Source organism: Klebsiella sp. M041, assembly GCF_059759695.1.
On the sequence record NZ_JCAXWU010000010.1, the window covers coordinates 113785 to 169285 of the forward strand.

56 protein-coding genes, 3 tRNA genes and 4 pseudogenes (1 of these 63 cut by a window edge) are annotated in these 55501 nt (G+C 56.2%); 26 read left to right on the forward strand and 37 right to left on the reverse strand.

Annotated elements, in window-relative coordinates:
- Positions 1-312, forward strand: the 3' portion of a protein-coding gene (gene pyk, locus AC6CWS_RS14945) for a pyruvate kinase (RefSeq protein ID WP_002911440.1). It extends 1131 nt beyond the left edge of the window; the window shows 312 of its 1443 coding nt (coding positions 1132-1443); its start codon lies off the left edge, out of view; the stop codon is at positions 310-312.
- Between the two features lie 63 nt (positions 313-375).
- Here the strand turns inward: pyk and AC6CWS_RS14950 are convergent, their stop codons facing one another.
- Complete coding sequence (locus AC6CWS_RS14950; protein ID WP_049013980.1) at positions 376-1710, reverse strand: 2-hydroxycarboxylate transporter family protein; 1335 nt, start codon at positions 1708-1710, stop codon at positions 376-378.
- Between the two features lie 416 nt (positions 1711-2126).
- Here AC6CWS_RS14950 and AC6CWS_RS14955 point away from each other — a divergent pair, with 416 nt between their 5' ends.
- From AC6CWS_RS14955 to dcuR, 3 genes are all read left to right on the forward strand, one after another.
- Positions 2127-3074, forward strand: coding sequence for an AEC family transporter (locus tag AC6CWS_RS14955; RefSeq protein WP_065881157.1), 948 nt, complete (start codon positions 2127-2129; stop codon positions 3072-3074).
- 62 nt (positions 3075-3136) lie between these two features.
- Positions 3137-4822 (forward strand): NAD-dependent malic enzyme, encoded by a 1686-nt coding sequence (locus AC6CWS_RS14960; protein ID WP_065881155.1) that lies wholly within the window; start codon positions 3137-3139, stop codon positions 4820-4822.
- Between the two features lie 53 nt (positions 4823-4875).
- Complete coding sequence (gene dcuR / locus AC6CWS_RS14965) at positions 4876-5592, forward strand: two-component system response regulator DcuR (RefSeq protein WP_065881152.1); 717 nt, start codon at positions 4876-4878, stop codon at positions 5590-5592.
- Positions 5593-5622: 30 nt separating this feature from the next.
- Here dcuR and lpxM read toward each other — a convergent pair whose 3' ends face one another.
- The 3 genes from lpxM to znuA form a co-directional block, all read right to left on the reverse strand.
- The gene (gene lpxM, locus AC6CWS_RS14970) at positions 5623-6594 is read right to left on the reverse strand and encodes a lauroyl-Kdo(2)-lipid IV(A) myristoyltransferase (RefSeq protein WP_017900217.1); all 972 of its coding nucleotides are present in this window, start codon (positions 6592-6594) and stop codon (positions 5623-5625) included.
- 117 nt (positions 6595-6711) lie between these two features.
- Positions 6712-8031 carry a murein DD-endopeptidase MepM gene (gene mepM, locus AC6CWS_RS14975; protein ID WP_023290249.1) on the reverse strand — a complete coding sequence of 440 codons (1320 nt, stop codon included), beginning with the start codon at positions 8029-8031 and terminating at the stop codon, positions 6712-6714.
- A 15-nt stretch (positions 8032-8046) separates the two neighbouring features.
- Complete coding sequence (znuA, locus tag AC6CWS_RS14980) at positions 8047-8991, reverse strand: zinc ABC transporter substrate-binding protein ZnuA (protein WP_048297818.1); 945 nt, start codon at positions 8989-8991, stop codon at positions 8047-8049.
- A 111-nt stretch (positions 8992-9102) separates the two neighbouring features.
- On the opposite strand from znuA, the gene znuC reads away from it, so the two are divergent.
- Positions 9103-9822 (forward strand): zinc ABC transporter ATP-binding protein ZnuC, encoded by a 720-nt coding sequence (gene znuC / locus AC6CWS_RS14985; RefSeq protein ID WP_228958578.1) that lies wholly within the window; start codon positions 9103-9105, stop codon positions 9820-9822.
- Entirely contained in the window at positions 9822-10607 is a 786-nt protein-coding gene (gene znuB / locus AC6CWS_RS14990; protein ID WP_065881150.1) for a zinc ABC transporter permease subunit ZnuB, read from the forward strand. Before znuC ends, znuB begins: the two co-directional genes overlap by 1 nt.
- A 62-nt stretch (positions 10608-10669) precedes the next feature.
- Here the strand turns inward: znuB and ruvB are convergent, their stop codons facing one another.
- The 6 genes from ruvB to aspS form a co-directional block, all read right to left on the reverse strand.
- Entirely contained in the window at positions 10670-11680 is a 1011-nt protein-coding gene (gene ruvB, locus AC6CWS_RS14995) for a Holliday junction branch migration DNA helicase RuvB (protein WP_004148860.1), read from the reverse strand.
- An 8-nt stretch (positions 11681-11688) separates the two neighbouring features.
- Positions 11689-12300, reverse strand: coding sequence for a Holliday junction branch migration protein RuvA (gene ruvA / locus AC6CWS_RS15000; protein WP_002911454.1), 612 nt, complete (start codon positions 12298-12300; stop codon positions 11689-11691).
- Positions 12301-12379: 79 nt separating this feature from the next.
- Positions 12380-12901 (reverse strand): crossover junction endodeoxyribonuclease RuvC, encoded by a 522-nt coding sequence (gene ruvC / locus AC6CWS_RS15005; protein WP_004203412.1) that lies wholly within the window; start codon positions 12899-12901, stop codon positions 12380-12382.
- Between the two features lie 34 nt (positions 12902-12935).
- On the reverse strand, positions 12936-13676 hold the full coding sequence (locus AC6CWS_RS15010; protein ID WP_002911459.1) for a YebC/PmpR family DNA-binding transcriptional regulator: 741 nt from the start codon (positions 13674-13676) through the stop codon (positions 12936-12938).
- Between the two features lie 27 nt (positions 13677-13703).
- Positions 13704-14147 (reverse strand): dihydroneopterin triphosphate diphosphatase, encoded by a 444-nt coding sequence (nudB, locus tag AC6CWS_RS15015; RefSeq protein WP_002911477.1) that lies wholly within the window; start codon positions 14145-14147, stop codon positions 13704-13706.
- A gap of 1 nt (position 14148) precedes the next feature.
- Positions 14149-15936, reverse strand: coding sequence for an aspartate--tRNA ligase (gene aspS / locus AC6CWS_RS15020; RefSeq protein WP_023290254.1), 1788 nt, complete (start codon positions 15934-15936; stop codon positions 14149-14151).
- A gap of 267 nt (positions 15937-16203) precedes the next feature.
- Here aspS and AC6CWS_RS15025 point away from each other — a divergent pair, with 267 nt between their 5' ends.
- From AC6CWS_RS15025 to cmoB, 5 genes are read left to right on the forward strand one after another with little or no spacing between them, the layout of a single operon-like run.
- Positions 16204-16770 carry a hydrolase gene (locus tag AC6CWS_RS15025; RefSeq protein WP_032453393.1) on the forward strand — a complete coding sequence of 189 codons (567 nt, stop codon included), beginning with the start codon at positions 16204-16206 and terminating at the stop codon, positions 16768-16770.
- Positions 16767-17585: a DUF72 domain-containing protein gene (locus AC6CWS_RS15030; protein WP_065881147.1), complete on the forward strand. Its 819-nt coding sequence runs from the start codon at positions 16767-16769 to the stop codon at positions 17583-17585. Before AC6CWS_RS15025 ends, AC6CWS_RS15030 begins: the two co-directional genes overlap by 4 nt.
- 52 nt (positions 17586-17637) lie before the next feature.
- Positions 17638-18033: an MAPEG family protein gene (locus AC6CWS_RS15035; RefSeq protein WP_065881144.1), complete on the forward strand. Its 396-nt coding sequence runs from the start codon at positions 17638-17640 to the stop codon at positions 18031-18033.
- A gap of 39 nt (positions 18034-18072) precedes the next feature.
- Entirely contained in the window at positions 18073-18816 is a 744-nt protein-coding gene (gene cmoA, locus AC6CWS_RS15040) for a carboxy-S-adenosyl-L-methionine synthase CmoA (protein WP_004203422.1), read from the forward strand.
- Positions 18813-19817 carry a tRNA 5-methoxyuridine(34)/uridine 5-oxyacetic acid(34) synthase CmoB gene (gene cmoB, locus AC6CWS_RS15045; RefSeq protein WP_498256412.1) on the forward strand — a complete coding sequence of 335 codons (1005 nt, stop codon included), beginning with the start codon at positions 18813-18815 and terminating at the stop codon, positions 19815-19817. Before cmoA ends, cmoB begins: the two co-directional genes overlap by 4 nt.
- An 80-nt stretch (positions 19818-19897) precedes the next feature.
- On the opposite strand, the gene cutC is transcribed toward cmoB, so the two are convergent.
- Positions 19898-20641: a copper homeostasis protein CutC gene (gene cutC / locus AC6CWS_RS15050; protein ID WP_065881142.1), complete on the reverse strand. Its 744-nt coding sequence runs from the start codon at positions 20639-20641 to the stop codon at positions 19898-19900.
- Positions 20642-20717: 76 nt separating this feature from the next.
- Positions 20718-21287, reverse strand: a complete 570-nt coding sequence (locus AC6CWS_RS15055) for a VOC family protein (protein WP_023290260.1) — start codon at positions 21285-21287, stop codon at positions 20718-20720.
- Between the two features lie 236 nt (positions 21288-21523).
- Here AC6CWS_RS15055 and argS point away from each other — a divergent pair, with 236 nt between their 5' ends.
- Positions 21524-23257 carry an arginine--tRNA ligase gene (gene argS, locus AC6CWS_RS15060; RefSeq protein WP_117124432.1) on the forward strand — a complete coding sequence of 578 codons (1734 nt, stop codon included), beginning with the start codon at positions 21524-21526 and terminating at the stop codon, positions 23255-23257.
- Positions 23258-23317: 60 nt separating this feature from the next.
- Here argS and bglB read toward each other — a convergent pair whose 3' ends face one another.
- Positions 23318-24457, reverse strand: coding sequence for a beta-galactosidase BglB (gene bglB / locus AC6CWS_RS15065; protein ID WP_044523994.1), 1140 nt, complete (start codon positions 24455-24457; stop codon positions 23318-23320).
- Positions 24458-24461: 4 nt separating this feature from the next.
- Positions 24462-26045, reverse strand: a complete 1584-nt coding sequence (locus AC6CWS_RS15070; RefSeq protein WP_065881137.1) for an MFS transporter — start codon at positions 26043-26045, stop codon at positions 24462-24464.
- A gap of 351 nt (positions 26046-26396) precedes the next feature.
- Between AC6CWS_RS15070 and uspC the strand changes: the two genes are divergently transcribed.
- A complete protein-coding gene (gene uspC, locus AC6CWS_RS15075) occupies positions 26397-26825 on the forward strand; it encodes a universal stress protein UspC (protein WP_004203433.1) in 429 nt (142 codons plus the stop codon).
- 23 nt (positions 26826-26848) lie between these two features.
- Here the strand turns inward: uspC and otsA are convergent, their stop codons facing one another.
- From otsA to AC6CWS_RS15100, 5 genes are all read right to left on the reverse strand, one after another.
- Positions 26849-28273 (reverse strand): alpha,alpha-trehalose-phosphate synthase, encoded by a 1425-nt coding sequence (gene otsA / locus AC6CWS_RS15080; RefSeq protein ID WP_032453397.1) that lies wholly within the window; start codon positions 28271-28273, stop codon positions 26849-26851.
- A complete protein-coding gene (otsB, locus tag AC6CWS_RS15085) occupies positions 28248-29036 on the reverse strand; it encodes a trehalose-phosphatase (protein ID WP_023290265.1) in 789 nt (262 codons plus the stop codon). The genes otsA and otsB overlap by 26 nt, the downstream gene beginning before the upstream one ends.
- Positions 29037-29197: 161 nt before the next feature.
- Positions 29198-30178 (reverse strand): L-arabinose ABC transporter permease AraH, encoded by a 981-nt coding sequence (gene araH / locus AC6CWS_RS15090; RefSeq protein ID WP_023290266.1) that lies wholly within the window; start codon positions 30176-30178, stop codon positions 29198-29200.
- Between the two features lie 14 nt (positions 30179-30192).
- Positions 30193-31707, reverse strand: a complete 1515-nt coding sequence (araG, locus tag AC6CWS_RS15095) for an L-arabinose ABC transporter ATP-binding protein AraG (RefSeq protein WP_032453398.1) — start codon at positions 31705-31707, stop codon at positions 30193-30195.
- 60 nt (positions 31708-31767) lie between these two features.
- Positions 31768-32748, reverse strand: a complete 981-nt coding sequence (locus AC6CWS_RS15100; protein ID WP_004203441.1) for an arabinose ABC transporter substrate-binding protein — start codon at positions 32746-32748, stop codon at positions 31768-31770.
- 892 nt (positions 32749-33640) lie between these two features.
- Between AC6CWS_RS15100 and AC6CWS_RS15105 the strand changes: the two genes are divergently transcribed.
- Positions 33641-34150, forward strand: a complete 510-nt coding sequence (locus tag AC6CWS_RS15105; RefSeq protein ID WP_032453399.1) for a non-heme ferritin-like protein — start codon at positions 33641-33643, stop codon at positions 34148-34150.
- A 104-nt stretch (positions 34151-34254) separates the two neighbouring features.
- Here AC6CWS_RS15105 and AC6CWS_RS15110 read toward each other — a convergent pair whose 3' ends face one another.
- Positions 34255-34389: a hypothetical protein gene (locus tag AC6CWS_RS15110; protein ID WP_032428923.1), complete on the reverse strand. Its 135-nt coding sequence runs from the start codon at positions 34387-34389 to the stop codon at positions 34255-34257.
- A gap of 14 nt (positions 34390-34403) precedes the next feature.
- Here AC6CWS_RS15110 and AC6CWS_RS15115 point away from each other — a divergent pair, with 14 nt between their 5' ends.
- A complete protein-coding gene (locus tag AC6CWS_RS15115; protein ID WP_044524000.1) occupies positions 34404-35966 on the forward strand; it encodes an MFS transporter in 1563 nt (520 codons plus the stop codon).
- 37 nt (positions 35967-36003) lie between these two features.
- On the opposite strand, the gene AC6CWS_RS15120 is transcribed toward AC6CWS_RS15115, so the two are convergent.
- Entirely contained in the window at positions 36004-36255 is a 252-nt protein-coding gene (locus AC6CWS_RS15120) for a DUF2766 family protein (protein ID WP_004203448.1), read from the reverse strand.
- Between the two features lie 147 nt (positions 36256-36402).
- Between AC6CWS_RS15120 and AC6CWS_RS15125 the strand changes: the two genes are divergently transcribed.
- Positions 36403-37824 carry an MFS transporter gene (locus AC6CWS_RS15125; RefSeq protein ID WP_065881129.1) on the forward strand — a complete coding sequence of 474 codons (1422 nt, stop codon included), beginning with the start codon at positions 36403-36405 and terminating at the stop codon, positions 37822-37824.
- A gap of 37 nt (positions 37825-37861) precedes the next feature.
- On the opposite strand, the gene AC6CWS_RS15130 is transcribed toward AC6CWS_RS15125, so the two are convergent.
- A complete protein-coding gene (locus tag AC6CWS_RS15130; RefSeq protein WP_023290273.1) occupies positions 37862-38500 on the reverse strand; it encodes an RpiB/LacA/LacB family sugar-phosphate isomerase in 639 nt (212 codons plus the stop codon).
- Between the two features lie 242 nt (positions 38501-38742).
- On the opposite strand from AC6CWS_RS15130, the pseudogene AC6CWS_RS15135 reads away from it, so the two are divergent.
- A pseudogene (locus AC6CWS_RS15135) lies at positions 38743-38853 on the forward strand (hypothetical protein); the annotation flags it as partial.
- Positions 38854-38910: 57 nt separating this feature from the next.
- Entirely contained in the window at positions 38911-39408 is a 498-nt protein-coding gene (gene ftnA / locus AC6CWS_RS15140) for a non-heme ferritin (RefSeq protein ID WP_004203451.1), read from the forward strand.
- Positions 39409-39444: 36 nt separating this feature from the next.
- On the opposite strand, the gene AC6CWS_RS15145 is transcribed toward ftnA, so the two are convergent.
- Positions 39445-39684, reverse strand: coding sequence for a YecH family metal-binding protein (locus tag AC6CWS_RS15145; protein ID WP_065881126.1), 240 nt, complete (start codon positions 39682-39684; stop codon positions 39445-39447).
- 192 nt (positions 39685-39876) lie between these two features.
- Here AC6CWS_RS15145 and tyrP point away from each other — a divergent pair, with 192 nt between their 5' ends.
- On the forward strand, positions 39877-41088 hold the full coding sequence (tyrP, locus tag AC6CWS_RS15150) for a tyrosine transporter TyrP (protein WP_032428925.1): 1212 nt from the start codon (positions 39877-39879) through the stop codon (positions 41086-41088).
- Positions 41089-41113: 25 nt separating this feature from the next.
- On the opposite strand, the gene AC6CWS_RS15155 is transcribed toward tyrP, so the two are convergent.
- Positions 41114-41782: a YecA/YgfB family protein gene (locus tag AC6CWS_RS15155; RefSeq protein ID WP_065881124.1), complete on the reverse strand. Its 669-nt coding sequence runs from the start codon at positions 41780-41782 to the stop codon at positions 41114-41116.
- Positions 41783-41880: 98 nt separating this feature from the next.
- Entirely contained in the window at positions 41881-42762 is an 882-nt protein-coding gene (locus AC6CWS_RS15160) for a dihydrodipicolinate synthase family protein (protein WP_065881120.1), read from the reverse strand.
- A gap of 326 nt (positions 42763-43088) precedes the next feature.
- On the opposite strand from AC6CWS_RS15160, the gene AC6CWS_RS15165 reads away from it, so the two are divergent.
- Positions 43089-43640, forward strand: coding sequence for a DUF1796 family putative cysteine peptidase (locus tag AC6CWS_RS15165; protein WP_065881118.1), 552 nt, complete (start codon positions 43089-43091; stop codon positions 43638-43640).
- Positions 43641-43778: 138 nt separating this feature from the next.
- On the opposite strand, the gene gcvA is transcribed toward AC6CWS_RS15165, so the two are convergent.
- Positions 43779-44681, reverse strand: a complete 903-nt coding sequence (gene gcvA, locus AC6CWS_RS15170) for a transcriptional regulator GcvA (protein ID WP_214456279.1) — start codon at positions 44679-44681, stop codon at positions 43779-43781.
- A 116-nt stretch (positions 44682-44797) separates the two neighbouring features.
- Here gcvA and AC6CWS_RS15175 point away from each other — a divergent pair, with 116 nt between their 5' ends.
- Together AC6CWS_RS15175 and AC6CWS_RS15180 are read left to right on the forward strand one after the other, a co-directional pair.
- Positions 44798-45124 carry a gamma-glutamylcyclotransferase family protein gene (locus AC6CWS_RS15175; RefSeq protein WP_074442534.1) on the forward strand — a complete coding sequence of 109 codons (327 nt, stop codon included), beginning with the start codon at positions 44798-44800 and terminating at the stop codon, positions 45122-45124.
- Positions 45125-45198: 74 nt separating this feature from the next.
- The gene (locus AC6CWS_RS15180; RefSeq protein ID WP_498256413.1) at positions 45199-46131 is read left to right on the forward strand and encodes a DMT family transporter; all 933 of its coding nucleotides are present in this window, start codon (positions 45199-45201) and stop codon (positions 46129-46131) included.
- A 292-nt stretch (positions 46132-46423) separates the two neighbouring features.
- On the opposite strand, the pseudogene arsH reads toward AC6CWS_RS15180, so the two are convergent.
- Positions 46424-46990 (reverse strand): annotated as a pseudogene (gene arsH / locus AC6CWS_RS15185) (arsenical resistance protein ArsH); the annotation flags it as partial.
- 16 nt (positions 46991-47006) lie between these two features.
- On the opposite strand from arsH, the gene AC6CWS_RS15190 reads away from it, so the two are divergent.
- The 3 genes and pseudogenes from AC6CWS_RS15190 to AC6CWS_RS15200 form a co-directional block, all read left to right on the forward strand.
- Positions 47007-47273, forward strand: coding sequence for a metalloregulator ArsR/SmtB family transcription factor (locus AC6CWS_RS15190; RefSeq protein WP_065881114.1), 267 nt, complete (start codon positions 47007-47009; stop codon positions 47271-47273).
- Positions 47274-47371: 98 nt separating this feature from the next.
- Positions 47372-47458: pseudogene (locus tag AC6CWS_RS15195) on the forward strand (ArsB/NhaD family transporter); the annotation flags it as partial.
- Positions 47457-47600: pseudogene (locus AC6CWS_RS15200) on the forward strand (integrase); the annotation flags it as partial. The pseudogenes AC6CWS_RS15195 and AC6CWS_RS15200, both read left to right, overlap by 2 nt.
- A 91-nt stretch (positions 47601-47691) precedes the next feature.
- Here AC6CWS_RS15200 and AC6CWS_RS15205 read toward each other — a convergent pair.
- From AC6CWS_RS15205 to uvrY, 6 genes are all read right to left on the reverse strand, one after another.
- Positions 47692-47778, reverse strand: a tRNA-Leu gene (locus tag AC6CWS_RS15205).
- A 13-nt stretch (positions 47779-47791) separates the two neighbouring features.
- Positions 47792-47865, reverse strand: a tRNA-Cys gene (locus AC6CWS_RS15210).
- A gap of 40 nt (positions 47866-47905) precedes the next feature.
- Positions 47906-47981: transfer RNA gene (locus AC6CWS_RS15215), tRNA-Gly, on the reverse strand.
- A 150-nt stretch (positions 47982-48131) separates the two neighbouring features.
- A complete protein-coding gene (pgsA, locus tag AC6CWS_RS15220) occupies positions 48132-48680 on the reverse strand; it encodes a CDP-diacylglycerol--glycerol-3-phosphate 3-phosphatidyltransferase (RefSeq protein ID WP_004141115.1) in 549 nt (182 codons plus the stop codon).
- 57 nt (positions 48681-48737) lie between these two features.
- Positions 48738-50570: an excinuclease ABC subunit UvrC gene (gene uvrC, locus AC6CWS_RS15225; RefSeq protein WP_130941599.1), complete on the reverse strand. Its 1833-nt coding sequence runs from the start codon at positions 50568-50570 to the stop codon at positions 48738-48740.
- The gene (gene uvrY / locus AC6CWS_RS15230) at positions 50567-51223 is read right to left on the reverse strand and encodes a UvrY/SirA/GacA family response regulator transcription factor (protein ID WP_002911539.1); all 657 of its coding nucleotides are present in this window, start codon (positions 51221-51223) and stop codon (positions 50567-50569) included. The genes uvrC and uvrY overlap by 4 nt, the downstream gene beginning before the upstream one ends.
- A 461-nt stretch (positions 51224-51684) precedes the next feature.
- Here uvrY and AC6CWS_RS15235 point away from each other — a divergent pair, with 461 nt between their 5' ends.
- Positions 51685-51909, forward strand: a complete 225-nt coding sequence (locus tag AC6CWS_RS15235; RefSeq protein WP_032453405.1) for a DUF2594 family protein — start codon at positions 51685-51687, stop codon at positions 51907-51909.
- Between the two features lie 67 nt (positions 51910-51976).
- Here the strand turns inward: AC6CWS_RS15235 and sdiA are convergent, their stop codons facing one another.
- From sdiA to dcyD, 4 genes are all read right to left on the reverse strand, one after another.
- Positions 51977-52699 (reverse strand): quorum-sensing transcriptional regulator SdiA, encoded by a 723-nt coding sequence (gene sdiA, locus AC6CWS_RS15240; protein ID WP_044524003.1) that lies wholly within the window; start codon positions 52697-52699, stop codon positions 51977-51979.
- A 314-nt stretch (positions 52700-53013) separates the two neighbouring features.
- Complete coding sequence (tcyN, locus tag AC6CWS_RS15245; protein WP_023290281.1) at positions 53014-53766, reverse strand: L-cystine ABC transporter ATP-binding protein TcyN; 753 nt, start codon at positions 53764-53766, stop codon at positions 53014-53016.
- The gene (tcyL, locus tag AC6CWS_RS15250) at positions 53763-54431 is read right to left on the reverse strand and encodes a cystine ABC transporter permease (RefSeq protein WP_008804215.1); all 669 of its coding nucleotides are present in this window, start codon (positions 54429-54431) and stop codon (positions 53763-53765) included. The genes tcyN and tcyL overlap by 4 nt, the downstream gene beginning before the upstream one ends.
- A gap of 15 nt (positions 54432-54446) precedes the next feature.
- Positions 54447-55433, reverse strand: coding sequence for a D-cysteine desulfhydrase (gene dcyD, locus AC6CWS_RS15255; protein ID WP_101978058.1), 987 nt, complete (start codon positions 55431-55433; stop codon positions 54447-54449).
- Positions 55434-55501: the final 68 nt, after the last annotated feature.

Sequence of the window (55501 nt, forward strand, 5' to 3'; positions counted from 1 at the left end):
GGCATCACGGCCATCATCACCATGACCGAATCGGGCCGTACCGCGCTGATGACCTCGCGCATCAGCTCCGGTCTGCCGATTTTCGCCCTGTCCCGCCACGAGCGCACCCTGAACCTGACCGCCCTCTACCGCGGGGTGACGCCGGTGTTCTTCGACAGCCAGAATGACGGGGTGGCCGCTGCGCACGATGCCGTCAATCTGCTGCGGGACAAAGGCTACCTGGTCTCCGGCGATCTGGTGGTCGTTACCCAAGGTGACGTGATGAGCACCATCGGCAGCACCAACACCACGCGTATCCTCACCGTCGAGTAAGCCTCGGTCTCTACCTGCCAGCGCTACGGCTGGCAGGTATTTTTTTGCCCAACGCCCGGCAGGCTACACCATCCAGCTCAGCAATAGCGTCGCAGCGATCACCGTCGACGCCCCACCGATACGCGTCGCAATCTGTGCAAACGGCATCAATCCCATGCGGTTTGAGGCCGAGAGAATGGCGACATCCCCCGTTCCGCCCAGCCCGCTGTGGCAGCTGGTAACGATGGCGGCTTCCACAGGATACATATTAAGACGTGAAGCGATAAAGAACCCGCTCAGCGCCATGGCAATGACAATGGAGCCGCACACCACGACGTAGCCAACGGAGAAGACCGAGACCACGCTCTCCAGCGGTACATACAGCATGCCCAGGCCGATCATCAGCGGCCACACCAGCGCGGCGGAGACGAACTTGTAGCAACTGTGCGCCCCCAGCTCCATCGCCGCCGGGATAACTTTTGTATATTTGCAGAATACCGCCGCCAGAATCATCAGAACCGGCCCCGGAATATGCACCACCTTCTCCAGCAGACCGCCGATGATGAAAAAGGCGCAAATCATCAGCAACCCGGCGCCCATGAGCTGAAAATCGGTGGGCTGCGTACTCTGATTCTGCGCAAAGACGCTATTATCTTCATGGCTGCGGATCAGCATCCCGTTGCCGGACAGCGCCGGGCGACGAGCGCCCATGCGGGCCAGAAAGCCGGCGCAGATAATGGCGAAGATGTTACCCACCACCGCCGCCGGCGCCAGTTGAGCCACGTAGACATCTGGCGCCTGTCCGAGGATCGCCGAATAAGCCAGCGACAACGGCAGGATCCCTTCGCCGATGCCGCCACCGATAATCGGCACAATGATAAAGAAGAAGGTGTGATACATACTGTAGCCGAATAAGCTGCCCACCAGCAGGCCGGTTACGATTGCCGCGCCGGTTCCGACCACCAACGGGACAAACATGCGCACCATCCCCTGGATCAGAATCGTGCGGTTCATGCCAAGGATACTGCCGACCACCAGGCAGGCGATGACGAAATAGAGGAGATTGGCCTCCTTCATCAGCAAATGCACGGTATCGAGCGTATGCGCTTCAAATACGCCAAAGTAGACCAGCACTGAGGGCGTCATCAGACACAAAATCGCCGGACCGCCAATATCTTTTAACACCGGCACCATGCGGCCAATTTTCGCCAGTGCGAACCCCAGGGTCATGATGACCGCCAGTCCGCCAATCATGTTTTTTGGCAACAACCCCGCGCCAGCGGAAAGCGCCACTATCGCGGCGATACCTATAAACAGCGTTAACGGCACGGCGCCGACTTCGATATTGGCGAAAAGTCGAGTCGCTTGCCCGTTCGGCAACGTTTTATCTATCGGGTGGTTGAGTGAATTATTTTTCATATTTTTACCTGAATAATAAGGAGGTCACGTAGGGTCAGGATGCAATATTAAAATCGCGCAGCACTATGAACTAAAAAGCACTAAACGCCGTATCAACTAAATACACTGAAACGGTAGCACAGGACTTTAAAACTAAAAACGACAACCGTATTAACGCTGCCGGCTTTGTGACTGAGCCATAAAGTTTATTTTAAGTAATTTAATTTATTATCGCGAAGCTAAAGTTATCGCCAGCTAAAATAATGAACTCTGTTAATACAACGCTATGATTTAATAATCTTTTCTCTATTTGTAAGTAAAGTAGCCAAGGCGAAATTATTTAAAGCCAGATGACTGTGATGGCTATCACCTTTTAAATATTAGGGGATCGTTAGATTGGCAGCACAACAACCCGATAATATATGTCAGGACATTTTATGCCTTCACTGCTCTTGCAATCTCTTTTCCCGTTGGTATTTATCATGCTGCTCGGATGGCTTAGCGGTAAACTCGGCTATACCCGCCGTGAGGACGCCGCCGTTCTTGCCACGGTGGTTATCCGCTTTGCCCTTCCTTTTCATCTTTTTATCGGCGCATTACATACCAGCCCGGATAAAATAAAAAACTTCACCTTTATGGCGGTGCTGGTTATTGGTCTGATGGGGTCGTATTTTCTTACGCTATTGATCTCGCGCTACGTTTTTCGTCATGATATTAAAACCAGCGCGATTCAGTCGCTGGTTTGCGCCTTCCCCGATATGGCCTACTTTGGCGCCCCCGTGCTGGCGGTGCTGATAGGTCCGGAGGGCTTTCTCGGGGTGCTTATCGGAAACCTGGTGACCAGCGTGTTGATGATCCCTCTGACCATCATCCTGATCCGCATGGGAGACCAGCCCGGAGACGCTGAGGCTCCCCAGCTCCACGCCAAGCAGTTGATCCTGCAAAACCTACTTAACGCCGTGCGAAATCCCATTGTCTGGATCCCCATTTCCGGGGTGCTGCTCAGCCTGGCCGGGATCCAGCTACCACCTCTGCTCAGCGTCCCCGTCGAAATGGTGGGTAAAATCGCCGGCGGTCTGTCACTGTTCGCCCTTGGGCTGCTGTTTTACGGTGAACGTCCGACAGTCAATATTCAAACCTGCACCAACATTAGTATTAAAAACCTGATCCAGCCGGCCATGATGGCGCTGGCCGGGCTGGCCTTTGGGCTCAGTCATTCCCTGATGCAACAGGTTATTATCATTGGCGCCACGCCTTCCGCTATCGCGGCGGGGATGTTTGCCCTGCGCAGCGATACCTATATTGAACCCGCCTCATCTTCTATTTTGCTGGGCACCGCCATCGGCGTGGTCACCGAAGGCGTCATGATTTATCTCATTTCGTAATCACAGAAATAAAACACCAAGACATCAGGCAATGTTTTAATTTGATATTCAGGAGTCATGTAATGTTAGCCACAGAAACCTTATACACCCCCTATAACGGTGCTGTCCTGCTGGAAAACCCGTTATTAAATAAAGGCCTCGCGTTTACGGAAAGCGAACGCACAGCGTTTAATCTTCAGGGACTGTTACCGCACAATGTGGAAACCATTGAGGAACAAACCGAGCGCGCATGGGGTCAGTTTTGTCAGTTCAAAAAAAGCATTTCGCGCCATATTTATCTCAGAAATATTCAGGACACAAACGAGACGTTATTCTATAACCTGCTGCGCAGCCATATGAAAGAGACGCTGCCGATTATTTATACCCCGACGGTGGGTGAAGCGTGCGAACACTTTTCAGAAATATATCGCCGGGGACGCGGCCTGTTCATCTCCTGGCCCAACCGTCACCATATTGACGAGATGCTTCAGGGGTTTTCCCGCAACGATATCAAAGTCATCGTGGTAACCGATGGCGAGCGTATTCTGGGGCTGGGCGACCAGGGGATCGGCGGTATGGGGATCCCCATTGGCAAACTCTCGTTATATACCGCCTGCGGGGGCATTCACCCGGCATCAACGCTGCCCATTATGTTAGATGTCGGGACCAACAATCCGCAGCATCTGGAGGATCCGCTATATATGGGCTGGCGACATCCGCGCATCAGCGATGAGCAGTACCTGGAGTTTATGGACATGTTTGTTCATGCCATTCAGCAGCGCTGGCCGAATGTCTTGCTCCAGTTTGAAGATTTTGCCCAAAAGAATGCCACGCGACTGCTCAACCGCTATCGACACCAGCTGTGTTGTTTTAACGATGATATTCAGGGAACCGCCGCCGTGACCTCGGGAACCCTGATCGCCGCCGCTGCCGCCGCCGGGACGTCGCTCCGCGACCAGCGGGTGGTTTTCCTTGGCGGCGGTTCGGCCGGATGCGGCATTGCGGAAAAAATCATTGCGCTGATGGTGGATGATGGGCTCTCAGAAACGGAAGCACGTCGCCGCATCTTTATGGTTGACCGCTTTGGTCTGCTGACTGATGAGATGCCTAATCTGCTCAATTTTCAGCGCGAGCTGGTCACCCCCCGAGCCAGTATCGCCCACTGGGATACCGAGGCGGCCCAGCTGTCGCTGATGGATGTCGTACGCAACGTCCACCCTACCGTGCTGATCGGCGTGTCAGGCCAGCCGGGGCTGTTTAGCGAAGAGATAGTGAAAGAGATGCATCGGCACTGCCCGCGTCCGATTATTATGCCGCTCTCTAACCCCACCTCCCGAGCCGAGGCCCAGCCGAAGGATCTGCTGGAGTGGACCCGGGGTAGCGCGCTCATCGCCACCGGCAGCCCGTTCGACCCTGTCTTCTATGACGGCAAAACCTACGACATTGCCCAGTGCAACAACGCCTATATTTTCCCCGGTCTGGGGCTGGGGATCCTTGCCAGTAAAGCCGAGCGCGTCACCGAAGCAATGCTTATCACCTGCAGTAAAACGCTGGCCGCCCACTCGCCTCTGGCGACCCGCGAAACCGGCGGTTTACTGCCGCCGGTAGAAGAGATCGAGATGATCTCACGGGCTATTGCCGCAGAGGTCGCCCGCGCGGCTCAACTGGACGGCGTAGCGCCGCAGATTGACGAGGCGCAGCTGGCGGCGAATATCGATAAAACCTTCTGGCGAGCGCGCTACACCGCGTATAAACGTTCGTCATTGTGATCGCTCATCTCGCGGGAAGCCGGCTGGCTTCCCGCCACTCGGGGGAACCACCCATGTTCAATGTGCTGATTGTCGATGATGATCCTATGGTGGCCGAACTGAACCGGTTGTTTATCAGCCAGGTAGCTGATTTTCACTGCTGCGGAGTCGCGACGACGATCGCCGATGCCAACGCGATGCTGAGCCATCTGGCGCCGATCGATCTGCTACTGCTGGATGTCTATATGCAACAGGAGAGCGGCCTGGACCTGCTGCCGGCGCTTCGCGCTGATGGGCGGAATATTGATGTCATCATGATGACGTCCGCCGCCGATGCGCTCACCGTGCAGACGGCGCTGCGCTATGGCGTGGTTGATTACCTGATTAAACCGTTTCAGTTTCCGCGCTTTGAGCAAGCCCTGCGAACCTGGCGCAATAAACGCGATGCGAAGCAAGCGAAATCCTGCTACGCCCAAGCGGATATCGACACCCTGCTACGCCGCGGGGTTCAACAACAGGACGGCCCCCGCCGCTTGCCGAAAGGGCTGACGCCGCAAACGCTTCGCCTGGTGTGCCGGTGGATAATCGCTCATCAGGCGCGAGATTTTTCAACCAATGAGCTGGCGGCGGCACTGCAGATCTCCAGAGTTTCATGCCGCAAATACCTGATATGGCTGGAGCAGATCAAGGTGCTCTTCACCAGCAATCACTACGGTATCACCGGCCGACCGGAGTATCGTTACCGGCTTGCGGCTGAGAACATGATGTTGCTGACGCAATATAGCCAGTGAGCCGGGAATGCCCACTGGCGCGCCTGCAGACTACTTCTTAGGGTACAGCTCTTTGCGTTTGTAGGGCTCGATTTCACCCGGCTTGCGCGTCTTCAGCAGCTTCAGGATCCAGGTGTACTGCTCGGTGTGCGGCGTAACAAATACCTCCACCTCTTCGTTCATCCGCCGGGCGATCGTTGTATCGTCAGCGTCCAGCAGATCGTCCATCGGCGGGCGCACCAGCACCGTCAGGCGATGCGTTTTGCCATCGTAGACCGGGAACAGCGGAACGACGCGAGCGCGGCATACCTTCATTAAACGGCCAATCGCCGGCAGCGTGGCCTTATAGGTCGCGAAGAAATCCACAAACTCGCTGTGCTCGGCGCCGTGATCCTGATCGGGGAGATAGTAGCCCCAGTAACCCTGGCGCACCGACTGAATAAACGGTTTGATCCCGTCGTTGCGCGCGTGCATCCTTCCGCCAAAACGACGACGTACGGTATTCCACACGTAATCGAAGACCGGGTTACCCTGGTTGTGGAACATCGCCGCCATCTTCTGCCCGCCGGAGGCCATCAGCATCGCCGGGATATCCACGCCCCATGCGTGCGGGACGAGGAAAATCACCTTTTCATTATTGCGCTGCAACTCGTCGATGATCGCTTTACCCTGCCAGTCGACGCGGGCGAGAATTTTCTGCGGATCGCGCAGGCCCAGCTCGGCCATCATCACCATCGCCTGCGGCGCCGAGGCGTACATGGCGTCGATGATCGCTTCCCGCTCATGCTCGCTTTTTTCCGGGAAGCAATACAGCAAATTAATCTGCGCCCGGCGGCGCGAGCTTTTCGCCAGACGCCCGACCAGACGACCGAGTTTGCCGAGAAGCGGATCGCGAAAGGAAGGCGGCGTCAGCGCAATACCGGCGAAGGCAAAGACCCCCAGCCAGGCGCCCCAGTAGCGCGGCAGTAAAAAAGATTTTTCAAACTTAGGGATAAACTCAATATTATTTTTTTTCGTTTCCATGCCCAATCCGCAGATCGACTGCTTAATCAAGATAATGGGATAGTGTAGCGAGACGTTGGGTATCCTACAAAATAAAAAGCCGGCGCCCTGGGGCACCGGCTTTCCACTGACCGGTGGTTAGTCAAACCGCAGCTGCGGAACGACCTCTTTGACCTGCGCCAGATAATCGGTACGGTCGGAGCCGCTCAGCCCTTCAGTACGCGGCAGTTTCGCCGTCAGCGGGTTGACCGCCTGCTGGTTGATCCACACTTCGTAGTGCAGGTGCGGCCCGGTTGAGCGTCCGGTATTCCCCGACAGCGCAATACGATCCCCGCGCTTCACTTTCTGCCCCGGCTTCACCAGCAGCTTACGCAGGTGCATGTAGCGAGTGGTATAGGTACGGCCGTGGCGGATGGCCACGTAATACCCGGCGGCGCCGCTACGCTTGGCCACCACCACTTCGCCATCACCCACCGCCAGCACCGGCGTTCCCTGCGGCATCGCGAAATCGACGCCACGGTGCGGCGCGACGCGCCCGGTGACCGGGTTCAGACGACGCGGGTTAAAGTTAGAGGAGACGCGGAACTGACGCGCCGTCGGGAAGCGCATAAAGCCTTTCGCCAGCCCCGTCCCGTTGCGGTCGTAGAATTTTCCGTCTTCGGCACGGATGGCAAAGTAGTCCTTCCCGTCAGAACGCAGACGCACGCCAAGCAGCTGGCTTTGCTCGCGTTTGCCGTCAAGCATTTCGCGCGACATCAATACCGAGAACTCATCGCCTTTCTTCAGCTTACGGAAATCCATCTGCCACTGCATGGCCTTGATCACCGCGCTGATTTCCGTGCTGGTCAGCCCGGCATCGCGCGCGCTGGAGACAAAGCTGGCGCCGACGGTGCCTTTCAGCACGCTGTTGACCCAGTCGCCTTTCTGCAGCTCGCTGCTCATTTTAAAGCCGTTAGCCACGCGGGTGTAGGTGCGGGTTTCGCGGCGGGACATCTCCCAGGTCAGACTCTGCAGATCGCCGTCGGCGGTCAGGGTCCAGGAGAGCTGCTGGCCAATCTTCAGATTACGCAACTCTTTATCGGCGGAGGAGAGCTGGGCGATATCACCCATATCGATACCGTACTGGTTCAGGATGCTGCTGAGGGTATCGCCGGTCGACACCACGTATTCGTGCCCGCCGGCATCGCTATCGGCTTTTTCGTCGAGTTCATCCTGAGGAATGGCTTCTTCTTCCTGCGGGGCCTGGTCGATCGGCTCGGAGGCTTCCGGCAGCAGGGAGCGGATCTCGCTTTTTTCCAGTTCAATGGTTCTGACGATGGGGGCGGATTCCGGGTGGTAAATGTAGGGTCGCCAGACGGCGACCGCTAAGGTAAGAACGCTAAGCGACCCCAGCATGACGCGATGAGGTCGTGGCAGATTGTTAAATGCCTGAGTGACAGCGCGGGCTATCTGTTGCACGTATTCACTTCCTCGTTAATCTCCTTTCAGGCAGCCCGAATACTGATTCGCCAGCTGGGTGAGAAATTGCGGGTAACTCGCTTTACCCAGCTTAATTCCGCTACCCAGTGGATCCAGGGTCCCCATGCGCACAGACGTGCCCCGGGCAACAGCTTCGATAACCGCTGGCCTGAACTGTGGCTCAGCAAAAACGCAAGTGGCTTTCTGCTCAACCAGTTGTGTTCTGATTTCGTGTAAACGCTGCGCACCGGGCTGTATTTCAGGGTTGACGGTAAAATGCCCCAGCGAGGTCAAACCGTAGTGTTTTTCAAAGTAACCGTAGGCGTCATGAAAAACGAAATAGCCCTTTCCTTTCAGCGGTGCCAGCTCATTGCTAACCTGCTTGTCGGTCGCCGCCAGCGCGGCCTCGAACTGCTGCAGGTTGCTGTCGAGTTTGGCTCGACTCTGCGGCATAAGTTCCAATAATTTATCGTGGATTGCAACCGCCGAAAGCCGCGCTATCTCTGGGGATAACCACAGATGCATATTGTAGATACCGTGATGGTGATCGCCGTCACTTTTTTCCGCTGCGCCATGGTCATGACCATGATGATCGTCATCGTCGTCAGCGCCGGTCATCAGCAGCGGTTTGACCCCATCCAGCTCTGCGATAGTCACCTTTTTATTCGCCGCAATGCTTTGCGTCGACTTATCCATAAAGGCTTCCATTTCCGGACCGATCCACACCACTAAGTCTGCGTTCTGTAAGCGTTTTACATCGGAAGGACGGAGAGAATAATCATGCTCGGAGGCGCCATCGGGCAGCAGCACCTGGGTGTCGGTAACCCCATCGGCGATAGCCGCCGCGATAAAGCCCAGCGGTTTCATGGAAGTCACCACGGCGGCACTGGCCTGTGGTACCTGTGCGAACAAAAAAACAGCGCCAAGTCCAGCGCAAAGAAGCGTATTTTTATGTAACATAATGCGTCTAGTCATCGAAACGAGTGAGTGTGATGTGATATTATAACATTCACGAGCTTGTGCAACCCCTAAATGATTATGACAAACCTTGTAACGCTGGAAAATGTCTCGGTGGCCTTTGGCCAACGCCGCGTGCTGTCTGACATCTCGCTGGCTCTCACGCCAGGCAAAATATTGACCCTGCTGGGCCCCAACGGCGCCGGCAAATCGACGCTTGTGCGGGTGGTTCTGGGGCTGGTAGCACCGACAGAGGGTGTTATCAAGCGCGAAGAACGCCTGCGGATAGGCTATGTGCCGCAGAAACTGCATCTCGACGCCACGCTGCCGCTGACCGTCAGCCGCTTCCTGCGTTTGCGTCCAGGCACCCGCAAAGACGACATCCTGCCGGCGCTGAAGCGCGTGCAGGCCGGGCATCTGATCGACGCCCCGATGCAAAAACTTTCCGGCGGAGAAACCCAGCGCGTGCTGCTGGCTCGCGCCCTGCTCAATCGCCCGCAGCTACTGGTGCTGGATGAACCGACCCAGGGCGTCGACGTCAATGGCCAGGTTGCGCTCTACGATCTTATCGACCAGCTGCGCCATGAGCTGGACTGCGCGGTGCTGATGGTCTCCCACGACCTGCATCTGGTCATGGCCAAAACCGACGAGGTATTGTGCCTGAACCAGCATATCTGCTGCTCCGGCGCACCAGAGGTCGTCTCCATGCATCCGGAGTTTATCTCCATGTTCGGCCCACGCGGCGCGGAACAGCTGGGGATCTACCGCCATCACCATAATCACCGCCACGATCTTCAGGGGCGAATTGTACTGCGTCGGGGAAACAGCCGCTAATGATTGAACTTTTGTTACCTGGCTGGCTGGCCGGGATGATGCTGGCCTGCGCCGCTGGCCCGCTGGGCTCCTTTGTGGTCTGGCGCCGTATGTCCTATTTCGGCGACACGCTGGCGCATGCTTCGCTGCTCGGCGTCGCTTTCGGTTTACTGCTGAACGTCAATCCGTTTTATGCGGTGATCGCCGTCACCCTGCTGCTGGCCGGCGGGCTGGTATGGCTGGAAAAACGGCCGCATCTGGCGATCGATACCCTGTTGGGCATCATGGCGCACAGCGCGCTCTCCCTGGGGCTGGTGGTGGTCAGTCTGATGTCTAACGTCCGCGTCGATCTGATGGCGTACCTGTTCGGCGATCTGCTGGCGGTCACCCCGCAGGACCTGATCGCCATTGCCATTGGCGTGGTGATTGTGATTGGCATTCTGCTCTGGCAGTGGCGGAATCTGCTGGCGATGACCATCAGTCCGGACCTGGCGTTTGTCGATGGCGTGAAGCTGCAGCGGGTCAAGCTGCTGTTGATGCTGGTCACCGCCCTGACTATCGGCGTGGCGATGAAGTTCGTCGGGGCGCTGATCATCACTTCCCTGCTGATTATCCCGGCCGCCACCGCCCGCCGTTTTGCCCACACGCCGGAGCAGATGGCCGCCGTGGCGGTGGGCGTGGGCATGCTGGCCGTCACCGGCGGGTTAACCTTCTCGGCTTTCTACGACACGCCGGCCGGTCCATCGGTGGTGCTGTGCGCCGCGGTGCTGTTTATTCTCAGCATGACGAAAAAAGCCGCCAGCTAAAAATGAAAAACCCGGTCGCGCTGCTGACCGGGTCTCCCGATGAACGACACATCCGTAGCGAACTACGGCATCTCCGGCGGCGTAATCCCGAAATGATTCCAGGCGCGCACCGTCGCCATTCTTCCCCGCGGCGTACGCTGCAGAAAACCCTGCTGAATTAAGTAGGGCTCCAGCACATCTTCAATGGTTTCCCGCTCTTCGCCAATCGCGGCGGCGAGGTTATCCAGCCCCACCGGTCCGCCGAAGAACTTATCTATCACCGCCAGCAGCAGCTTGCGGTCCATATAGTCGAACCCTTCCGCATCGACGTTGAGCATATCCAGCGCCTGGGCGGCAATGTCGGCGGAGATGGTGCCGTCGTGGCGCACTTCCGCGAAGTCACGCACCCTACGCAGCAGACGGTTGGCAATACGCGGCGTGCCGCGTGAACGGCGGGCCACTTCCAGCGCGCCCTCGTCGCTCATCTCCAGCCCCATATGCCGGGCGCTGCGGCTGACAATATGCTGCAGATCGGGGATCTGATAGAACTCCAGACGCTGCACGATGCCAAAGCGGTCGCGCAGCGGCGAAGTCAATGAACCGGCCCGGGTGGTGGCGCCGATCAGGGTAAACGGCGGCAGGTCGATTTTAATCGAGCGCGCCGCCGGACCTTCGCCAATCATGATATCCAGCTGGTAATCTTCCATTGCCGGATAGAGCACCTCTTCCACCACCGGCGAGAGGCGATGGATCTCATCGATAAACAGCACATCATGCGGTTCAAGGTTGGTGAGCATCGCGGCGAGATCGCCCGCTTTCTCCAGCACCGGGCCGGAGGTGGTACGCAGATTCACCCCCATTTCATTGGCGACGATATTGGCCAGGGTGGTTTTCCCCAACCCTGGCGGGCCAAAAATCAGCAGGTGATCGAGGGCGTCACCGCGCAGCTTCGCCGCCTGGATAAAAATCTCCATCTGCGAACGCACCTGCGGCTGGCCGACATACTCTGCCAGCAATTTTGGGCGGATGGCGCGGTCAGCGGCCTCTTCGAAGCCGCTGCTGTCTGCCGATACCAGCCGGTCTGCTTCAATCATCCCTTACCTCACAACGCGGCGCGCAGCGCTTCGCGGATTAGCGTTTCACTGTTGGCGTCCGGACGCGCGATCTTGCTGACCATCCGGCTGGCCTCCTGCGGTTTATAGCCCAGCGCGACCAGCGCGGCAACCGCTTCCTGCTCGGCATCGTCCGCCGTCGGGCCTGCCGGTGAGGTCAGTACCAGATCGGCGGCCGGGGTGAACAGATCGCCGTGCAGCCCTTTGAAGCGGTCTTTCATCTCAACGATCAGGCGTTCAGCGGTTTTTTTGCCAATCCCCGGCAGCTTCACCAGCGAGGCGACCTCTTCCCGCTCAACGGCGTTGACGAACTGCTGCGCCGACATGCCGGAGAGGATCGCCAGCGCCAGCTTTGGCCCTACGCCGTTGGTTTTGATCAGTTCTTTAAACAGGGTACGCTCCTGTTTGTTGTTAAACCCATACAGCAGCTGGGCATCTTCACGCACCACAAAGTGGGTGAAGACAATCGCCTCCTGCCCGGCCTCCGGCAGCTCATAGAAGCAGGTCATTGGCATGTGCACTTCATAGCCGACGCCCGCCGTTTCCAGCAACACCAGCGGGGGTTGTTTTTCGAGAATGATGCCTCTGAGTCTGCCTATCACGTGGGGCTCCTGCGTTATGGTCTAAGTATCTGGCGGTATCATAAAAAAAGGCTGGATAGATATCCAGCCTGATTTGCGATTATCGTAAGCGCCCTCGCGCCAGATTGAGCCGGGTCTCGCTGATCTGCGCGGCATTCTGGCTGACATGGCAATGGGTGATGGCGATCGCCAGCGCATCCGCCGCATCCGCTTGCGGATTGGCAGGCAGCTTGAGCAGGGTGCGCACCATGTGCTGGACCTGACTCTTTTCAGCGCTGCCGATGCCGACAACCGTCTGCTTAACCTGGCGGGCGGCATATTCAAACACCGGTAACGACTGATTGGTCGCCGCCACGATCGCCACCCCGCGCGCCTGCCCGAGCTTTAACGCCGAGTCGGCATTCTTGGCCATAAAGACCTGCTCAATGGCGAAAAAGTCAGGCTGGAACTGGGTTATGATCTCCGTCACTCCGGCGTAGATCAGCTTCAGCCGCGACGGCAAATCGTCCACTTTGGTGCGGATACAGCCGCTGCCAAGGTAGCTCAGCTGCCGGCCAACCTGACGGATCACGCCATAACCGGTAACGCGCGACCCCGGGTCAATGCCGAGAATAATAGCCATCACGCGCCTCCGGTTAACCGTGGATGCGACTGCATCACAGGGTGGCTGCGACCTCGTCGGAGATCTCGCCGTTATGGTACACTTCCTGCACGTCGTCGCAGTCTTCGAGCATATCGATCAGACGCAGCAGCTTCGGCGCCGTCTCGGCATCCATATCCGCTTTGGTGGACGGGATCATCGAGACTTCGGCAGCGTCGGCTTTCAGGCCAGCGGCTTCCAGCGCGTCGCGTACGGCGCCCATCTCTTCCCAGGCGGTGTAGACGTCGATCGCGCCGTCGTCATAGGTCACCACGTCTTCAGCGCCAGCTTCCAGCGCCGCTTCCATGATGGTGTCTTCATCGCCTTTCTCGAAGGAGATGACGCCTTTTTTGCTGAACAGGTAGGAGACGGAACCGTCGGTGCCGAGGTTACCACCGGTTTTAGTGAAGGCGTGACGCACTTCCGCAACGGTACGGTTACGGTTGTCGGACAGACATTCCACCATCACCGCGGTGCCGCCAGGGCCATAGCCTTCATAAATAATGGTTTCCATGTTCGCGTCTTCATCGCCGCCGACGCCGCGCGCGATGGCGCGGTTCAGGGTGTCGCGGGTCATGTTGTTAGACAGCGCTTTATCCACCGCCGCACGCAGACGCGGGTTGGACGCAGGATCGCCGCCGCCCAGACGCGCTGCGGTAACCAGTTCGCGAATGATTTTCGTAAAGATTTTACCGCGCTTGGCATCCTGTGCCGCTTTGCGGTGTTTGGTGTTGGCCCATTTACTATGACCTGCCATAAAAAACTCTCCAAAAAGCGCGCCCTTTCAGGCGGCGTTAATTACAAATTCTTCAATCGCCTGCCGGTTGCTCCACGACTTGGTCAGCGCAGCGGCTTCCGTCGCGCTGACCCAGCGGTAGGCCAGATGTTCGGTAAAGGTAATTTCCCGCTCATGAGGCAGCGCAAGACAGAACCAAAATTCCGTATTACGCTCCACTCCCGGCGCATAGCGATGACGCAAATGAGAAAATATCTCGAACTCCACCGTGCGCTGACAGTCGATTAAGGTCAGTTGCTCGCAGGCAACGTCAATGGCGACCTCTTCCTTTACTTCACGCGCGGCGGCCTGCAGCGCGGTCTCTCCTGCTTCCAGGCTGCCGGTGACCGACTGCCAGAACGCGGGATCGTCGCGCCGCTGCAACATCAGCACCCGTTTGGTATCTTCGGCGTAAATCACCACCAGCACCGAAACGGGCAGCTTAAATGACATATTACTTGTTCTCCAGAGACGCTTTTGCCTCTTTCTCCACAACCTGAATACCCAGTTCACTGAGCGCCGCCGGATTGGCGAAGCTTGGCGCTTCGGTCATCAGGCAGGCGGCCGCGGTGGTTTTCGGGAAAGCGATAACGTCGCGGATGTTATCGGTGCCGGTCAGCAGCATGGTCAGACGGTCAAGACCGAACGCCAGGCCCGCATGCGGCGGGGTACCGTATTTCAGCGCATCGAGCAGGAAGCCGAATTTCTCACGCTGTTCCTGTTCGTTAATGCCCAGAATACCAAATACCGTCTGCTGCATGTCGCCGCGGTGGATACGCACCGAACCGCCGCCGACTTCATAACCGTTAATGACCATATCATAGGCGTTGGCCACGGCCTCTTCCGGCGCAGCTTTCAGCTCGTCCGCCGTCATATCTTTCGGCGAGGTGAACGGATGGTGCATCGCCGTCAGGCCGCCTTCGCCGTCGTCTTCGAACATCGGGAAGTCGATCACCCACAGCGGCGCCCATTTGCTCTCGTCAGTCAGGCTCAGATCTTTACCCAGCTTCAGACGCAGCGCGCCCAGCGCGTCGGCCACCACTTTCTTGTTGTCGGCGCCGAAGAAGATCATGTCTCCATCCTGCGCGCCGGTGCGGTCGAGGATCGCTTCGACGATTTCAGCGGTCAGGAATTTGGCCACCGGGCTGTTGATCCCGTCCATGCCTTTGGCACGTTCGGTCACTTTAATATAGGCCAGCCCTTTCGCGCCGTAGATCTTGACAAAGTTGCCGTATTCATCAATCAGCTTGCGGGTCAGAGAAGCCCCGCCCGGCACGCGCAGCGCCGCCACGCGCCCTTTCGGATCGTTGGCCGGGCCGGCAAAGACCGCGAACTCCACTGATTTCAGCAGGTCGGCGACGTCCACCAGCTCCATCGGGTTACGCAGGTCCGGTTTATCGGAGCCGTAGCGACGTTCGGCTTCGGCGAAGGTCATGATCGGGAAATCGCCCAGATCGACGCCTTTAATCTCCAGCCACAGCTGACGCACCATCGCTTCCATGATCTCACGCACCTGCGGCGCGGTCATAAAGGAGGTTTCCACGTCGATCTGGGTAAATTCAGGCTGACGGTCGGCACGCAGGTCTTCATCGCGGAAGCATTTGACGATCTGATAGTAGCGGTCGAAGCCGGACATCATCAGCAGCTGTTTGAACAGCTGCGGCGACTGCGGCAGCGCGTAGAATTTGCCTTTATGCACGCGGGAAGGCACGAGGTAATCGCGGGCGCCTTCCGGGGTGGCTTTGGTCAGCATCGGGGTTTCGATGTCGAGGAAGCCATGGTCATCCATAAAGCGGCGCACAAAGCTGGTGATTTTCGCGCGGGTTTTCAGACGCTGCGCCATTTCCGGACGACGCAGGTCGAGGTAGCGGTATTTCAGACGCGCTTCTTCGGTGTTGACGTGATTGGAGTCCAGCGGCAGCGATTCTGAGCGGTTAATGATCGTCAGATCGGAAGCCAGCACTTCGATAGCGCCGGTGGCCATGTCCGCGTTGATGTTTTTCTCTTCACGCGCGCGAACGGTGCCAGTGACCTGAATGCAGAACTCATTACGCAGTTCAGAGGCTAACTTCAACGCATCCGCACGATCCGGATCGAAAAACACCTGAACGATGCCTTCGCGGTCGCGCATATCGATAAAAATGAGGCTACCGAGATCGCGACGGCGGTTGACCCAACCACACAGAGTCACCTGCTGCCCAACGTGGGACTGTCGAAGCTGTCCGCAATATTCTGTACGCATGAGATATCCCTTAACTTAGCCGTCGGCGGATTGTCGTCTGCCCTGCAGGCGACGAGGTCGCAGCTTTAGCTGATGTCACAACTGAATGAAAAAAGGCGGCTATTATACTGGAAATTCTGTCGTTCGATAAGTCCGACGCACGATGTACGCTGCTTTGCTGCGCGCTTAACGTCCACACTCACATAAATTAACAAAATTTGTTACCCTTTTGCTGAAGCCGCAAAGGTATTGTAGCCGCCTGACAACAGATGAAGATACGGGGATACCATGTTAGAACTCAATGCGAAAAACACGGCGCTGGTGGTGATCGATCTGCAGGAAGGCATTCTGCCTTTTGCCGGCGGCCCACATCGGGCTGACGAGGTGGTGGCGCGCGCCGCCCGCCTGGCAGACAAGTGCCGACAACAGGGTTCGCCGGTCATCATGGTCCGCGTCGGCTGGTCGGCCGATTTCGCCGAAGCGCTGAAACAGCCTGTCGACGCGCAGGCCGGGGCGCATACGCTGCCTGAGAACTGGTGGACCTATCCGGCCACGCTGGGTAAGCAGGAGAGCGATATCGAAGTGACCAAACGCCAGTGGGGCGCGTTCTATGGCACCGACCTTGAGCTTCAGCTGCGTCGCCGCGGTATCGACACCATTATTCTCTGCGGCATCGCCACCAACATCGGCGTCGAATCCACCGCCCGCAACGCCTGGGAGCTGGGTTTTAACCTGGTCATTGCCGAAGATGCCTGCAGCGCCGCCTCCGCCGAGCAGCATCAGGGCAGCATGACGCATATTTTCCCGCGCATCGGCCGCGTGCGCAGCACCGAGGAGATCCTCGCCGCGTTATGATTTATATTGGGCTTCCCCAGTGGTCGCACCCGAAATGGGTGCGCCTTGGCATCACCAGCCTTGAAGAGTACGCCCGCCACTTCAATTGCGTCGAGGGCAACACCACCCTGTATGCGCTACCGAAGCCGGAGATTGTCGCCCGCTGGTACGAGCAGACCCACGATGACTTCCGCTTCTGCTTTAAATTTCCGGCGACTATCTCGCACCAGTCCGCCCTGCGCCACTGCGACGATTTAAGCCGTGAATTCTTCACCCGCCTGGCGCCGCTGGCCTCGCGCATCGGCCAGTACTGGCTGCAACTGCCGGCGACCTTCGGCCCTCGCGATCTCCCGGCGCTATGGCATTTTCTCGACGCACTGCCGAAGGATTTCACCTACGGCGTCGAAGTTCGTCACCACGAGTTCTTCGCCAAAGGGGAAGCGGAACAGCAGCTCAACCGCGGGCTGCACCAGCGCAACGTCAACCGCGTGATCCTCGACAGCCGCCCGGTCCATAGCGCCGCGGCCACCAGTCCGGCGATGATCGACGCGCAACAAAAGAAACCGAAGGTGCCGGTGCATGCGGTGATGACCGCCCGGCAGCCAATGGTGCGCTTTATCGGCGGCGACGATATGGCCCATAACCGGGAACTGTTTCGCGTCTGGCTGCAGACGCTGCCAAAATGGCATCAGTCAGGGACGCCGTGGCTGTTCCTGCATACTCCCGATATTGCCTACGCGCCGGCTCTGGTCGATACCCTGTGGGGCGATCTGCGCGCCGCCCTGCCGGCGGCAGGAAATGCGCCGTCGATTCCGCAGCAATCTTCTCTTTTCTGATATCCTGCTATCATATCCGGAGCCATCTGCCAGAGTTAAAGGGAGTTTTCGTATGGTCAGCGCGCTGTATGCCGTTTTAGGTGCGTTATTGTTAGTGAAGTTCTCATTTGACGTGGTGCGTTTGCGCACCCAATACCATGTAGGCTACGGCGACGGCGGCTTCAGCGAACTGCAGGTCGCCATCCGCGTTCACGGCAATGCCGTCGAATATGTGCCGATTGGCCTCATTTTACTGTTATTTATGGAGATGAACGGCGCCCAGACCTGGATGGTGCACGTTTGCGGCATTTTATTGACCGTCGGACGACTGATGCACTCCTGGGGTTTTCATCACCGCGTCTACCACTGGCGCCGCTCCGGCATGAGCGCCACCTGGTGCGCGTTGTTGCTGATGGTGCTGGCCAATCTCTGGTATATGCCCTGGGAGTTGGTTTTCTCCCTCCGTTAGCGCACAATACGCCGTTTTCGTTTTTTCGGGTTTAACGTTATGTCTCACCGCGATACGCTTTTTTCCGCGCCGATTGCCAGCCTCGGCGACTGGACCTTTGATGAACGGGTTGCTGAAGTCTTCCCCGATATGATCCAGCGTTCTGTGCCTGGCTACTCCAATATCATCTCGATGATCGGCATGCTGGCCGAGCGCTTCGTTCAGCCCCACACCCAGGTTTACGATCTTGGCTGTTCGCTGGGCGCCGCCACCCTCTCCGTGCGCCGCAATATTAGCCATCCGGGATGTCGCATTATCGCCATCGACAACTCCCCGGCGATGGTGGAGCGCTGCCGTCGCCATATTGACGCCTATAAAGCGCCGACGCCGGTCGAGGTGATTGAAGGGGATATCCGCGATGTGGCCATTGAAAACGCCTCGCTGGTGATCCTGAACTTTACCATTCAGTTCCTTGAGCCGGGCGATCGTCAGGCGATCCTGAATAAAGTCTATCAGGGGCTGAATCCCGGCGGCGCGCTGGTGCTCTCGGAGAAATTCAGCTTCGAAGACGCCCACGTCGGTGAGCTGCTGTTCAATATGCATCATGACTTTAAGCGCGCGAACGGCTACAGCGAGCTGGAGATTAGCCAGAAACGCAGCATGCTGGAAAACGTGATGCTGACCGACTCTGTGGAAACCCATAAAAAACGCCTGCGTCAGGCGGGGTTCGAACATGCTGAACTGTGGTTCCAGTGCTTTAACTTTGGCTCGCTGGTGGCAGTAAAATCCGGGGAGCAGGCATGATCGACTTCAGTAACTTTTATCAGCTGATCGCCAAAAGCCCGCTGTCTCACTGGCTGGAGACGCTGCCTGCCCAGGTAGCCGCCTGGCAGCGCGAGGCCCTGCACGGCAAGTTTCGCGAATGGGAGCGCGCCGTTGAGTTTCTTCCGGAATTAACGCCCTGGCGTCTGGACCTCCTGCACAGCGTCACCGCCGAAAGCGAAACGCCGCTCAGCGAAGGCCATCGGCTGCGGGTAGAAAACCTGCTTAAAAACCTGATGCCATGGCGCAAAGGCCCTTATTCGCTGTACAGCATCAACATCGATACCGAATGGCGCTCCGACTGGAAATGGGAGCGCGTCCTGCCGCATCTGTCCGATCTTAGCGGACGGACCATCCTCGACGTGGGCTGCGGCAGCGGCTATCACATGTGGCGGATGATCGGCGCGGGCGCGCATCTGGCGGTCGGCATCGATCCCACCCAGCTGTTCCTGTGCCAGTTTGAAGCGGTGCGTAAGCTGCTTGGCAACGACCAGCGGGCGCATCTCCTGCCGCTGGGCATCGAGCAGCTCCCGGCGCTGGAGGCCTTTGACACCGTGTTCTCGATGGGCGTGCTCTACCACCGCCGCTCGCCGCTGGACCACCTGTGGCAGCTGAAAGATCAGCTGGCGCCGGGTGGCGAGCTGGTACTGGAGACGCTGGTGGTCGAAGGCGATGAAAATACGGTGCTGGTTCCGGGCGACCGTTATGCGCAGATGCGCAACGTCTATTTTATTCCCTCCGCGGCGGCCCTGAAAATGTGGCTGGAGAAGTGCGGGTTTATCGATGTGCGCATCGTCGACGCCTGCGTCACCTCGACGGAAGAGCAGCGGCGCACCGAATGGATGACCAGCGAATCGCTGGCCGATTTCCTCGACCCGCAGGATCGGCGCAAAACCGTGGAAGGCTATCCGGCGCCGCTGCGCGCGGTGATTATCGCCACCAAACCGGAAACGCAGCAGTCACTGGCAAAGAAAGCGAGATAAAAAAAGGCCCCTGTTTAATGGGCAGGGGCCTGGTACGGGCAATCATCATATTGGGCGACATGATGTGCAGCAAAAACCGTTTAACTTCTGTCAGCGGAAATTATCTTTTTCATCTCCGCTACCGCTGCGCCATTGACGGCGTAGCGTCTGTATTCGTCCGCATCGGGATCGGCTGACATCGAAACGCCTGGATGACGAAAGCGCATTTCCGATGGCAACCACTGGCCTGCAGAGCTATGAACCTCTTTCACCCCCGTCTGCAGAAACAGCGGCAGGTTCGCGGCGCGCACTCCCGCACCGGCCATAATGATTGGAGTATCCCCTGCGGCAATAAGTTCCGTAATTAATGAAATACCTTTCTCCGCCGAGGATTGCTGACCGGAAGTCAGGATACGTTTAACCCCCAGCTCACCCAGCGTCTCCCAGGCCTGACGCGGGTCGGCGCACAGATCGAACGCGCGATGAAAGGTCACCGCCAGCGGCCCGGCCGCAGCCATTATTTTTTTCATCCGCGGGATATCGACCTGACCATCGGCATTCAGCACGCCGGTCACCAGCCCGGGAAAGCCGAGCTCCCGCACCATGCGGATATCGCCAAGCATCGCGGCGAACTCCTCTTCGGTGTAGCAGAAATCGCCGCCGCGCGGGCGGATAATCGGATGCACCGGGAGGGTAATCGCCTCGCGGACCGAGACCAGCACCCCGTAAGAGGGTGTTAGTCCCCCTTCCTGCGGCGCGGCGCAGAGTTCAATACGATCGGCGCCGCAGCGCTCAGCCTCCCGGGCGCACGCCATGCTGTAACAACAAACTTCCAGTACCGCCATTGCTCACTCCCTGATCCAGACAACCTTCTCAGCATGTCATGATTTCACGCGGCAGACGCCGCGCGGCTTCACACTGTTACGTATCGGCTTGCTCGCTGGCGACGATTTGTTCAATAGACCATGGGTGAAATTTGACCGTCACGCTGCCGTCGGTGACCGCCAGGGTGGGATTCGGCAGACGCTCATGTTCCCCTTTCGGCGAGCTGGTTTTGACGACGATCCCCGGCTGGCTGAGTCCGTCATCGGCCAGCAGCGCCAGAGCGCGGGCATTTAAGGTAGCCGGATCGCCGGGCAGGACAATTTCAATATGCTCCCAGCCTTCATGGGGATAACGCTTTTCACCCGGCCACGGCAGCTCAACGATATGAAAGCGCCAGTGCGCCACGCAGACCGGCTCCGCCAGTTTAAACAGGCAGATAGGCCGACCGTTGATCATATTCTCCGACAGCAGGGTTCCGCACTGCGCCAGCCCACTGCGCCAGCGCTCCGCGGTGGCGTTCTGATGACAGCGCAGGGAGATATGGTCGGCGTCGAGTCCGCCGATCTCCAGTCCCAGTCGCGCAGCGAAGCGCTGTAGCGCATCGGAAAATCGCGGGAGATCCGCCGTAATATCGGCCAGTTGTTCAATCTGCTGCCAGTTCGCCATGGGTTTGCTCGTCACTTATGTTCATCAATAATAAAAAGGCTAATCTACCGTGTTTTAGGCCGCGGACCAACCGCCACCCTGCCGCTGCGTGACCGACCGACGATGGATTGCCCATGCCGCCGGGCCGCGCGCGATGCTGACGGACGGGGACAAATGCAGTATACTCCCGCCCTAATTTGTCCACATTCCGGCGCCGTCTCCCTCGGGGGCTGGCGCATTACACGTAAGGTATTCCGGTGAATATTCAGGCTCTTCTCTCAGAAAAAGTCAGCCAGGCCCTGATCGCGGCAGGCGCGCCTGCCGATTGCGAACCTCAGGTCCGCCAGTCAGCAAAAGTTCAGTTCGGTGACTATCAGGCCAACGGCGTGATGGCTGTCGCCAAAAAGCTGGGCATGGCGCCGCGACAACTTGCAGAGCAGGTACTGTCTCATCTTGACCTCAACGGCATTGCCAGCAAGGTTGAAATCGCCGGGCCGGGCTTTATCAATATTTTCCTCGACCCCGCGTTCCTGGCGGACAACGTCAACCGCGCGCTGCAGTCAGAACGCCTGGGCGTCGCCACGCCGCAGGTACAGACCATCGTCGTCGACTATTCGGCGCCAAACGTGGCGAAAGAGATGCACGTCGGCCATCTGCGTTCGACCATCATTGGCGATGCCTCGGTCCGTACCCTGGAGTTCCTGGGCCATAAGGTGATCCGCGCCAACCACGTCGGCGACTGGGGCACCCAGTTCGGCATGCTGATCGCGTATCTGGAAAAACAGCAGCAGGAAAACGCCGGCGAGATGGCCCTGGCCGACCTCGAAGGTTTTTATCGCGAAGCGAAAAAACACTACGACGAAGACGAAGCCTTCGCCGAGCGCGCGCGCAGCTACGTGGTTAAGCTGCAGGGCGGCGATGAGTACTTCCTGCAGATGTGGCGTAAGCTGGTGGACATCACCATGTCGCAGAACCAGATCACCTACGATCGCCTGAATGTGACGCTGACCCGCGATGACGTGATGGGCGAAAGCCTGTACAACCCGATGCTGCCGGAGATCGTCGCCGATCTGAAAGCCAAAGGGCTGGCCGTCGAGAGCGAAGGCGCCACCGTGGTGTTCCTTGATGAGTATAAAAACAAGGAAGGCGAACCGATGGGCGTCATCATCCAGAAAAAGGATGGCGGCTACCTCTATACCACCACCGATATCGCCTGTGCGAAGTATCGCTATGAAACACTGCACGCCGACCGTGTGCTCTACTACATCGACTCCCGTCAGCACCAGCACCTGATGCAGGCGTGGACCATCGTGCGTAAAGCAGGCTATGTGCCGGACTCCGTGCCGCTGGAACACCATATGTTCGGCATGATGCTGGGTAAAGACGGCAAGCCGTTTAAAACCCGCGCCGGCGGCACCGTGAAGCTGGCGGATCTGCTGGACGAAGCGCTGGAGCGCGCGCGTCGCCTGGTGGCCGAGAAGAACCCGGAGATGTCCGCTGATGAGCTGGAAAATCTGGCGAAAGTGGTGGGTATCGGCGCGGTGAAATACGCCGACCTGTCGAAAAACCGCACCACCGACTACGTTTTCGACTGGGATAATATGCTGGCGTTCGAAGGCAACACCGCGCCGTATATGCAGTATGCCTATACCCGCGTGCTCTCCGTGTTCCGCAAAGCCGGCATTGACGAAAACGCCCTCACCGACGCGCCGGTGGTGATTGCGGAAGATCGCGAAGCCCAGCTGGCCGCGCGCCTGCTGCAGTTTGAAGAGACCCTCTCCGTGGTCGCTCGCGAAGGGACGCCGCACGTGATGTGCGCCTACCTCTACGATCTGGCGGGCCTGTTCTCCGGTTTCTACGAGCACTGCCCGATCCTCAGCGCGGAAAGCGAAGCGACCCGCAACAGCCGCCTGAAGCTGGCGCTGCTGACGGCGAAAACCCTCAAGCTGGGTCTCGATACCCTCGGTATCGAAACCGTCGAGCGTATGTAAAACCAACCCGGCGAAAGCCGGGTTAGTTTTTTCAGGCGCCGCGCCTGCGGGGTCTCCTGCTCAGAAATACTTGCGCAGATACTCGGTCAGACAGAGGATCGCCATCGCCTGGCCGTAGGGCATCGAGGTGAGCGGGATCTGGCGATAGAAATCGAGGTCTGACCCCATTCCTGTGCCAAAGGAAGTCTGCAGCAGTTCCCCCTGCGGCGAAATATTCTGCACAATTCCGCGAATCGCTTTTTCAGCCACCCCGGCATAGTGCTGCCCGACATATCGCTTGCGCACCGCTTTGAGTATGCCGTAGGCAAAGCCGGCGGTCGCCGAGGCCTCTGGATAAGAGTGCGGGTCGTCCAGCAGGGTATGCCACAGGCCGCTATCGTCCTGACATTTCGCTAAGGCGGCAATTTGCGCGTTCAGCACCTCGGTCAGATAGCGCCGTACCGCATTCCCTTCCGGGAGATCCACTAACTCAAGAAAATCCGGGATCACCATAGTGAGCCAGCTGTTGCCCCGCGCCCAGCGCGCCCGGGCAAAGTTATGCCGACCGTCATAGCTCCAGCCGTGAAACCACAGCCCGGTTTCCCGGTCCATCAGGTTCTGCACGTGGAGCAGGAACTGATAGGTCGCCTCCTCCACATACTGCGGACGGTGAAGCAGCTTGCCAATTTTGGCTAACGGCAACACGGTCATCATCAGGGTGTCATCCCACATTTGCTGGTGGTTTTCTTCCGCCAGGGTGATGTGCTGCATGCCGCCCTGCTCGGTACGCGGCATCTCATACATTGCCCACTCCGCCCAGCTCTCCAGCCACGGCAGATACGCCTTACATCCGGTCTCTTCAAAGCGACAGGCCAGGGTCAGGAACGGCGCCATGGTGTTGACGTTTTTGGTCGTTGCCCCCTCGGCGAAACGGTCGGCAAACCAGCGGTCAATGATATCGCGCATCTCGAGATCGCCGGTTTGCTGATAATACTGATAGATGCCATACAGCCCGACGCCGTGGGTCCACTCCCAGCCGGCCCAGCCTTTGGTATCAATAACGCGCCCGTCATCAAGGCGCAGTAAAAATTGCCCGCTCTCATCCTTAATATTCACCAGGTTTTGCGTCACGTTGCGGATGAGCGCCTGCAGTTCGCTACGGGCGATAAAACGCTCAGGCTGACAGAGTAATGGGCTATGTTTGACCGGCCAAACTTTCATGTTGTTAACCTCGGGTATATGTCGAATTCAAAGCGCCGCCCTGGGTGAGCGCCGGGGCAGCAGGTTTATGACGATTCAGGTAGCCAATATTGTTATTTCCCCACAGGCAGTCGTAGGGCATCCCCGCCAGCATCTCGACGACCGCGCGGTGTTCCGCACTGGTCAGTTCCGGCTGGGCGTGACCGCTTTCGCGCATTCTTAGAGTTTCGCTGCGCAGGACGCTGTGGGTATGCAGATTGAGTTTGAAGCGCAGCGAAACGAGGAAGCCGCAGGCTAAGACCACCAGCGTGCCGACGCTGAGGATCAGCAAAATGGTATGGCTGACCCCTGCAGGCTGAATTTTTTGCCCGGAGACAAACCCGGACAACTGCATGATGATGCCCACCAGCATCACCGCCCCCGCCTGCGAGGCTTTGCGGGTCAGCGTCATGATGCCGGCAAAAATCCCCTCCCGGCGCTGGCCGGTGATCGCTTCGTCGACGTCGGCAATATAGGTGTAGGTATTCCACGGTACGTAGTTAATCCCGCCGCGTCCCAGTCCGGCGACAGCAGAGATGAGCAGCAATAACGAATAGACGTCGCTCAGTCCGGCGTAATAGAGCAGCGCATAGGAGAGCGAGCTCAGGCCAAAGAGGACTACCACCATGCGGTACGACGGCGCGGGGCCAAAGCGAATGCACAGCGGGATCATGGCGATCACGGCGATAAACTGGAAAATCGCCATCGTCCCCAGCAGATTCGAGGCGACAGAGGCCTCCTGCATCAGAACAAAGACCACGTAATAGGTGAACACGGCATTGAAGACGTCCTGGGCGATATAGCCCCCCAGATACATGCCGAGGTGCTGGCGGAAAATTTTTATCCGCAGCGTGGAGCTCAGCTCAATCACCAGGCGATTGAGGCTCTGGGCGAGGGTTAAGTTCTGTTTTTCCGCTTCCGCCCGCAGCGCCGCCTCTGACCAGGCCTCACGCGGACGCTCCCAGGTGAAACACCAGACGAAGGTCAGCATCACCGCGCACAGGACCGAGAACACCAGACTGGCATAAAAGAACGAGCTGGCATTGTCTTTGCCGAGCCAGGTAAGGAGGATCCCCGGCAGAAAGGAGGCTAAAATCGCCGACATTTGCGCCATTGAGATGCGCGCGCCGGAGAATTTGGTTTTCTGTTTAAAGTCATCGGTCATCTCCGGCACCAGCGTCTCGTAGGGCACCAGAATCATGGTGTAGACCATATCAAACAGCAGATAGGTGAGCAGGTAGTACCAGAAGCCCATCTCGCCAACCCACATCGCCGAGTAGCTGAATACGCACGGGATGCCGAGCAGAATAAAGAATTTTCTGCGGCCGAAGCGCTTGCCGAGCCAGGTGGTGCCGAAGTTATCGGTGAGAAAGCCCATCAGCGGGCTCACCACCGCATCCAGTACGCGGGCGGAAGCGAATATCAGCGTGGCTTCTATCGGAGAGAGTCCGCAGAAGGTGGTGTAAAAGTAGAGCAGCCATGCGGCGGTTAGCGCCGTGGTGCCGGCGCCGAGAAAATCGCCCGCGCCGTAGGCCAGGTAGTTAGCCAGTCCAATCTTTCGTGTTTTCATCGCCGTGATCCTGTGTCTTTTTTTAAGAGAACGCCGACAATCTTTCCGGATTTGCCACCGGAAGGGAGTGGGTACCTGGCTACACTAAAAGCAGCGAAACGAGGTTACCTTTGTGCTTTTGCCACGCAACCGCCGCCGGTGGCAAAATGACAAAGAGATGAGGTCTTCACTTCACTCATTTATAAAACGGCATTTCTTTTAAATCAAAAGACAGGTTCACCATTGTGATCTAACCGGAAAAACACCGACTGGCGAAGAGGCTCGCAAATCCCGGGATCGGCCCTTGCGCAGCCGGGTAAACAGGAGTAAAGAAGGAAGAAAGGGTTATTCCGCGTATCTCAAGGAGGTCAGATGCCTTATTCACATCTGCTGGTTGCCGTCGCGCCAACGCCGGAGAGTCAGGTATTAATTAAAAAAGCGGTGTCGATTGCCCGGCCCGTGAACGCGAAAGTGAGCTTTATCACCCTCGCCACGGATCCGGAGCTGTATAACCAGTTCGCTGCGCCGATGATGGAAAATCTGCGCGAGGTGATGCAGGAAGAGACGCGTGATTTTCTCAACGAGCTGGCGCGTCACGCGGACTACCCGATAGAGAAAATGACCATCGCCTGCGGCGAACTGGGCCATCATATTAAGGACTTCTGCCGGTCGCACCAGGTCGATCTGGTGATCTGCGGCAATCATAACCATTCCCTTTTTTCGCGCGCCACCTGCTCGGCGAAAAATATTGTCGGCAGCTGCGGCGTCGATGTCCTGCTGGTTTCCCTTGAAAAGGGCTAACGCCGGTTAGCCCTTTTCCTGAACTAGGCCAGTTTAGGGAACGTGGCTATCTTCCCCCGCAGGCGGCTCTCCTCACTGCGCGGTGAAATATGCTGCAGATCGTCGACAAAGCGCGCCTGCCAGTTATGAATATCATTTTCTCTGATCACGTCCAGCATCGCAGAATGACGGGCAATACGTTCCGCCAGCGGCATGCTAAGGGCGCGATCCAGCGCGGCGGCAACCTCGTCGCGATCGTAGGGGTTGACGATCAGGGCGCTGGTCAGCTCCTGCGCCGCGCCGGCAAACTGCGACAGGACCAGTACGCCAGGGTTATCCGGATCCTGCGCCGCCACGTATTCCTTCGCCACCAGGTTCATACCATCGCGCAGGGGCGTCACCAGGCCGACGTCAGAGTAGCGGAAGACCTTCATCAGCAGCTTACGGTCAAAATGCTGGTTCAGATAGTAGAGCGGAGTCCAGCCAAGCTGGCCAAACTGGCCGTTGATGCGCCCGGATGCGGTTTCCAGCTGGTGGCGGATATCCTGATAGGCCTGCACATCGCCGCGGGAGGTCGGTGCGATCTGGGTATAACGGATCTTGCCGTGATGCTGAGGATACTTTTCGAGCAGCGTCTCATAGGCGAGGAACCGCTCCGGCAACCCTTTCGAGTAGTCAAGCCGCTCCACCGAGAAGATATTCTTCACGTTTTTGAGCTCGTTTTTCAGCTGGACAAGCTTCGGCGGCAGCGGACCTTTGGCGTTGCGCGTAATCTCGTCCGGATCGATCCCTATCGGATAAACCTCGGTGCTGAACGCCTTACCCCACGCCTGATAGCGTTTGTCTCCGAGGTCGGAGAGTCGGGTCTGCATGGCAATGCTGTCAAGAAATGCGGTTCTGTCGCTTTCGGTCTGGAAGCCCAGCAGGTCGTAATCGCACAGTTGCTCCAGCAGCTCAGCGTGCGGCGGTAGCGCGTTAAAAATCTCCGGCGTCGGGAACGGAATATGCAAAAAGAAGCCGATCCGGTTGTTGACCCCACGCTTGCGCAGTTCGCTGGCGAAGGGCAGCAGATGGTAATCATGGATCCACAGCGTATCGTCTGGCTCGATCAGCGGCAGAAGCTTGTCCGCCAGCATGGCGTTAACTCGCTGATATCCCTCCCAGGCTTCGCGCTGGAAGCTGACCAGATCAAGACGATAATGGAAGGCCGGCCACAGCACGGCATTAGAGAACTGGTTGTAGTATTCATCATGGTCACGCTCATTAAGGTTGAACGACGCCCATGAAATATTTCCGCGGGAGACCTGCTTCAGCGGTTGCTGGTCATCGCCAATTTCGCCGCTCCAGCCAAACCACAGACCCCCTGCCGCTTTCAGTGCCCCCAGGATGCCGACGGCCAGACCGCCAGCGCTCGATTTTTTATCGTCCGGTAAGGCGATACGGTTAGAGACTACGACTAAACGACTCATGGTCATCCCTCCTTTCGGTTTGCGCGTCATACGCCAGATGTTGCAACCACGTCCTTACGGCGGCGGCATCCGCCAACCGCCAGTGCGCCTGGGTTTCCCCGGCGCCCACTTTTATCGACATTCCCTGCAGTTGATTAACCACGCTGAATCCCGCTTCGTCGGTCAAATCATCGCCGACAAAAACCGGTTCGCGACCGGCAAACGGCGCTTCCTGCATGAAGGCGGTGATCGCCTCCCCTTTGTTGACACCGCGGGGTTTAATCTCCACTACGCACTTGCCAAGCTGTAGCGCCAGCAGCGGGTAGCGCTGAACGATGCGCTGCGCCAGCTCCAGCACCGCGCTCTGCTGCTGCGGCGCCTGGCGGTAGTGGAGCGCGAAGGCCATCTCTTTACTCTCCAGCTCGCACCCGGGGAGCGCCTGCAACGCCGAGGTCAGCTCAGCCGCGATTTCATCGCGCAGAGCCGACGGCAGAGAGACAATATAGGTTTTACCATTGATATCACGGCGTTCAGCCCCGTGAACACCGGCCAGCGGTAGCCGCCAGGGATGGGTTAGCGCGTCAAGTTCAGACATTGAGCGCCCTGAAATCAATGCCACCGCCCCGCCCTGCTGCCGGGCCAGCGCGTTGAGCGCCTGCAGCGTGTTGTCGGGTATCACCACCTGATCGGGGTGCGGCTGGATATCGGCAAGAGTACCGTCGAGGTCAAAGAAAAAAGCGTAGTTTCCGGTTAGCGCAGGCGGTACAGATATCTGGTTATCCACCCTGTTTCCTCCTTATCATGGCCAGCCGAAGCTGGTTGTTAATTATATGTTAGCCATGTAAGTATAGACAGTGTGACCAACCTCGCCATTTTTGATAGATACCGCCAGCGAAACGGGCGCTGGCGGTAATTACTCTGTAGACTTAAAAGTTATGCCTGAAATCAGGCCGCACGTTTGGCTTTTTGTTTGTAGCGGTCAAAAATTACCGCCGCCAGCAGGATGACCCCGCGCACGACGTATTGTGAGAACGGCGAGATGTTCAGCAGGTTCATCGCGTTCTCCACGGTCCCGAGGATCAGGATCCCGGCCACCACGTAGGAGATCTTGCCGATCCCGCCCTTCAGCGATACCCCGCCCAGCACACAGGCCGAAATAACAATCAGCTCATAGCCAATCGAGGTCATCGGCTGGCCGCTGGTCATCCGCGACGCCAGAATGATCCCCGCCGCGGCCGATACCAGACCGGAGAGCACAAAGATAATAATCTTGGTGCGCACCACCGGAACCCCGGCCAGACGCGCCGCCTCTTCATTGCCGCCTATAGCCAGCGTATTACGGCCAAAGGTGGTTTTGTTTAGTAATAATCCGAAAACCACCAGGCAGGCGACCGTCAGCCAGATCGGCGCCGGCAGACCAAACCAGTTGGCGTAACCGAGGGTGAAGAAGCGTTCATCTTCGATCCCCACCGCTTTACCGTCGGAGATAATGTAGGCCAGACCGCGAACAATCTGCATAGTGGCCAGCGTGGTGATCAGGGCGTTGATCTTCAGGCGGGCAATGACAAAGCCGTTGACCAGGCCACTGATCGCCCCCAGCAGCAGACCGGCGGCAATCCCCAGCCACAGGCTTTCGCTCAGGTTAATCACCACCGCGGTAGTGACCCCGGCACAGGCGATAACCGACGCCACCGACAGGTCGAAATCGCCGGAGGCCAGGCAGAAGAGCATACCGCAGGCCACCATCCCGGACATCGAGATCGCCAGCCCCAGCCCCTTCATATTGACGAATGAGGCAAAGTTAGGCACAAAAATTACGCAGCCGATAAACAGCACCGCAAACACCACCAGCATGCCAAACTGATCCCAGATACGGGCAAAGCTAAAGGCAGAGCGGGTAGCGCCGGACGTAGTCACTGATGACATCATTTACTCCTTACTCAGGCGACAGCCTGACTCACTTTTGGCATCGCAAGGCTTAACGCCTGCTGTTCATTGGCTTCTTCATGCAGCAGTTCGCCGGCGACTTGCCCTTCACGCATCACCACGATGCGGTCGGCGACGCCCAGCACTTCCGGCAGGTCGCTGGAGGCAAATACCACGGCGACACCGGAGGCGGCGAGGCCATATATCACGTTGTAAATTTCATGTTTGGCGCCGACATCGATACCGCGGGTGGGCTCATCGAGCAGGATCACCTTCATCTCTTCCGACAGCCAGCGGCCCAGGATCGCTTTCTGCTGGTTGCCGCCAGACAGGTTCATGATCAGCTGTTCCGGGCCCGGCGTTTTAATGTTCAGCGACTGGATATGCTGATCGGCGTTGTCCGCCTCCCAGGCGTTGTTGATCAGGCACCCGGCGTGGATATGCTTGCGCCGGGCGCTGATATTGATGTTGTCGCGCACGGAGTGAACCGGAATAATCCCCTCCGCTTTCCGATCTTCCGGGCACAGCATCATCCCGGCCTGGATGGCCTGGGCCGGTTTGCGAATGTCGACGGGCTGGCCATCGATATACACCTGACCGCCGGTGATCCGCGTCCCGCCGAACAGACCTTTCATCAGTTCGCTGCGCCCGGCGCCCACCAGCCCAAACAGGCCGACGATTTCGCCACTGCGCACCGAGAGGCTGACCGGCGTGCGTACGCCCGGGGCCTTCACCTCCTCCAGACGCAGCCGCTCTTCGCCGTAGGGGCGAGGTTTCCAGCCGTAAATATCCCCCAGATTGCGTCCCACCATCGCCTGAACCAGCGCGTCGTGGCTGACGCTCGGCATATCATCAAAGGTGCAGACGTAGCGGCCATCTTTAAAGACGGTGATGGCATCGCTGAGGGCAAAAATTTCTTCCATCCGGTGTGAAACATAGATGATGACGCGCCCCTCCTCCCGTAGCTCGCGGATAACGCGAAACAGGTTGTCGATCTCCCGGGCAGAGAGCGAACTGGTCGGTTCATCGAAGGCGATAATTTTGGCGTTACGCGCCAGCGCTTTGGCTATCTCCACCATCTGCCACTGGCCAATGGAGAGATACTTCAGCGGCGTCTCCGGGTCTATATCCAGCCCCAGATGCTCAAGCTGCAGGCGGGCCTCGTAGTTGAGCAGCGAGCGGTTGACGATGCCGCCTCTGTGCGGCAGCTGGCCAAGATAGATATTTTCGGCGACGGTCATCTCCGGGATCAGATGCAGCTCCTGATAGATAATCGCCACGCCGGCGTTGAGCGCCGCCATCGTATTGGTGAACGCCATCTGCTGACCGCCGATCTGCAGGTGACCCGCAGTGGGGATGTAGTTACCGCTGAGAATTTTCAGCAGCGTCGATTTGCCTGCGCCATTTTCGCCCATCAGCGCGTGGATCTGTCCTGGGTAGCAGTCAAAACTGATATCGGACAAGGCCTTTACGCCAGGGAACGTCATGGTGATGCCGCGAAATGAGAGATAAGGGGTAGACTGTTGCATAACGACTCCGCTCTTCTGCACTCAGCCCCCGCCGCGGCGGGGGCCAGTTCAACCGGGCTGTTACAGCCCTTTTTTCGCCAGCTCTTCTTTGAAGTTATCGCGGGTAATCAGCACCACATCGGTCACCGCAGTGAACTTCGGCGGCTCAACGCCCTTGGTGACCCAGTTGTAGAGCATTTCGCTGGTTTTATAGCCATGAATATCCGGGCTTGGCAGCAGGGAGCCATAGAAACCGGTTGGCTGCGCCTTCGACAGTTCGTTGACGGCATCCACGCCGTTAATGCCAATGCCAATCACATCCGGCGCTTTAAAGCCCTGGCCTTCAGTGGCACGCACGCCGCCGAGCACGGTGTTGTCGTTCATCCCAACGATCAGCCAGTGTTTAACCTGCGGGTGCTGGACCAGCATCGAGTTACCGGCGTCAAACGCCCCCGGGATATCGTTAGATTTTGTCGGAACGCGGTAGATTTGCGCTTCCGGGAAACCGGCCGCCTTCAGGGCATCGATGGAGCCAGTGGTACGACGGCGGGCGGTGTCCAGCTCATCGGCGGTGATGGCCATCACCGCGGTGTCTTTGACATCCCAGCCGCGTTTCTGCATCTCTTTATACAGCTCCTGCCCCTGGCGGGCGCCGATTTCGCTGGCCGCCATCATCACCAGCGGCACGCTCTCCATCGGTTTACCTTTGGCGTTGACGAACTGGTCATCGACAGTAATCACCTTCATGTCATAGCCGCGCGCTTTAGCGACAATCGCCGAGCCGAGCTTAGGATCGGGGGTACAGATGACAAAGCCCTTCGCGCCGCTGGCCGCCAGGCTATCGATGGCGTTCAGGGTTTTCTCACCATCCGGCACCGCAATTTTAATGACGTCAAAGCCTAAATCTTTTCCTGCTTTATCAGCAAATTTCCACTCGGTCTGGAACCATGGCTCTTCCGGCTGTTTCACCAGAAAACCCAATTTCAGGTTTTCCGCCATAGCTGATTGTGACATAACCGCTGCAAGACCAATGGCCGCCAGCGCTTTAGTAAATTTGTGCATGGTAAACTCCAGCTTTAATTCGCTTTCATGTAGGGAAAAATCGGAATTAACTTTTTTATCAGCATCAAAACAAGGCATTAGAAAAATCACATTCCCTACTGCCGTTGTTAGAGTAGTAATACCCGGAAATTATTTCTCCATACGAGAGCATTATCACATCGCGGAATTACAGTAATTGCGTACATAGATTTAGCAAAAAAAGACATAAAAAAAGACATAATTGTCATACAATTTAACCGGCGAATAGCAGGATCATCTATACCACCAGCAGGCTTATCCCTGTGATGTCAGAGGGTGTTTAACAGAGGGTTACGGCACTGTTATATCCAGTGGCTAACGGGGTCGCAGCGGCGGTCAACTGCCCGCCGGCGCTGAAGATCAGCAGACGCGCGTCGCCAGTCCAGCGTCGGCCGTTTAATATCGCGATAAAACGGATCTTTTGCGTAATTTATTCCTAATTGAAAAAAGATATTCCGGTTACATAAAAAAACCTGCAACAAAAAATAAAAATAATTATCATCACCACGAAACATTGCTCTCTGAAATAACTTATAGTTTTGCGTTATACGATGAATCTCGTAGTCAAATACCTATAACTTATACCTGGCACACCGCGCTAGCGCCCCAGTCTACACCGCCAATCCCCCGCCAGTCGTCATTCAGGAATAATCGTGTAACAAAACGTAAATTATCCATCTTGAGAGTTTTCTTAATTCCATTCAGCGAGTATTCTAAAATTGTCGGCAAGAGGAAAAATTACCCGACTCATACGGAATGTGTAGAGTTTTATTATTCTGCAACAGTGCAGCGCGCCACTCTTTTATCCTGTTGTTGACCGCAGGAACCGCTGACGCGCACCAGTAACCCCTTCCCGGTTAATAAGGATATTTTTATGGCAGTTCCAGGAATGGCACAAAAGCTAAACACCCAGATGAACCTTGAGTTCCACGCCTCTAACGTTTACCTGAACTTAAGCGAGTGGTGCGCCCGGCATCGCTTTGACGGCGCCGCGACATTTTTGCGCAACCGCGCGCAATGCAGCATCACCCTCACCATGCGCGTATTTGACTATCTGAAAAAAGCCGGCAGCTGGCCGATAGTGAATCCCGACCGCGCCTGTAATCCCGAATGTACCTCGCTGGAAGATCTCTTTACCCAAACCCTGGTCGATTACCGCCAGCGTAGCAGTATGCTGAGCGGTCTCGCCGAGGAAGCCAAAGCGCAGAGCGATGACAACACCTGGCGTTTTCTGACCCGGCTGGCGGAAGAGCAGCAGCAGGATGGGCTGCTGCTGCAAAGCGTGCTCGAGGAAATTCGCAACGCCGACAAAGCCGGGATCGGTATGGAACAGACCGATCGCCGTCTGATGGCCCTCGTCGGAGCGTCACAGAAACCCCACTAATCAGAGGTGTAGGGCCTTTCTCGCCCGATCAGGGGGGAGCGCGTTCGCGCTGCCCCGCCCTGTTTATTAATCCGTTATCGTTATACTCCCCTGCCATTTATTCCTCAAAAGAATAAAAAAGTTTTAACTCGATCCCATTCCCTCGTCACCGTTACCCCTTTGGGGGGATTAGTGAGCGCGGTCACTTTTTGTTGAGCCACAAAGAAATATAAAAACAGTGTTTCAAAAATATAAAACACGAGGTTTATTTTTTATGGCTCGATACACGGCTTCAGCCTCTGAAGGGCTGCAGGGAAGACCGATCTTGTTACGCCATCAGTTAGCCTACGGCGGCGGTAATCTGTTAGGGAGTGGCGCACTGGCGATAAGCGGGGCATGGCTACTCTATTTTTATACGACCTTTTGCGGCCTGACGCTGATCGAGGCCTCATTTATCTTCTCCGTCGCCAGCATCATCGACGCCATCAGCAACCCGCTGATGGGCTATCTGACGGATAACTTTGGCAAAACGCGGTTAGGCAAGCGCTTTGGCCGTCGGCGCTTCTTTTTGCTGATCGGCATTCCGCTGATGCTGTTCTACCCGCTGCTGTGGGTAGAGGGCCTGAGTTTCTGGTACTACCTGTGCACCTATGTGGTGTTTGAGATCATCTACACCTCCATCATGGTGCCCTATGAAACGCTGGCGACAGAGATGACCGATGATTTCTCGCTACGCTCAAAGCTCACCGGCTATAAAGCCATCTTCGGCAAACTGGCCAACTTCCTCGCCGCGTTTATTCCCGGACAGTTCATTCTGCTGTACGGCAAAGATTCCGCCACCCCTTTCTTCCTCACCGGGCTGACCTACGGCGCGATCCTGATCGTCGCGATTACCTGCCTGTGGCTGTGCAGCTGGGAGCGCGAGCGTGCGGAAGCCGTGGATACCAGCGCGAAAAAGGGGCTGCTGAGCACCCTGCTGTCGCTGGCGAAAGACATGCGTTCCACCTTTTATCTGCGCGTGTTCCGCAAACATCTCGGTATGTACCTGTGCGGGTTTGGCGCGGAATGGCTGTTTGCCTCCATCTTCACCTATTTCGTGATATTCGTTCTGCAGCACGATCCGGCAATGGTGGCCGGGCTGAACAGCCTGAACTCGATTCTGCAGCTGATCTCCACCGCGCTGTTTATCGGCCTGTGTGTGAAAAAGGGCTTCAGCAAACCCTATATCCTCGCGCTGGGGATCGTGATTTTCGCAGTCCTGCTGTATACCTCGCTGTGGTTCTTCCATCTGCCGTCAGGCCTGGCGACCGTGCTGATGTTCGGTATTACCGTGCTGTTCGGCCTGGGGACCGGCGGGGTTTACTATATTCCCTGGACCGTTTACACCTTCCTCGCCGATGTCGACGAGATCTACACCGGACGTCGTCGGGAAGGGATCTATGCCGGCGCCATGACCTTCTCAGGGAAAATTCTGCGCTCGATTGTGGTGTTTTCGATGGGGGCCATCCTGAGCTTTTACGGTTTCCAGTCAAAAGCGCACAGCCAACCGGAAAGCGCTGTGACCGCCATCGCGGTGGTATTCTGCGTCGGTGTCGTCGCCTTAGCCCTGGCCGCCATCGTCTTCAGTAAGCAGATGAAACTGGACCGTAAAGCCCATCTGGTGGTCCTGCAGGAAGTCGCGCGGATTAAAGCGGGCGGTAAAATCAGTGATATTGCGCCGGAGGTGCGGGCAATCGTTGAGGATCTGGTTGGCCATCGCTACGAAGAGTGCTGGGGCAACAGCAAATTGTTTAAAACCGCTGAGGCTGCGCCAACGCAGACCGTGGTTTCCCATTAAAGGAAAAGGCCCCGTCGGTCACCCGCGGGGCCGGTTATTAATGCGTTTCTTCCTGCGGGGTAAACTTCAGCTCAATCAGGGCAATCGCTTTTTGCACCGCGCGAAGCGTCACCGGATCGGCAGAAGCCGGGTGGCTGGCGAAGTCGATGGCTTTCAGCTGGCTGGTCATTTTTTCACGCACTTCCACCGGCGCGATGACGTCAATCACGTCGAGGATCTGCTTGATAACCAGCTGGCAGGCAACCACATCGGAAACCAGCTCGTCGTGTTCGGTAAGATGTTGAGACATTAATTACTCCTTTTTTCAGGAGCGTAATAGTACCCTAAATCGTTAACGATAATAAAACCTGCCGTGGCAGGTTTTTTTCGCCACCCGAGTGGCTGGCGGCACCTTTGCTGCCGCTTTGCCGAGGATCCCCTTGATGGCAGCGACAACATGAATACCGCGATCTCTTCCGGGAACGAACGTGCTTTTTCAGCCCCGGCGCTGCTGGTGGCTGGCGCCTTTTTTATGGAGTTTCTCGACGGGACGGTGATCGCTACCGCCCTGCCCGACATGGCGAGAGATTTTGGCGTTACCGCCGTCGAGCTGAATATCGGCATCAGCGCCTATCTGATTACCCTCGCGGTGCTGATCCCCGCCAGCGGCTGGATCGCCGATCGCTTCGGCGCCCGGGCTATCTTCACCCTCGCCCTGGCCATTTTTACCCTTGCCTCGATCTTTTGCGGCCTCTCCAGCGATATGCATATCTTTGTCGCCATGCGTATCCTGCAGGGGATCGGCGGCGCGCTGATGGTCCCCGTCGGTCGTCTGGCGGTACTGCGCACCACGCCGAAACACCTGCTGATAAAGGCCATCGCCACCCTCACCTGGCCGGCGCTGGTGGCCCCTATTATCGGCCCGCCTTTGGGAGGCTTTATTACCCGCTACGCCAGCTGGCACTGGATCTTCTTTATCAATGTCCCGCTGGGCGTCGCGGCGATTATCCTGTCGCTGCGCATCATTCCTGATATCCGCGAAGCAGAGCGGCGCGCCTTTGATATGACAGGGTTTATCACGACCGCGGTGGCGATGGTCAGCCTGGTCACGGCGATGGAACGGCTCGGCGATCGTCAGCCGCAGATCTGGCCGACGCTGGCCCTCGCCGCGCTTGGCTTCGGCTGTCTGGCGTATGCTATCCGCCACTTCCGCCGGGCGACAGCGCCTATGGTTCGTCTGACGGCGTTGCAGGTGCCGACGTTCCGCGTGACGATGTACGGCGGCTCGCTGTTCCGGGCCTCCATCAGCGCGGTCCCCTTTCTCCTGCCGCTGCTGTTTCAGGTGGGGTTCGGCATGGATCCCTTTCACTCTGGTCTGCTGGTGCTGGCGGTATTTGTCGGCAATTTAACGATTAAACCCGCCACCACGCCGCTGATCCGCTGGCTGGGCTTTCGTCGCCTGCTGTTGATCAACGGCGCGCTGAACGTCTGTTCGCTGCTGGCCTGCGCGCTGCTCACGCCGCAAACTCCGGTCTGGGCGATCATGCTGATCCTTTATCTCGGCGGGGTGTTTCGCTCAGTCCAGTTCACGGGCGTGAGCACGCTGGCCTTTGCCGATGTCCCCGCCGCGCAGATGAGTGATGCCAATACTCTGTTCAGTACCGCGTCGCAGCTGGCGGTGGGGCTGGGTATCACGCTTGGGGCAATCGGCATTCGCCTGGGTGAACAGGTCGGCGACTGGCTGCACCTTTCCGCCGTGCCGGGGATCAGCTTTCGCCTGGCGTTTGTGTTTATCGCGGTGATTTGTCTGGTGGGGATGATCGACAGCCTGCATCTGGCCAAAACGGCAGGCAGCAGCGTGTCGGCGAAGAAATCGTAGAGGATGGAAGGGCCAGCGGCGCTGGCCCTGATGACGATTACCCGACGATCTGGCGGACAAACGCTTCGATCGCTTTATCCTGGCAGTTTTCGAAGAAGCACTGCTGGAAGCGAGGGCCAGAGACGGCGGTTTTCACCAGTTCCGGATCGATGGCGCGCAGGGTATCGAGATAATTTTCTTTGACTACCGCCGCTTTGACCTGGTTGAGGATCCCGGCATTACGCACCTGCGGTTCTTTGCGCTCCGGCGGATAGCCTTCGCCGTTACGACCGGTAAAGGCTTTTTCAAAGATAAACCGCACGTTCAGCTCGGCGCCCCAGCCGAAACCTTTGGCAAACGGCAGCGACAGCGCGTTACCGTTGTTGATCTGGGCAAACAGGAACGCATCCGCCGGGTCGATACAGTAGCCGCAGACCACGCCAGGATGGATGTTCAGCGACATCAGCGCTCCCTGGCCGGTACCGCATCCGGTGACCACGAAGTCGACCGCCTTCGAATTCAGCAGGATGCTGGCCATGATCCCGAGGTGAATATAGGTCAGATGATGATCGTTCTCATCGCTCATACCGACGTTATAGACCGGAAATCCTTTTTCGTCGGCAACCGCGTTAAGCTCCTTGAGGATGATGGCGTTTTTGTTCGCCTGGCTGTTCTCCATCATCAGTGCAATCTTCATGGTTTACTCTCCTGAATGCTGTGCGGGCCTGCCCGCAGAATGTCATTGGCGTTGACTGCACTCTACCACCTGGAAAACAAACTTTCAAATTTTATGAAAAGTTGTTTTAAAAATTACGCAGCGCTTCACACTTTCGCCGCCTCTGCCGCTCAGGTTAGGGTGTCGCCCCCTCATCAGGACGACTCCGCCTGGCGCTCCCCGCCTCGCAATCCGCAGAGGCAGTCATTTCGCCTCCGCAAAAAACCAATAATAAATTAAAACCATTCTCATTTATTATTAAACTGCCAATGCGTGTTATTCCCATTAGCATTTTAAATAAAATCTTTTTAAATTTACTTTTTGCAAATAATTAAATAACAAATTATAGTGGCAGCCGATAACATCTATATTTTAATTCCAGGAGCGCGACGATGCTGAAAACGGAAATGATCGACAAACTGAATGAACAGATGAATCTTGAACTCTATTCTTCTCTTCTTTATCAGCAGATGAGCGCCTGGTGCAGTTACCATAGTTTTGAAGGGGCTGCGGCCTTCCTGCGTCGCCATGCCCAGGAAGAGATGACCCATATGCAGCGCCTGTTCGACTACCTGACCGACACCGGCAGCCTGCCGCGCATCAACGCTATCGCCTCCCCGTTTGCCGAGTATGCGTCACTGGATGAACTGTTCCGCCAGACCTATGAGCACGAGCAGCTGATCACGCAAAAAATTAATGAACTGGCGCACGCGGCTATGACCAGTCAGGATTACCCGACCTTTAATTTCCTGCAGTGGTATGTCGCCGAACAGCATGAAGAAGAGAAATTATTTAAATCGGTAATTGATAAACTGACCCTCGCCGGGAAAAGCGGTGAAGGTCTGTACTTTATCGACAAAGAGCTGGCCACCCTCGATACGCAGAATTAATTGCCCGCGCCGCGACGCTTCTCCGTCGCGGCATTTTCAATGCTGACAAATCTTGTTTTCTGCGGTGGTAAATCCTGCCTCTCTGGCAATAAATTTGCCTTTCTGCTCTAAAAACGCCACCAGCTCCGCAGCGCTCAGATTTTCCGCCGAACAGGTGTGAAAGCGCGCCTCTGCGCCAAAGCGATGGTGAATGGCCGCCTCCAGCGAAGCCACCGTCCAGCACTCCTTCGACGCCAGCATCATCTGCAGCACTTCATGACCATGAATAGAAGACATAACCCCTCCGGAAAAAAACGCCAGCTTAGGCCAGACCGACGGCCCGCGCCTTGCGCCAGCGCAGGCTTTCATCCTTTCGACCTTGTAAAGTTTTAATTACAGATCTTGTAACCCTGATTTGACGAAAGACGCAATATCCCCTACTCTGCGCGGCATAAATTATTGTGATTTGCTGTAGGGATAGCGAAAAGCGTGAAGAACCGCACTCTGGGCAGTATTTTAATCGTAGCCGGCACCACAATCGGTGCAGGTATGTTGGCGATGCCATTGGCCGCCGCAGGCGTCGGCTTTACCGTCACGCTGGGTTTACTTTTCACCCTGTGGGCATTGATGTGCTATACCGCCCTTTTGCTGCTGGAAGTCTACCAGCATGTCCCTGCCGATATGGGGCTCGGTTCCCTGGCGGCGCGCTATCTGGGCCGTTATGGACAATGGATCACCGGGTTCTGCATGCTGTTTCTGCTGTACGCCCTCACGGCAGCCTACATCAGTGGCGCCGGCGAATTACTCGCTTCCAGCCTCAACCAGTGGCTGGACTGGCAGCTGCCGCCGGCTGCCGGCGTACTGATCTTCACCCTGCTCGGCGGGGCGGTGGTGTGCATTGGCACCGCGCTGGTCGACCTGTTCAATCGCTTCCTGTTTAGCGCCAAAATCGTCTTCCTGGTGATTATGCTGGCTCTGCTGATGCCGCACATTCATCAGGTGAACCTGCTCACGCTGCCGGTTGAGCAAGGCCTGGCGCTGTCGGCCATTCCGGTGATCTTTACCTCTTTTGGCTTTCACGGCAGCGTGCCGAGCGTCGTCAGCTATCTGGGGGGCGATATCCGTAAGCTGCGCCGGGTGTTTATTATCGGCAGTTTTATTCCGCTGGTGGCCTATATTTTCTGGCAGCTGGCGACGCTGGGCAGTATCGACGCTCCGGCCTTTACCGCCCTGCTGGCGCAACATGCCGGTCTGAACGGTCTGCTGGAGGCGATCCGCGAAGTGGTAGCGTCACCGCACGTGGAGCTGGCCGTACACCTGTTTGCCGACCTTGCACTGGCGACCTCCTTCCTCGGCGTCTCGCTCGGGCTGTTTGATTATCTGGCCGATATGTTTCAGCGCAAAAACAGCGTCAGCGGGCGTCTGCAGAGCGGGATGATCACCTTTCTGCCGCCGCTGGCGTTCGCCCTGTTCTATCCCCGCGGCTTCGTCATGGCCCTGGGCTACGCCGGGGTGGCGTTGGCCGTGCTGGCCCTGATGTTACCGGCCATGCTGGTCATGAAGAGCCGCCGACTGCATCCGCAGGCCGCCTGGCGGGTGGCCGGCGGCGCCCCGGCGCTGTGGCTGGTCCTGCTGTGCGGGATCGGCATCGTAGCGATCCAGTTCTGCATCGTCGCCGGGCTGTTACCGGCGGTGGGATAAAATAAGGGGCCAGCTGGCCCCTTTTTCATTTCGCTAAGCAACACTGCTTATACTTTTTACCGCTGCCGCACGGGCAGGGATCGTTACGTCCGACTTTCGTCTCATTTCTTACCGGCTGCGGGACCACCTCCGGCTGTGGATTCGCCATCCAGTACTGGTAAAGCGCCAGCGCCGCCGGGGTGATGCGCTCGATGCTGGCGATAAATTCATCCGCCGTCAGATTATCCAGCGCGGAAAACTGTTCTTCGCTACCGTGGAGCGCAATCGCCTCCAGCTCAGGCTGAAGTTCAGCAGACAGCGTCGACCAGTCGCTCAGCGCTACGCCGCGCAGATAGCCAAAACACCACTCTTCAACGATGGTCAGCTCCTGACCTTCCGCTTCACGGGTGCCGAACAGCGGTTCGAACTGATCGGGATAAGACTCCAGCCGTTCGGCGATATCGCTCATATGCTGCAGCGTCAGATTGACAAAGCGATCGCGCTCGCGGTCGTTGGCCCAGCGTGGCACATTATCGGCACCACCCCAGATAGCCAGCAGCCACTGGGCGGGTTCGATAGCGGTGGGCGCCGAGAGGATCGCCGTCAACAGGCCATCCAGTTCAGAGACATCCAGAATAGCGCCTTCGGTGGCGTATTTCGCCAGCGTCTCGTCCAGCCATTCCAGTTCGTTTTCGTTTAAAGGTCCGGTATTCATTCACAGGCTCGCATGGTAAAAATCGGGCCTACAGTAGCCGAAATGCCGGCAGAAAGCCACCCGGCAGCGCCCATTGCGCCTGCGTCGACCCGACACAATCAGGCCAGCCCGTGCAGCGCCGCCGCCACGTCGCGACAGGCCTCCTCCCCTAACGGCAGCAAGGGGCGGGGAAGCGAGTCAGGATCACACAATCCCAGAATGGCCGCAGCGGCGGCGACCACCCGCAGGCTGCCGCCGTAGCGGTCAAAGCACCGCCAGAGGGGCGCAAGTTGCTTATTCAGCGCCGCCACCTGTGCCGCATCGCCGTGACGGATGGCTTTCACCAGCGCCAGAGAGATACATGGAAAGAGGCTGCCGCAGACCGAGTACCAGACCTCGCAGCCGGCCTGCAAGCCCGCTGTCGCGCGAACGTCACCGCTAACGCCAAGCGTCACGCCGCCAGGCAGATGACGACGCAGAGCCGCCACCCGTTCGCTTGCCTGCGGCGCGGGCAGACCGGGAATTTTTATCGAGGCGATGGCCGGTAAGGCAGCAATCTGCCCCTGCAGCTCATCCGATAACGTCACGTGGGTGGTACGGGGGTTGTCATACAGGCAAACCGGCACCGAGGCATGCCGGCAGACCTCCTCGTAAAAAGCGTAGATCTCCTCCGCAAAGAGCGGCTGATAGGACATCATCGGCAGGAGCAATGCATCCGCCCCGGCCTGCTGGGCATCCTCCACCAGCCGGAGCACCTCGCTGGTGGCGATGGCGCCGACGCCGATCATTATCGGGGTCGACCCGGCATGCGCCTTCGCCACCTGCACCACCCGCTTGCGCTGTTCACGACTGAGATAGGCGTAGCTGCCGGTTGAGCCTAAGATGCCCAGGGAGTCGACTCCGGCATCGGTAAGACGAGCAAGAAGACGAATAAACGCTTTTTCATCGATAGTTTGCTGATGCAGCGGCGTCAGCGGAAATGCGCAAAGCCCTGTGAACATGATGCCTCCGGCAGGCTGGATGAAGTGTCCGGTCGATAGTAGCAGGGAGAGTTCGTTTTGTCCTGGGACAAATGAGCGATTGCCGGTGACAATGGATTGTTTCCCACTACGTGGTGATCCCGTTCGCGAGATTGCCGCCGTCAGCCCAGGCATCGATAGCCACCAGATCCTGCCGAGGATATTCAACGACGCCGTGCCCTGCAGTCGCTATTTTTTGCTGGATTGCCAATCTTAAATCAACTTGTCATAATCCCGCGCAATTTATATGGCTATATATTTAAGCAGCAATTAAATAAAGCAACACTATGGCTTCAAGCGGATAAATAATGGCAGATGACATCCAGAAAAAATATCTCAAAATATTGTTAATAAAGTCTACGTATAAAACATTACTGGGTCGCCCCGCAGATCCTGACGGTCTTAAAAATTATTACCATGCAATTTCTGACAAGTCGCTTGCAGAATCAGCACAACTTCTTAACGCATCGCTGATGAATAGTGACGAGTTCAAGGGATTAACACCATCCAGAATGGCATTCGAGAATGTATGTATCCCGCCACATCCTGTATCAGGGATTGAAACTCAAGGACAATGGGCTGTGAAGCATATTGTGTCATTAGGAAGCCATTGTTTAACGTCGTGGACACTGAAAAAATTTAATCTGAAAAAAATCTCTCTGCCTTTTGACTGGATTTTTTCCTGCCCGGCGATGGTCATCTATTGCCTGAGGGACGATTTTCAGACTTTTTTAGACAAAAACGAATATAGCTCATTCATATCTTTTGATGCAAAAGGAATATTTACCTTTTGCAAAAAGGTTTTCTTATTCCCTGAAGTCCGTACCAGTACGATAACGCACTGGCCTACGCCCTGGTGATCAAGATAGCGATATGTAAGTCATGTATTTATAAGTTAAAAGAGCAACTGAGAGCTTACGCTCCTCGCTAACAGCGGACCTCACACCCAGTGAGTAAGTCCGCTCCGTGTTAGAAATGAACTATTTTAAGATGGCCATTCAATCTTCCAGCAAGCTCATTTCTTCAGAGAGCCACTGTCTCAGAATGCGTATTTTAAATGAATCCTGATTATCCGAGCGATAAACTAAATCGTATCCCCGCTCAGCCTTAAGTTTATATTGCGGAAACGGAACAACAAGCCTTCCGGCTGCTACATCATCTGCAACCAGAACACTGCGTCCCAGAGCCGCACCTTCGCCACGTATAGCGGCCTCAGTCGCCATGCTGCCAAGGGTCCATAAGGGGCCGTGATGGCAGCAAAAATTTTTTTCTCCGGCCATTTCAAACCATGCCTCCCAGTTCGCCAGCATTCTGTATTCATGAAGAAGAACGCAGTTTGAAAGATCCTTAATTTCTGTCAGACCATTTTGTTCTTTAAGAAAACCCGGACTACAGACGGGGGTAACAGTTTCATCGAAGATACGCTCATACGAAACGTCGCGGTAATGGCCAAGACCGTAACGAATGGCTGCATCTACCTGACCATCATTCAGATCCACATTACTGTCAGTAACATCCAGCTGAATATCAACGTCAGGATATCTCTGCCTGAACCGGCTCAGACGCGGTGCCAGCCACTTGCTGGCAAATGAAACCGTTGTACTGACACGTAAACTTTTTGCAGGATTCCTTCCGCGCAGACGCTCAGATTCCATCATTAACTCACTCAGAAGGCGGGTAACAATGCGATGATATTCAGCCCCTTCCTGAGTCAGTATTATCTGTCGGGTCAGACTGAAAAATAGTTTTAACCCCAGATGCTCTTCAAGCTTCCGGATTTGCCGGCTTATCGCGCCATGCGTTACGTGAAGCTCTGTTGCAGCCAGTGTCATACTTGAGAGACGGGCTGTTGCTTCAAAAGCACGCAGAGTCTGCAATGGGGGGAGGCGATCAAATATCATACACGTGATAATAATTCACACGTACTGTGAGAACAAATGATTTGTCAGGCCAGAGTCCGAAAATCAAAATTAGCGCATAAAACATTCACATTGGCTTTATGATAATCGGAGGAATGATGGAAAGCTTGTTTGTCTACGGAACCTTGGGTCCTGGCCGACCTAATGCTCATATTCTTGAAAAGATTGGGGGGACATGGCAGGAAGGCCACGTTGGTGGTTCTTTATTAGATAAAGGCTGGGGTGCAAAGATGGGATATCCGGGGATCGTATTGGATGATTCCGGTAATCGTGTACAGGGTTTTCTCTTTACGTCAGAGAATTTACATAATCACTGGCACATACTCGATGAGTTCGAAGGTCCTGAGTATGAACGGGTTCCGGTAGAGGTAACCACATCTACTGGTCAGACAGTGCAATCATGTCTCTATATGCTCAAAGCATAAACTATGAGGCTTGTAGTGAGCAGGTTACACAATGGCCTGGGCACTAAAAATAAGTCGATTTGATGGGGAATTAAGTGACAGTACAACGAAAACAGGTTGACACATATGCCACACTAGTCATGACCTCACTGTGTATAGTTTGGGGAATACAGCAGGTCGCAATTAAAGGCGTAGCCGATGAAATTTCTCCAGCTCTACAAGTAGCAATCAGAAGTGGGGCTGCTGCTGGCCTTATATATTTATTAATTATTCTTAAAAAAACGTCCCTAGAAAATTTTGCTAATTGCTTAATTCCAGGGGGAGCAGTGGGCATACTTTTTGGTTTTCAATTCCTGTTTGTTGCTGAAGGCCTGCGATATACGTCGGCATCGCACATGTCAGTATTCCTCTACACCGCGCCAATTTTTGCTGCTCTGGGACTACAGTTTTTTAGACCCGATGAACGGCTGTGTGCACCACAATGGATAGGGATAGCAATTGCTTTTGCAGGGATTTGTGTCGCGTTTCTGTCAGGTAAGGCTCCAGATGATAGCTCCAGTAAGACTCTGGCAGGAGACATAATGGGGTTATTTGCAGGCCTATCATGGGGAGCCACTACCGTACTCGTCCGATGTTCCTCCCTTAGTGGGGCGCCGGCTTCTCTTACTCTTTTTTATCAACTTACAGGAGGTTTTTTACTTTTATCAGCCTATTCATATTTCTCCGACCAGAATCACTTTGAACCTGGCGCCGTCGGGATTGCTAGTTTAATCTTTCAAAGCGCAATAGTTGGTTTTTTGAGTTATTTAGCCTGGTACAGTTTAATGCATAAATACATGGTATCACAGCTCGGTATTCTCTCATTCATGACGCCTGTATTTGGGGTCATTACGGCAGTATTTTTTTTGAGTGAACAGCTACAGTCAGGGTTTATTTCAGGATCGATGCTAATCCTAAGTGGCATAAGTGTTGTTAGCGGCTGGCCCTGGTTCAGGTTGAGATTTTTAACTGGTTCAGTCAACAAATAAAGATGACTGTCGGCCGGTTACAGGTAATCTAACGATGTCAGCGAGCCAGTTAATATATGGCTGATTTAACTTCCAATTTTGCCAAAATGCTTTATAGGTTCTCATGCAGAAAATAAATCATCCTTAATGCATCATGCACAAGCTTTAGCCCTATCTATGTCTGCTTCTCGCTCGCAGCGGACCTTCAACATGGACAATTAGTCCGCGTCGTGCCAGGAGCGGACGTTGTTAAGCTTATGCTGTATGGATTAATGAAGAACAGACATTATATTTTGTCCTGATTGACTCGGGATTAAAGCTCCTGATGGCTCTCTTTTCGCTCGCTGTAGCGATCCGCAAGATAACCGGTTTGTCCCTTAAGCAGCAGCGTGATTTTAAACAGCTCCTCGGCTACATCGACGATGCGGTCATACCATGACGAAGGTTTCATTCGTCCGTTTTCGTCGAACTCTTGCCATGCCTTGGCTACGGAGGGCTGGTTGGGGATCGTAAACATCCGCATCCAGCGGCCCAGAATACGCATCTGGTTCACTGCATTGAAGGATTGCGAACCACCGCAGACCTGCATTACCGCAAGTGTTTTACCCTGCGAAGGACGAACCGCGCCTTCTCATAATGGTATCCAGTCAATCTGCGCCTTCATAACCCCGTGTCGCTCCGGAGAACTCCACACCATCCCGTCACACCATCTGACCAGACTACGCAACTCAGTGACTTTAGGATGCGTGCCCGGCGCATCATCCGGCAGGGGTAAACCGGAGGGGTTAAAGAATTTTACCTCCGCGCCCATCGCCATCAGCAGGCGACCAGCTTCTTCGGCGGCAAAGCGGCTGTAGGAGCGCTCTCTTACTGAGCCATAAGGAACGGAGTGAAAAATGCTACAACCTGTTCAGCTTTTCAAAATCTTGTCTGATGAAACACGGTTCGCCATCGTCATGCTTCTCCGGGAGTCAGGAGAACTGTGCGTCTGCGAAATCTGCGCGGCTATTTCCGAATCGCAGCCCAAAATCTCACGACATATGACTATCCTTCGCATGGCTGGGCTGGTTCAGGACCGTCGTGAAGGCAAATGGATCCACTATCGTCTGTCACCTCACATACCGGCTTGGGCTGCTGAGACAATCACGACGTCCTGGCAGTGAATGCGGGAGGATGTGCGTGACTGGCTTGATAAATCAGTCTGTACATCCTGCTGAGAAAGAAAAACACATTTATATAATCATATATAACGAAGTCTGAAATGCTTTTAGCAGGCAGTATATTTTTACTGACGCTGGTACTTGTGATCCGGCAACCCAGTGGCCTGAGTATTGGCTGGAGCTCGAGTATCTGACCTTCAGGGCAATCTGTACGAGAAACAGGCAATATCAGGGCACAAGAACGTTGAGCAAACTGCCCGGTATGTCAGAAAAATTGCGGTAGTTCCGGTTGTAGATGGGCAGGTGGAAAGGAAAAATATTTTGAAGTGATATGATGGAATGGGTGGTTTTGAAACAAAAAAACCACCCGTAGGTGGTTTCACGACACTGCTTATTGCTTTGATTATTCTATATTTCCCAATGGTACCCGGAGTGGGACTTGAACCCACACAGCGCGAACGCCGAGGGATTTTAAATCCCTTGTGTCTACCGATTCCACCATCCGGGCTCGGGATATAAAGTGGAGGCGCGTTCCGGAGTCGAACCGGACTAGACGGATTTGCAATCCGCTACATAACCGCTTTGCTAACGCGCCTTTAATTCTGAAGCACCCGCTACTGCCGATGCTGTTAATCTGGAGCGGGAAACGAGACTCGAACTCGCGACCCCGACCTTGGCAAGGTCGTGCTCTACCAACTGAGCTATTCCCGCATCATCAAGTTATTTGCTAATCACTTGATTTTGTTATCGTCTGGAAGACTGTGCTGCCGTTCGATGCGTTGCATTCTACTTATCTCTCGCGGTGAGTCAACGGTATTTTTCGCAACTTTGCATCGTTTGCTGAAAATAACGGCGAAACGATCACTGATCAAGCAAATCGCCGCGCGCCGCGTTCAAATATTGCAACATCGACCACAGCGTCAGCACCGCCGCCACGAGGAAAAGCGCGATCCCGGCCCATTCCACCCACGGATAAGGACGCCACAGCATCCACACCAGGGCAGTCATCTGCGCGGTGGTTTTCACTTTGCCAATCCACGAGACCGCCACGCTGCTGCGTTTTCCCAGCTCCGCCATCCACTCGCGCAGCGCGGAGATAATAATTTCACGGGCAATCATCGTCGCCGCCGGCAGCGTGACCCACCAGGTGTGATAGTGCTCAGCGACCAGCACCATGGCGATAGCCACCATGACTTTATCGGCTACCGGATCGAGGAAGGCGCCGAACCGGGTACTCTGGTTCCAGCGACGGGCGAGGAATCCATCAAACCAGTCGGTCACGGCGGCAACAAAGAAAATCAGCGCGCAGGCAAACGGCGCCCAGCTAAAGGGCAGATAAAACGCCAGCACAAAGAACGGGATCAGGATGACGCGGAACAGAGTAAGCAACGTAGGGATATTAAATTGCATAGTGACGGGTAACTATCTGTTGTAAGTAAAAATTAGCCCTATGTTGCTACAGAGCCCCTAATGTTTCAACGAGTAGAAGATCTTTTCTGCCAGAGCGTGAGAGATGCCCGGTACTTTGGCAATTTCTTCGACGCTGGCCTGCTGCAGCCCCTGCAGCCCCCCCATGTACTTCAGCAGCATCTGGCGACGCTTCGGCCCCACCCCCTCGATATTCTCAAGCGAGCTGGTGCTCTTCACTTTCGCCCGTTTTTTGCGATGTCCGGAGATCGCATGATCGTGCGATTCATCGCGGATATGCTGGATCACATGCAGGGCCGGCGAATCCGGCGGCAGGCTAAACCCCTCGCCCTCTGGTTCAAAGAATAACGTTTCCAGGCCGGCTTTACGATCGCTACCTTTCGCCACGCCCAGCAGCAGCGGATGATGTTTATCCCAAGGGACGTCCAGCTCGGCAAACACCGCTTTCGCCTGCGCCAGCTGCCCCTTGCCGCCGTCTATCAGGATCACATCCGGAATCTTGTTGTCATCAATCGCTTTACCATAGCGACGGCGCAGGACCTGATTCATCGCCGCATAGTCATCGCCCGGGGTGATGCCGGCGATATTGTAGCGCCGGTACTCCGCGCGCAGGGGGCCATTGCTGTCAAATACCACGCAGGAGGCGACGGTCTGTTCGCCCATGGTGTGGCTGATATCAAAGCACTCCATCCTCTTCACGGCCGGCAGCTCCAGCACGGAGGCCAGCGCCTGCAGACGCTGATGAATGGTCGATTGCTGAGACAATTTCGTGGTTAACGCCGTGGCGGCATTGGTGCGCGCCAGCTTAAGGTAACGCGCCCGGTCGCCGCGCGGTTTAGTCTGCACATGAATTCGGCGCCCCGCCAGCTCCGACAACGACTCGGCCAGCAGCGTCTTATCCCCGAGGTTGAAGTCGAGCAAAATCTCTCCCGGCAGCGTGCGCATCTGGCTGCCCTGCAGGTAGAACTGGCCGACAAAGGTCTCCACGACCTCGCCCAGCTCGGTGCCGCCCGGCACTTTCGGGAAGTAGCTGCGGCTGCCCAGCACTTTACCCTGGCGGATAAACAGCACATGGACGCAGGCCATTCCGGCATCGAAGGCAACCCCGATCACGTCAAGATCGTCGCCGGTGTTAGAGACAAACTGTTTCTCCGTCACGCGGCGGACGGCCTGAATCTGGTCGCGAATGCGCGCCGCCTCTTCGAACTCGAGGTTCTGACTCGCCTTCTCCATCCTCGCGATGAGCTGAGTCAGCACCTGATCATCTTTGCCGGCGAGAAACAGCCGCACATACTCCACCTGCTGAGCATACTCGTCTTCACTGACCAGCCCCGCCACGCACGGCCCCAGGCAGCGGCCAATCTGATACTGTAGACAGGGACGGGAGCGATTGCGGTAGACGCTGTTTTCACACTGACGGATGGGAAAGATTTTCTGCAGCAGCGCCAGGGTCTCGCGCACGGCATAGCCGTTGGGGAAGGGACCAAAATACTCGCCCTTCGCATGTTTGGCGCCACGATGCATCGCCAGACGCGGATGGGTATCGCCGCTGAGGAAGATAAAAGGATACGACTTATCGTCGCGCAACAGCACGTTGTACCGCGGCTGGTACAGCTTGATATAGTTGTGTTCAAGCAGCAGCGCTTCCGTCTCGGTATGGGTGACGGTCACGTCGATTTGCGCGATCAGCGCCACCAGCGCTTCCGTTTTACGCGACGCGAGGTTGCTGCGGAAGTAGCTGCTGAGCCGCTTTTTCAAATCTTTGGCTTTGCCAACATAGATGACGGTTCCGCCAGCATCATACATCCGATACACACCGGGCTGGCTGGTTACCGTTTTCAGGAAAGCTTTTGCGTCAAAAACATCACTCACTGGCTTGCTAACGACTCCGCATTACACAGGCCATGGCGAATTGCCAGGTGGGTCAGCTCGACATCGCCATGAATGTTCAATTTGCTGAACATCCGATAGCGATAGCTGTTAACCGTTTTAGGACTCAGATTCAGCTGCTCTGAGATCTCATTCACCTTCTGACCTTTGGTGATCATCAGCATAATCTGCAATTCGCGTTCAGACAAACTGGCAAAAGGCGATTCTGTTTTTTCCGGTTCAATCTGACTTAACGCCATTTGCTGCGCAATATCGGAAGCAATGTAACGTTGCCCGGACGCGACGCAGCGAATCGCATTCACCACTTCCTGTGGCGCAGCGCCCTTACTGAGATACCCTGCCGCCCCTGCCTGCATAACCTTGGCAGGTAAAGGATTCTCGGTATGCACGGTCAACATGATCACTTTCGTGCCCGCTACCGAGCGCGCGATTTTGCGCGTCGCTTCCAGACCACCGATCCCGGGCATGTTCATATCCATCAGGACGACATCAGCGGAATTAGCCCGGCACCACTTAACGGCGTCTTCGCCGCAGCAGGCTTCGCCAGCGACTTTAATCCCTTTTATATCTTCCAGAATGCGTCGTATCCCTGCGCGCACCAGTTCGTGGTCATCAACAAGAAGAACGTTGATCAAAGGAATAATCTCCAGAATGAGGGATAACGCTACTGATACTTTATCTCCCACATATTACCGGGTTTTATTGCTAATTTAAAAGGCAAAAAAATGCCGTCTCCTCGATTTGGCTCTCATTTATGGCAATGTCTGTGCACACTGAGTGGAAAGTCATTGCGAACAATCAGTTGCCCGAGGCTTATTTTTTAACAATCCTCATACAGAAGGCACAAAAAACACAACAGATTACGTAGCGCATAAATACGAGGCAAAATATGTAACAATTATTAACGTGCTAAATAATTGGGGGAAATTATTGTGCTGCTGACAGCTATTACGTCTTATCTGATGCATAAAATCATTCACAACTCAGATGAGAGAACAGAAATTAAGCACTCCTTTTTTTTCTGTCGCTTGTGGTATACTGCGCGGCCTTCACATTCAGACAGGCGCAATAGCGCAGCGAGCAAACGAGGATATCGATGAGCACACCAGATTTTTCCACTGCAGAAAATAATCAAGAACTGGCGCAGGAAGTCACCTGCCTGAAAGCGCTGATGACGCTAATGCTGCAGGCGATGGGTCAGGCAGACGCGGGTCGCGTGATTATTAAAATGGAAAAGCAGATCGCGCAGATGGAAGATGAGGCTCAGGCCGCCGTATTCTCCAGCACCGTTAAGCAAATTAAACAAGCATACCGGCAGTAATCTTGTACCGGCTGAAAGTATGACTGACAGCCGGTATCACGTCTGGCACGCAGAACGGCAGGCGCATTCAGATTAGCCCTGTCGCCACGGCGTAACAGGCAATTTGCGTTTTATTCGGCGCGTTAAATTTCCGTTGCATATTCTTCTGATGGAAATTAACCGTATTTTCCGAAATCGAGAGAATCATCGCCACCTCCGCCGAGGTCTTTCCTTCCGCGGTCCATTTGAGGATCTCCAGTTCGCGCCGGCTGAACTTCATCTCCGGCGGCATCACCATCTCATCTTCCAGACGCAAGAGCGTCAACAGGCTCAACTCCGTCAGCGTTCGCAGGCGCAGCTCCAGTTCATCATCAGGATAAGCGTTCGGCAAACGGTTGTTTGCGGAGACGGAGAGAAAACCCTGAGCATGATTCGGCAACGTCAGACACTGTGTCACCCCTTTTTGCAGACCATGGTCGCGCGCCCCGTCCCATAATGCCTGCGCATCGCGAAACAGCCCATCTTCCCATGGCAGATGGCCACGCATAAAATTCTCCGGGCGTAACACGGGATCTATGGTGAAATAATTCTCTGCCTGGTAATGAGACATCCATGCGCGGGGATAGGTCGACTGAAACGTGACGCGGGGGCGAGTGAAAGGCACCGGGTGACGCACACAAAGCGTGTAGTAATCATATTCCAGCGTTTCTGTTTCTCGTTGCAGGAGATTATAAACCTCCTCACCGGCGGCCATGGACTGAAATTGATGCAGCATATCCCGCCGCCAGCTGAAAAAATCATTGTCCCTCATAGCTGTGCAAATAACTCCTGATTGATAATCATTATTATAAATACAGAAAACTAACACATAAATCTTATTTATATGTATAAAATATCGTAGCTGTCGCATTTATTAGCCTGAAGGCTTGCCTTTTTTCCGCTCGCTGCGCTGAAACTAAGGCCCTACATTCATTTTCTACACCCTACACGGGGGGATGGGAAGCGGTGTATACGGCCAGGGGAGTCAATAGCACGAAAACGTGATGATGGGGCGTTCCCCCCGGCGTGGAAGCGGGCTGAACGCGGCGGCCCTCGCGAAGGAGCGCCGCCGCGCCAGCGCCTGCTCTACTGCATCAGGAATTTTTCGAGGAACTGGCGGGTACGCGGCTGCTGAGGCGAGGCGAACAGCGCTTTGGCCTCGCCTTGTTCAACGATGCGTCCCTGATCCATAAAAATCGCCCGATCGGCAACGTCGCGAGCGAAGCTCATTTCATGGGTCACGATAACCATGGTGCGTTTCTCCTGCGCCAGCTGGCGGATGGTATTGAGCACCTCCCCTACCAGCTCAGGATCAAGGGCCGAGGTCGGTTCATCAAATAGGATCACGTCCGGACGCATGGCCAGCGCGCGAGCAATGGCGACCCGCTGCTGCTGACCGCCGGAGAGGCGGCGCGGATAGCTGTTCTCTTTGCCGCTGAGGCCTACCTTCGCCAGCAGATCGCGCGCCCGCGCTATCGACTCCTGCTTGTCTTCGCCTTTTACGATGACCGGCCCTTCAATAATGTTCTCCAGCACCGTCCGGTGGGGAAACAGGTTAAAGTTCTGGAAGACAAAACCAACGTGCTGGCGCAGCCGCCGAATAAGCCCTTTTTGCGGCCCGAGGCTGCGACCGGCGTCGATCGTCACATCGCCGACGCGGATAGTGCCGCTCTCCGGTTGCTCCAGCAGATTAATGCTGCGCAGCAGGGTAGTCTTCCCCGAGCCGCTGGGACCGATGATCGCCACCACTTCGCCTTCCTGCACCTCCAGGTCGATACCGTGGAGCACCGTCTGGCCATGGAATTTTTTCACCAGGCTTTTTACTTCAATCGCACTCATTTCGGATCACGCTCCTGGCGGTTCAGCTGGTTTTCAAAATAGTTCTGCAGCGAGGAGAGTACCGTCGCCATCACCCAGTAGATCAGAGAGGCTGCCAGATACATGGTGAAGACCTCCAGCGTACGCGAGGTGATAAGCTGCGCCTGACGGAACAGCTCCGGCACCTGGATCGTCGCCGCCAGCGAGGTATCTTTTACCAGGCTGATAAAACTGTTAGAGAGCGGCGGCAAAGCGACCCGCGCCGCCTGGGGTAAAATAGCCCGACGCATTGTCTGCCACGGGGTCATACCGATACTGGCCGCCGCTTCCCATTGCCCTTTGTCAATCGAGGCGATGGCCGCGCGCAGGGTTTCCGCCGCGTAGGCCGCCGTGTTCAGCGACAGGCCGATCATCGCCGCCGGGATCGGGTCAAGTTCAATGCCAAACTGCGGCAAACCGTAGTAGATCATGAACAGCTGGGCGATAAGCGGTGTCCCACGAAAAATGGAGATATACATGCGCGCCAGCCATTTTACCGGCCAGAGGGGCGACATGCGCATCAGCGCCAGGATAAAGCCCAGCACCAGGCCGAAAAACATCCCGCCAATGCTCAGCTGCAGCGTAAAGACGGCGCCTTTCAGCAGAAAAGGCGCGGAATCGATGACCAGTTGGATACTTTCTTGCATGCTGTGGTTTCTATATTAGACGTGAGGATGATAGGCAAACAGCGCCGGCGCTCCGCCGGTGTGGACGAACAAAATCGGCCCTTCATCCTTAAAGCGCTTCTGCGTAATGCCATCGATAAGTCCGGCCATCGCTTTGCCGGTATAGACCGGGTCAAGCAAAATACCTTCCAGTTGCGCCAGCAGCTTCACGGCGGCCATCCCTTCCTCGTTTGGCGTCCCGTAGCCCGGTGCAAAGTAATCATCCCACAGGATGATGTCGGCTTTCGCCTGCAGCTCAAGGCTGTTGGCCACGGCCTGCTGCAGCGCCACCACTTTCGGCAGCTGGTCGGCAACAGCGCGCGACACCGTCACCCCGATCAGTTCCGCCTGCGGCATCAGCTGTTCAAGGCCGACTGCCAGTCCGGCATGGGTGCCGGCGCTCCCGGAGGCGACCACCACCGACGAAATCTCCACTGCGTCTTCGCACTGCTGGGCGATTTCCAGCGCGCTTTCCACATAGCCTAGCGCCCCAAGGGCGTTAGAGCCGCCGACCGGAATGACATACGGGCGGTACCCCTGCGCTTCGATACGGGTCGCCAGCTCGTCGAGCTGGGCCGCGGGATCGGTCAGGACATCGCACATCTCAATCTGGGTATTAAACAGATCCAGCAGCAGGCGGTTGCCATTGCTCAGATAGTTCTCCGCCCGGGTGCCGATGGGATTTTCCAGCAGCGCTACGCAGTGCAGGCCCAGTTTGGCGGCGACCGCCGCCGTCTGGCGCACATGGTTAGACTGGATCGCGCCGGCGGTGATTAACGTATCCGCCCCTTCGCGCAGCGCATCGGCGGCGAGAAACTCCAGCTTACGCAGTTTGTTGCCCCCCATCGCCAGCGGCGTCGTATCATCACGTTTGATAAAAATTTCGCGCCCGAGGTGATCGGACAGACGCGGAAGATACTCCAGCGGCGTCGGCGCGCCGATCAGTTCCAGACGCGGAAAGCGGGTTAAATTTTGCAGTGACATGGCCCCTCCTGACTCAGTTATGCTTCATTATGCACACAGTTACGCGCTAAATAAAAAAAGGCGCTTCC

What these genes read in the sequence shown, in the direction of transcription:
- AC6CWS_RS15175 (WP_074442534.1), top strand. Translation starts at nt 44,798, where the DNA reads ATGGAAAGCTTGTTTGTCTACGGAACCTTGGGTCCTGGCCGACCTAAT.
- cutC (WP_065881142.1), bottom strand. Translation starts at nt 20,641, where the DNA reads ATGGCGGTACTGGAAGTTTGTTGTTACAGCATGGCGTGCGCCCGGGAG.
- araG (WP_032453398.1), bottom strand. Translation starts at nt 31,707, where the DNA reads ATGCAACAGTCTACCCCTTATCTCTCATTTCGCGGCATCACCATGACG.
- nudB (WP_002911477.1), bottom strand. Translation starts at nt 14,147, where the DNA reads ATGTCATTTAAGCTGCCCGTTTCGGTGCTGGTGGTGATTTACGCCGAA.
- AC6CWS_RS15160 (WP_065881120.1), bottom strand. Translation starts at nt 42,762, where the DNA reads ATGTTCACAGGGCTTTGCGCATTTCCGCTGACGCCGCTGCATCAGCAA.
- AC6CWS_RS14955 (WP_065881157.1), top strand. Translation starts at nt 2,127, where the DNA reads ATGCCTTCACTGCTCTTGCAATCTCTTTTCCCGTTGGTATTTATCATG.
- lpxM (WP_017900217.1), bottom strand. Translation starts at nt 6,594, where the DNA reads ATGGAAACGAAAAAAAATAATATTGAGTTTATCCCTAAGTTTGAAAAA.
- znuA (WP_048297818.1), bottom strand. Translation starts at nt 8,991, where the DNA reads ATGTTACATAAAAATACGCTTCTTTGCGCTGGACTTGGCGCTGTTTTT.
- dcuR (WP_065881152.1), top strand. Translation starts at nt 4,876, where the DNA reads ATGTTCAATGTGCTGATTGTCGATGATGATCCTATGGTGGCCGAACTG.
- AC6CWS_RS15100 (WP_004203441.1), bottom strand. Translation starts at nt 32,748, where the DNA reads ATGCACAAATTTACTAAAGCGCTGGCGGCCATTGGTCTTGCAGCGGTT.
- AC6CWS_RS15155 (WP_065881124.1), bottom strand. Translation starts at nt 41,782, where the DNA reads ATGAATACCGGACCTTTAAACGAAAACGAACTGGAATGGCTGGACGAG.
- AC6CWS_RS15025 (WP_032453393.1), top strand. Translation starts at nt 16,204, where the DNA reads ATGTTAGAACTCAATGCGAAAAACACGGCGCTGGTGGTGATCGATCTG.
- AC6CWS_RS15105 (WP_032453399.1), top strand. Translation starts at nt 33,641, where the DNA reads ATGGCAGTTCCAGGAATGGCACAAAAGCTAAACACCCAGATGAACCTT.
- uspC (WP_004203433.1), top strand. Translation starts at nt 26,397, where the DNA reads ATGCCTTATTCACATCTGCTGGTTGCCGTCGCGCCAACGCCGGAGAGT.
- AC6CWS_RS14960 (WP_065881155.1), top strand. Translation starts at nt 3,137, where the DNA reads ATGTTAGCCACAGAAACCTTATACACCCCCTATAACGGTGCTGTCCTG.
- AC6CWS_RS15055 (WP_023290260.1), bottom strand. Translation starts at nt 21,287, where the DNA reads ATGGCGAACTGGCAGCAGATTGAACAACTGGCCGATATTACGGCGGAT.
- ruvC (WP_004203412.1), bottom strand. Translation starts at nt 12,901, where the DNA reads ATGGCTATTATTCTCGGCATTGACCCGGGGTCGCGCGTTACCGGTTAT.
- otsA (WP_032453397.1), bottom strand. Translation starts at nt 28,273, where the DNA reads ATGAGTCGTTTAGTCGTAGTCTCTAACCGTATCGCCTTACCGGACGAT.
- AC6CWS_RS15115 (WP_044524000.1), top strand. Translation starts at nt 34,404, where the DNA reads ATGGCTCGATACACGGCTTCAGCCTCTGAAGGGCTGCAGGGAAGACCG.
- AC6CWS_RS15235 (WP_032453405.1), top strand. Translation starts at nt 51,685, where the DNA reads ATGAGCACACCAGATTTTTCCACTGCAGAAAATAATCAAGAACTGGCG.
- bglB (WP_044523994.1), bottom strand. Translation starts at nt 24,457, where the DNA reads ATGAAAGTTTGGCCGGTCAAACATAGCCCATTACTCTGTCAGCCTGAG.
- AC6CWS_RS15120 (WP_004203448.1), bottom strand. Translation starts at nt 36,255, where the DNA reads ATGTCTCAACATCTTACCGAACACGACGAGCTGGTTTCCGATGTGGTT.
- dcyD (WP_101978058.1), bottom strand. Translation starts at nt 55,433, where the DNA reads ATGTCACTGCAAAATTTAACCCGCTTTCCGCGTCTGGAACTGATCGGC.
- cmoA (WP_004203422.1), top strand. Translation starts at nt 18,073, where the DNA reads ATGTCTCACCGCGATACGCTTTTTTCCGCGCCGATTGCCAGCCTCGGC.
- tcyL (WP_008804215.1), bottom strand. Translation starts at nt 54,431, where the DNA reads ATGCAAGAAAGTATCCAACTGGTCATCGATTCCGCGCCTTTTCTGCTG.
- araH (WP_023290266.1), bottom strand. Translation starts at nt 30,178, where the DNA reads ATGTCATCAGTGACTACGTCCGGCGCTACCCGCTCTGCCTTTAGCTTT.
- tcyN (WP_023290281.1), bottom strand. Translation starts at nt 53,766, where the DNA reads ATGAGTGCGATTGAAGTAAAAAGCCTGGTGAAAAAATTCCATGGCCAG.
- sdiA (WP_044524003.1), bottom strand. Translation starts at nt 52,699, where the DNA reads ATGAGGGACAATGATTTTTTCAGCTGGCGGCGGGATATGCTGCATCAA.
- gcvA (WP_214456279.1), bottom strand. Translation starts at nt 44,681, where the DNA reads ATGATATTTGATCGCCTCCCCCCATTGCAGACTCTGCGTGCTTTTGAA.
- AC6CWS_RS14950 (WP_049013980.1), bottom strand. Translation starts at nt 1,710, where the DNA reads ATGAAAAATAATTCACTCAACCACCCGATAGATAAAACGTTGCCGAAC.
- AC6CWS_RS15165 (WP_065881118.1), top strand. Translation starts at nt 43,089, where the DNA reads ATGGCAGATGACATCCAGAAAAAATATCTCAAAATATTGTTAATAAAG.
- AC6CWS_RS15125 (WP_065881129.1), top strand. Translation starts at nt 36,403, where the DNA reads ATGAATACCGCGATCTCTTCCGGGAACGAACGTGCTTTTTCAGCCCCG.
- AC6CWS_RS15010 (WP_002911459.1), bottom strand. Translation starts at nt 13,676, where the DNA reads ATGGCAGGTCATAGTAAATGGGCCAACACCAAACACCGCAAAGCGGCA.
- cmoB (WP_498256412.1), top strand. Translation starts at nt 18,813, where the DNA reads ATGATCGACTTCAGTAACTTTTATCAGCTGATCGCCAAAAGCCCGCTG.
- AC6CWS_RS15070 (WP_065881137.1), bottom strand. Translation starts at nt 26,045, where the DNA reads ATGAAAACACGAAAGATTGGACTGGCTAACTACCTGGCCTACGGCGCG.
- AC6CWS_RS15190 (WP_065881114.1), top strand. Translation starts at nt 47,007, where the DNA reads ATGCTACAACCTGTTCAGCTTTTCAAAATCTTGTCTGATGAAACACGG.
- AC6CWS_RS15035 (WP_065881144.1), top strand. Translation starts at nt 17,638, where the DNA reads ATGGTCAGCGCGCTGTATGCCGTTTTAGGTGCGTTATTGTTAGTGAAG.
- ftnA (WP_004203451.1), top strand. Translation starts at nt 38,911, where the DNA reads ATGCTGAAAACGGAAATGATCGACAAACTGAATGAACAGATGAATCTT.
- aspS (WP_023290254.1), bottom strand. Translation starts at nt 15,936, where the DNA reads ATGCGTACAGAATATTGCGGACAGCTTCGACAGTCCCACGTTGGGCAG.
- ruvB (WP_004148860.1), bottom strand. Translation starts at nt 11,680, where the DNA reads ATGATTGAAGCAGACCGGCTGGTATCGGCAGACAGCAGCGGCTTCGAA.
- pgsA (WP_004141115.1), bottom strand. Translation starts at nt 48,680, where the DNA reads ATGCAATTTAATATCCCTACGTTGCTTACTCTGTTCCGCGTCATCCTG.
- AC6CWS_RS15145 (WP_065881126.1), bottom strand. Translation starts at nt 39,684, where the DNA reads ATGTCTTCTATTCATGGTCATGAAGTGCTGCAGATGATGCTGGCGTCG.
- znuB (WP_065881150.1), top strand. Translation starts at nt 9,822, where the DNA reads ATGATTGAACTTTTGTTACCTGGCTGGCTGGCCGGGATGATGCTGGCC.
- AC6CWS_RS15030 (WP_065881147.1), top strand. Translation starts at nt 16,767, where the DNA reads ATGATTTATATTGGGCTTCCCCAGTGGTCGCACCCGAAATGGGTGCGC.
- AC6CWS_RS15130 (WP_023290273.1), bottom strand. Translation starts at nt 38,500, where the DNA reads ATGAAGATTGCACTGATGATGGAGAACAGCCAGGCGAACAAAAACGCC.